General features: G+C 67.9%; 51 protein-coding genes and 1 pseudogene (2 of these 52 running past the window's edge). 38 read left to right on the plus strand and 14 right to left on the minus strand.

Annotated elements, in window-relative coordinates:
• From QWG60_RS07230 to QWG60_RS07250, 5 genes are all read left to right on the plus strand, one after another.
• A protein-coding gene (locus QWG60_RS07230) for a CvpA family protein (protein ID WP_035596057.1) crosses the window boundary here: on the plus strand, positions 1-511 show its 3' portion. It extends 53 nt beyond the left edge of the window; the window shows 511 of its 564 coding nt (coding positions 54-564); its start codon lies beyond the left edge, outside the window; its stop codon occupies positions 509-511.
• A 58-nt stretch (positions 512-569) separates the two neighbouring features.
• The gene (gene purF / locus QWG60_RS07235) at positions 570-2,090 is read left to right on the plus strand and encodes an amidophosphoribosyltransferase (RefSeq protein WP_035596055.1); all 1,521 of its coding nucleotides are present in this window, start codon (positions 570-572) and stop codon (positions 2,088-2,090) included.
• Between the two features lie 12 nt (positions 2,091-2,102).
• Positions 2,103-3,299, plus strand: a complete 1,197-nt coding sequence (locus QWG60_RS07240) for an O-succinylhomoserine sulfhydrylase (RefSeq protein WP_146908212.1) — start codon at positions 2,103-2,105, stop codon at positions 3,297-3,299.
• Between the two features lie 141 nt (positions 3,300-3,440).
• On the plus strand, positions 3,441-4,019 hold the full coding sequence (locus QWG60_RS07245; protein WP_035596049.1) for a cytochrome b: 579 nt from the start codon (positions 3,441-3,443) through the stop codon (positions 4,017-4,019).
• Between the two features lie 27 nt (positions 4,020-4,046).
• Positions 4,047-4,631, plus strand: coding sequence for a YceI family protein (locus QWG60_RS07250; protein WP_107182033.1), 585 nt, complete (start codon positions 4,047-4,049; stop codon positions 4,629-4,631).
• Between the two features lie 90 nt (positions 4,632-4,721).
• On the opposite strand, the gene QWG60_RS07255 is transcribed toward QWG60_RS07250, so the two are convergent.
• The gene (locus QWG60_RS07255; RefSeq protein WP_046080233.1) at positions 4,722-5,513 is read right to left on the minus strand and encodes a 2OG-Fe dioxygenase family protein; all 792 of its coding nucleotides are present in this window, start codon (positions 5,511-5,513) and stop codon (positions 4,722-4,724) included.
• A gap of 198 nt (positions 5,514-5,711) precedes the next feature.
• On the opposite strand from QWG60_RS07255, the gene QWG60_RS07260 reads away from it, so the two are divergent.
• From QWG60_RS07260 to QWG60_RS07270, 3 genes are all read left to right on the plus strand, one after another.
• A complete protein-coding gene (locus tag QWG60_RS07260) occupies positions 5,712-7,541 on the plus strand; it encodes a putative bifunctional diguanylate cyclase/phosphodiesterase (RefSeq protein WP_246124648.1) in 1,830 nt (609 codons plus the stop codon).
• A gap of 120 nt (positions 7,542-7,661) precedes the next feature.
• The gene (locus QWG60_RS07265) at positions 7,662-8,942 is read left to right on the plus strand and encodes an MATE family efflux transporter (RefSeq protein WP_146908278.1); all 1,281 of its coding nucleotides are present in this window, start codon (positions 7,662-7,664) and stop codon (positions 8,940-8,942) included.
• Between the two features lie 221 nt (positions 8,943-9,163).
• Entirely contained in the window at positions 9,164-10,423 is a 1,260-nt protein-coding gene (locus tag QWG60_RS07270) for a D-amino acid dehydrogenase (RefSeq protein WP_146908214.1), read from the plus strand.
• Positions 10,424-10,582: 159 nt separating this feature from the next.
• Here QWG60_RS07270 and QWG60_RS07275 read toward each other — a convergent pair whose 3' ends face one another.
• From QWG60_RS07275 to phhA, 3 genes are all read right to left on the minus strand, one after another.
• Complete coding sequence (locus tag QWG60_RS07275; RefSeq protein ID WP_035596038.1) at positions 10,583-11,773, minus strand: amino acid aminotransferase; 1,191 nt, start codon at positions 11,771-11,773, stop codon at positions 10,583-10,585.
• Entirely contained in the window at positions 11,774-12,112 is a 339-nt protein-coding gene (locus QWG60_RS07280) for a 4a-hydroxytetrahydrobiopterin dehydratase (protein ID WP_035596035.1), read from the minus strand.
• Between the two features lie 92 nt (positions 12,113-12,204).
• Positions 12,205-13,035, minus strand: a complete 831-nt coding sequence (phhA, locus tag QWG60_RS07285; RefSeq protein ID WP_046080237.1) for a phenylalanine 4-monooxygenase — start codon at positions 13,033-13,035, stop codon at positions 12,205-12,207.
• 285 nt (positions 13,036-13,320) lie between these two features.
• Between phhA and QWG60_RS07290 the strand changes: the two genes are divergently transcribed.
• A complete protein-coding gene (locus QWG60_RS07290; protein ID WP_046080238.1) occupies positions 13,321-14,883 on the plus strand; it encodes a sigma-54-dependent transcriptional regulator in 1,563 nt (520 codons plus the stop codon).
• The gene (locus tag QWG60_RS07295; protein WP_146908216.1) at positions 14,880-15,491 is read left to right on the plus strand and encodes a hypothetical protein; all 612 of its coding nucleotides are present in this window, start codon (positions 14,880-14,882) and stop codon (positions 15,489-15,491) included. Before QWG60_RS07290 ends, QWG60_RS07295 begins: the two co-directional genes overlap by 4 nt.
• A gap of 4 nt (positions 15,492-15,495) precedes the next feature.
• On the opposite strand, the gene QWG60_RS07300 is transcribed toward QWG60_RS07295, so the two are convergent.
• From QWG60_RS07300 to cfa, 3 genes are all read right to left on the minus strand, one after another.
• Positions 15,496-17,445 carry a RecQ family ATP-dependent DNA helicase gene (locus QWG60_RS07300; RefSeq protein WP_046080240.1) on the minus strand — a complete coding sequence of 650 codons (1,950 nt, stop codon included), beginning with the start codon at positions 17,443-17,445 and terminating at the stop codon, positions 15,496-15,498.
• Positions 17,446-17,525: 80 nt separating this feature from the next.
• Complete coding sequence (locus tag QWG60_RS07305; RefSeq protein ID WP_290130937.1) at positions 17,526-18,392, minus strand: sensor domain-containing diguanylate cyclase; 867 nt, start codon at positions 18,390-18,392, stop codon at positions 17,526-17,528.
• Positions 18,393-18,930: 538 nt separating this feature from the next.
• Entirely contained in the window at positions 18,931-20,082 is a 1,152-nt protein-coding gene (cfa, locus tag QWG60_RS07310) for a cyclopropane fatty acyl phospholipid synthase (RefSeq protein ID WP_146908221.1), read from the minus strand.
• A gap of 165 nt (positions 20,083-20,247) precedes the next feature.
• On the opposite strand from cfa, the gene QWG60_RS07315 reads away from it, so the two are divergent.
• The 5 genes from QWG60_RS07315 to QWG60_RS07335 all read left to right on the plus strand — a co-directional run bounded on the left by QWG60_RS07315 (position 20,248) and on the right by QWG60_RS07335 (position 25,033).
• Positions 20,248-20,577 carry an MTH1187 family thiamine-binding protein gene (locus QWG60_RS07315; protein ID WP_146908224.1) on the plus strand — a complete coding sequence of 110 codons (330 nt, stop codon included), beginning with the start codon at positions 20,248-20,250 and terminating at the stop codon, positions 20,575-20,577.
• Between the two features lie 216 nt (positions 20,578-20,793).
• A complete protein-coding gene (gene hppD, locus QWG60_RS07320; protein ID WP_146908226.1) occupies positions 20,794-21,906 on the plus strand; it encodes a 4-hydroxyphenylpyruvate dioxygenase in 1,113 nt (370 codons plus the stop codon).
• A gap of 166 nt (positions 21,907-22,072) precedes the next feature.
• Positions 22,073-23,533, plus strand: coding sequence for a sodium-dependent transporter (locus QWG60_RS07325; protein ID WP_035596014.1), 1,461 nt, complete (start codon positions 22,073-22,075; stop codon positions 23,531-23,533).
• Between the two features lie 161 nt (positions 23,534-23,694).
• Positions 23,695-24,570, plus strand: a complete 876-nt coding sequence (cobA, locus tag QWG60_RS07330; RefSeq protein WP_246124649.1) for a uroporphyrinogen-III C-methyltransferase — start codon at positions 23,695-23,697, stop codon at positions 24,568-24,570.
• Between the two features lie 43 nt (positions 24,571-24,613).
• On the plus strand, positions 24,614-25,033 hold the full coding sequence (locus QWG60_RS07335; protein WP_082090962.1) for a septal ring lytic transglycosylase RlpA family protein: 420 nt from the start codon (positions 24,614-24,616) through the stop codon (positions 25,031-25,033).
• A gap of 48 nt (positions 25,034-25,081) precedes the next feature.
• On the opposite strand, the gene QWG60_RS07340 is transcribed toward QWG60_RS07335, so the two are convergent.
• Genes QWG60_RS07340 through QWG60_RS07355 form a run of 4 tightly spaced genes read right to left on the minus strand, consistent with a single transcriptional unit; the run spans position 25,082 to position 28,807 of the window.
• Positions 25,082-26,170, minus strand: a complete 1,089-nt coding sequence (locus QWG60_RS07340; RefSeq protein ID WP_107182026.1) for an ABC transporter substrate-binding protein — start codon at positions 26,168-26,170, stop codon at positions 25,082-25,084.
• Positions 26,170-27,543 (minus strand): sensor histidine kinase, encoded by a 1,374-nt coding sequence (locus QWG60_RS07345; RefSeq protein WP_146908229.1) that lies wholly within the window; start codon positions 27,541-27,543, stop codon positions 26,170-26,172. The genes QWG60_RS07340 and QWG60_RS07345 overlap by 1 nt, the downstream gene beginning before the upstream one ends.
• A complete protein-coding gene (locus QWG60_RS07350) occupies positions 27,540-28,199 on the minus strand; it encodes a response regulator transcription factor (RefSeq protein ID WP_035596006.1) in 660 nt (219 codons plus the stop codon). Before QWG60_RS07350 ends, QWG60_RS07345 begins: the two co-directional genes overlap by 4 nt.
• Positions 28,196-28,807 (minus strand): helix-turn-helix domain-containing protein, encoded by a 612-nt coding sequence (locus tag QWG60_RS07355; RefSeq protein ID WP_046080247.1) that lies wholly within the window; start codon positions 28,805-28,807, stop codon positions 28,196-28,198. The genes QWG60_RS07350 and QWG60_RS07355 overlap by 4 nt, the downstream gene beginning before the upstream one ends.
• 211 nt (positions 28,808-29,018) lie before the next feature.
• On the opposite strand from QWG60_RS07355, the gene QWG60_RS07360 reads away from it, so the two are divergent.
• From QWG60_RS07360 to QWG60_RS07455, 20 genes and pseudogenes are all read left to right on the plus strand, one after another.
• A complete protein-coding gene (locus QWG60_RS07360) occupies positions 29,019-30,005 on the plus strand; it encodes a Bug family tripartite tricarboxylate transporter substrate binding protein (RefSeq protein ID WP_046080248.1) in 987 nt (328 codons plus the stop codon).
• Complete coding sequence (locus tag QWG60_RS07365; protein WP_035595999.1) at positions 30,005-30,457, plus strand: tripartite tricarboxylate transporter TctB family protein; 453 nt, start codon at positions 30,005-30,007, stop codon at positions 30,455-30,457. The genes QWG60_RS07360 and QWG60_RS07365 overlap by 1 nt, the downstream gene beginning before the upstream one ends.
• A complete protein-coding gene (locus QWG60_RS07370) occupies positions 30,457-31,983 on the plus strand; it encodes a tripartite tricarboxylate transporter permease (RefSeq protein ID WP_046080249.1) in 1,527 nt (508 codons plus the stop codon). Before QWG60_RS07365 ends, QWG60_RS07370 begins: the two co-directional genes overlap by 1 nt.
• 381 nt (positions 31,984-32,364) lie before the next feature.
• Positions 32,365-34,935 (plus strand): bifunctional diguanylate cyclase/phosphodiesterase, encoded by a 2,571-nt coding sequence (locus tag QWG60_RS07375; RefSeq protein ID WP_146908232.1) that lies wholly within the window; start codon positions 32,365-32,367, stop codon positions 34,933-34,935.
• Positions 34,932-36,965 carry a sensor domain-containing diguanylate cyclase gene (locus QWG60_RS07380; protein ID WP_246124650.1) on the plus strand — a complete coding sequence of 678 codons (2,034 nt, stop codon included), beginning with the start codon at positions 34,932-34,934 and terminating at the stop codon, positions 36,963-36,965. The genes QWG60_RS07375 and QWG60_RS07380 overlap by 4 nt, the downstream gene beginning before the upstream one ends.
• 232 nt (positions 36,966-37,197) lie before the next feature.
• A complete protein-coding gene (gene urtA / locus QWG60_RS07385; RefSeq protein WP_146908235.1) occupies positions 37,198-38,517 on the plus strand; it encodes an urea ABC transporter substrate-binding protein in 1,320 nt (439 codons plus the stop codon).
• 64 nt (positions 38,518-38,581) lie between these two features.
• Complete coding sequence (gene urtB / locus QWG60_RS07390; protein WP_146908237.1) at positions 38,582-40,183, plus strand: urea ABC transporter permease subunit UrtB; 1,602 nt, start codon at positions 38,582-38,584, stop codon at positions 40,181-40,183.
• Between the two features lie 3 nt (positions 40,184-40,186).
• Positions 40,187-41,329, plus strand: a complete 1,143-nt coding sequence (gene urtC / locus QWG60_RS07395) for an urea ABC transporter permease subunit UrtC (protein ID WP_146908240.1) — start codon at positions 40,187-40,189, stop codon at positions 41,327-41,329.
• Positions 41,326-42,174, plus strand: a complete 849-nt coding sequence (gene urtD / locus QWG60_RS07400) for an urea ABC transporter ATP-binding protein UrtD (RefSeq protein ID WP_046080254.1) — start codon at positions 41,326-41,328, stop codon at positions 42,172-42,174. Before urtC ends, urtD begins: the two co-directional genes overlap by 4 nt.
• Positions 42,168-42,866 carry an urea ABC transporter ATP-binding subunit UrtE gene (gene urtE / locus QWG60_RS07405; RefSeq protein ID WP_146908243.1) on the plus strand — a complete coding sequence of 233 codons (699 nt, stop codon included), beginning with the start codon at positions 42,168-42,170 and terminating at the stop codon, positions 42,864-42,866. Before urtD ends, urtE begins: the two co-directional genes overlap by 7 nt.
• A 263-nt stretch (positions 42,867-43,129) precedes the next feature.
• On the plus strand, positions 43,130-44,035 hold the full coding sequence (locus QWG60_RS07410; protein ID WP_107182016.1) for an urease accessory protein UreD: 906 nt from the start codon (positions 43,130-43,132) through the stop codon (positions 44,033-44,035).
• Positions 44,036-44,195: 160 nt separating this feature from the next.
• Entirely contained in the window at positions 44,196-44,498 is a 303-nt protein-coding gene (gene ureA, locus QWG60_RS07415) for an urease subunit gamma (protein ID WP_035595980.1), read from the plus strand.
• Positions 44,499-44,563: 65 nt separating this feature from the next.
• A pseudogene (locus QWG60_RS07420) lies at positions 44,564-44,866 on the plus strand (urease subunit beta); the annotation flags it as partial.
• Between the two features lie 122 nt (positions 44,867-44,988).
• Positions 44,989-46,722 carry an urease subunit alpha gene (ureC, locus tag QWG60_RS07425; protein ID WP_146908249.1) on the plus strand — a complete coding sequence of 578 codons (1,734 nt, stop codon included), beginning with the start codon at positions 44,989-44,991 and terminating at the stop codon, positions 46,720-46,722.
• Between the two features lie 10 nt (positions 46,723-46,732).
• Positions 46,733-47,248, plus strand: coding sequence for an urease accessory protein UreE (gene ureE / locus QWG60_RS07430; protein WP_107182014.1), 516 nt, complete (start codon positions 46,733-46,735; stop codon positions 47,246-47,248).
• Positions 47,238-47,921 carry an urease accessory protein UreF gene (locus QWG60_RS07435; RefSeq protein ID WP_186810057.1) on the plus strand — a complete coding sequence of 228 codons (684 nt, stop codon included), beginning with the start codon at positions 47,238-47,240 and terminating at the stop codon, positions 47,919-47,921. The genes ureE and QWG60_RS07435 overlap by 11 nt, the downstream gene beginning before the upstream one ends.
• Before the next feature lie 226 nt (positions 47,922-48,147).
• Entirely contained in the window at positions 48,148-48,783 is a 636-nt protein-coding gene (ureG, locus tag QWG60_RS07440) for an urease accessory protein UreG (protein WP_046080260.1), read from the plus strand.
• Between the two features lie 247 nt (positions 48,784-49,030).
• Positions 49,031-49,624: a HupE/UreJ family protein gene (locus QWG60_RS07445; protein WP_046080261.1), complete on the plus strand. Its 594-nt coding sequence runs from the start codon at positions 49,031-49,033 to the stop codon at positions 49,622-49,624.
• A 156-nt stretch (positions 49,625-49,780) separates the two neighbouring features.
• Positions 49,781-51,205 carry a phospholipase D family protein gene (locus QWG60_RS07450; protein ID WP_146908255.1) on the plus strand — a complete coding sequence of 475 codons (1,425 nt, stop codon included), beginning with the start codon at positions 49,781-49,783 and terminating at the stop codon, positions 51,203-51,205.
• Between the two features lie 89 nt (positions 51,206-51,294).
• Positions 51,295-51,522: a lipopolysaccharide assembly protein LapA domain-containing protein gene (locus QWG60_RS07455; RefSeq protein ID WP_107182012.1), complete on the plus strand. Its 228-nt coding sequence runs from the start codon at positions 51,295-51,297 to the stop codon at positions 51,520-51,522.
• 33 nt (positions 51,523-51,555) lie between these two features.
• On the opposite strand, the gene QWG60_RS07460 is transcribed toward QWG60_RS07455, so the two are convergent.
• Positions 51,556-52,488 carry a YihY/virulence factor BrkB family protein gene (locus tag QWG60_RS07460; RefSeq protein ID WP_046080263.1) on the minus strand — a complete coding sequence of 311 codons (933 nt, stop codon included), beginning with the start codon at positions 52,486-52,488 and terminating at the stop codon, positions 51,556-51,558.
• A gap of 304 nt (positions 52,489-52,792) precedes the next feature.
• Between QWG60_RS07460 and apbC the strand changes: the two genes are divergently transcribed.
• Together apbC and dcd are read left to right on the plus strand one after the other, a co-directional pair.
• Positions 52,793-53,596: an iron-sulfur cluster carrier protein ApbC gene (gene apbC / locus QWG60_RS07465; protein WP_237022392.1), complete on the plus strand. Its 804-nt coding sequence runs from the start codon at positions 52,793-52,795 to the stop codon at positions 53,594-53,596.
• A gap of 91 nt (positions 53,597-53,687) precedes the next feature.
• The gene (dcd, locus tag QWG60_RS07470) at positions 53,688-54,254 is read left to right on the plus strand and encodes a dCTP deaminase (protein WP_016854669.1); all 567 of its coding nucleotides are present in this window, start codon (positions 53,688-53,690) and stop codon (positions 54,252-54,254) included.
• A gap of 127 nt (positions 54,255-54,381) precedes the next feature.
• On the opposite strand, the gene purN is transcribed toward dcd, so the two are convergent.
• Positions 54,382-55,128 (minus strand): phosphoribosylglycinamide formyltransferase, encoded by a 747-nt coding sequence (gene purN / locus QWG60_RS07475; RefSeq protein ID WP_046080264.1) that lies wholly within the window; start codon positions 55,126-55,128, stop codon positions 54,382-54,384.
• Positions 55,125-56,198: a phosphoribosylformylglycinamidine cyclo-ligase gene (purM, locus tag QWG60_RS07480; RefSeq protein WP_046080265.1), complete on the minus strand. Its 1,074-nt coding sequence runs from the start codon at positions 56,196-56,198 to the stop codon at positions 55,125-55,127. Before purM ends, purN begins: the two co-directional genes overlap by 4 nt.
• Before the next feature lie 141 nt (positions 56,199-56,339).
• Here purM and QWG60_RS07485 point away from each other — a divergent pair, with 141 nt between their 5' ends.
• A protein-coding gene (locus tag QWG60_RS07485) for an AI-2E family transporter (protein ID WP_046080266.1) crosses the window boundary here: on the plus strand, positions 56,340-56,399 show its start. The gene runs 1,017 nt beyond the window's last position; only the first 60 of its 1,077 coding nucleotides appear in the window; the start codon lies at positions 56,340-56,342; the stop codon falls past the right edge of the window.

Genomic DNA, 56,399 nt, shown 5'->3' on the forward strand with positions numbered 1-56,399 from the left:
CATCGCCGGGCTGGTACGTGGCCTGGTGCGCGAGGCCCTGGGCTTGGCGGCCTGGGTGGTGGCGCTGCTGGCGGCGCGCTGGCTGGCCGAGCCCCTGGCCGTCCGGCTCGAGGGCCTGATCGATAGCCCCGACGGTCGCCTGATCCTCGCCTTCGTGCTGGTGGTGCTGGGCGTCATTCTGGCCTGCGGCGTGGTCATCCGCCTGATCCAGGCGGCGGTGGAGTGGGTCGGCATGGGCCTGTTCAACCGCGTGGCCGGTGCCGCCTTCGGCCTGGCCAAGGGCAGCGCCATCCTGGTGGTGGCGACCCTGCTGATCGGCCTGACCCCCTTGCAACAACTCGAGGCCTGGCAGCAGGCCAGCCTGCGGCCGCCCTTCCTGCAGTTGAAGGACTGGGCGGTCGGTCGCCTGGCCGCCTGGGAAGGGCGGCTGCCGGTCTCCCCCGAATCCCTCGGCGACCCCGTCTCCCTGATGCCGTCGCAGGCACGGGATGACGAGGTCGCCACCCCCTGACATGATCGATCGAGGCGGCTCCAGCGCCGCCCAACCAAGGCAAGCGAGGTAAGGTGTAATGTGCGGTATCGTGGGCCTGATGGCCAAGCAGGCGGTGAACCAGGGGATCTACGATGCCCTGACGGTGCTCCAGCACCGAGGCCAGGATGCCGCCGGCATGATGACCTGGAACGACGGTCGCTTCCTGCTGCGCAAGAGCAACGGTCTGGTGCGCGACGTCTTCCATACCCGCCACATGGCGCGTCTCCAGGGTAACCTGGGCATCGGTCACGTGCGCTATCCCACCGCCGGCTCCTCCAGCGAGGCGGAATCCCAGCCGTTCTACGTCAACTCGCCGTACGGCATCTCGCTGGCCCACAACGGCAACCTGACCAACGCCGACCAGCTCAAGCAGGAGCTGTTCTCCTCCGACCTGCGTCACATCAACACCAGCTCCGACTCCGAGGTGTTGCTCAACGTCTTCGCCCACGAGCTGGGCAAGCAGGGGCCGCACCTGGCGCCGGGCGACATCTTCGACGCCGTGCGCCGCGTGCATCGTCGCTGCCTGGGCGGCTACGCCGCGGTGGCGATCATCAACGGCGTGGGCATGGTGGCCTTTCGCGACCCCAACGGCATCCGCCCGGTGGTGTTCGGCAGCCGTGATGAAGGTGAAGGCCAGGAAGTGATGATCGCCTCCGAGTCGGTGGCGCTGGACGTGGGCGGCTTCGAGCTGCATCGCGACCTGGCCCCGGGCGAGGCGATCTTCGTCAGCATGGATGGCGAGATCCACACCCAGCAGTGCGCCGACGCGCCGCGCCTGGCGCCCTGCATCTTCGAGCACGTCTATCTGGCGCGCCCGGATACCCTGCTCGACGGTGCCTATGTCTACGGCACCCGCATGGCGATGGGTCGCAAGCTCGCCGATCGCATCAAGCACGAGTGGCCGGAGCACGACATCGACGTGGTGATCCCGATCCCCGACACCTCGCGGACCTCGGCCCTGGAGCTGGCCCAGCACCTGGGGGTGACCTATCGCGAAGGCTTCATGAAGAACCGCTACATCGGGCGGACCTTCATCATGCCCGGCCAGACCCAGCGCAAGAAGTCGGTGCGCCAGAAGCTGAATGCCATCGACATCGAGTTCGAGGGCAAGAACGTGCTGCTGGTCGACGACTCCATCGTGCGTGGCACCACCTGCAACCAGATCATCCAGATGGCCAGGGAGGCCGGCGCGAAGAACGTGTACTTCGCCTCCGCGGCGCCGCCCGTGCGCTACCCGAACGTCTACGGTATCGACATGCCGGCGGCCAGCGAGCTGATCGCCCACGGTCGCACCGAGGCCGAGGTGGGCGAGCTGATCGGCGCCGATCGCATGATCTATCAGGACCTCGAGGATCTGAAGACCGCCTGTCGCGAGATCAATCCGGCCCTGGACGAGTTCGACTGTTCGGTGTTCGATGGCCGCTACATCACCGGCGACATCGACGACGCCTATCTGGCCGCCCTGGAAGCCAGCCGCAACGACGATGCCAAGTCGGAGCAGAGCGCCGGTGACCACGCGTTGGTGGGCATGCACAATCAGGAAGACGACACCGACTGACAGGGAGGCGCCATGCACGACGAATCCAACCCGGCGGATGACTGGGGGCTCGATACCCTGGCGATCCGCACCGGGCATCATCGTACCGCCGAGCAGGAACACGGCGAGCCGATCTTTCCGACCTCGAGCTTCGTCTACGGCAGTGCCGCCGAGGCGGCGCGCAAGTTCGGCGGCCAGGAGCCGGGCAACGTCTACTCGCGGTTCACCAACCCGTCGGTGCAGACCTTCGAGCGCCGCCTCGCCGCCCTGGAAGGCGGCGAGCGCTGCGTGGCGACCAGCTCCGGCATGTCGGCGATCCTGTCCACGGCCCTGGCGCTGCTGCAGGCCGGCGACGAGATCGTCGCCTCCCGCTCGCTGTTCGGCTCCACGGTCAGCCTGTTCGACAAGTACCTGGGCAAGTTCGGCATCACCACCCGCTACGTCGAGCTCTCCGACCTGGCGGCCTGGGAAGCGGCGATCACGCCGGCCACCAGGCTGCTGTTCGCCGAGACGCCGTCCAACCCGCTGTCCGAGGTGGGCGATATCCCGGCGCTGGCCGAGCTCGCGCATCGTCACGGTGCCTGGCTGGCGATCGACAACTGCTTCCTGACCCCGGCGCTGCAGACGCCCATCGCGCTGGGGGCGGATCTGGTGATTCACTCTGCCACCAAGTACCTGGACGGCCAGGGCCGTGCCGTTGGCGGCGCCGTGGTCGGCCCCGAGGCGCTGCTGCAGGAGGTCTTCGGGGTGGTGCGCACCTGCGGGCCCTGCATGAGTCCCTTCAACGCCTGGATCTTCACCAAGGGCCTGGAGACCCTGGGGCTGCGCATGAAGGCCCACTGCGCCAATGCGCTGCAGCTGGCCGAGTGGCTCGAGGCGCATCCGGCGGTGGAACGGGTGTATTACAGTGGGCTGGCCAGCCATCCGCAGCATGAGCTGGCCGCGCGTCAGCAGAAGGCATTCGGTGCGGTGCTCGGGGTCGAGATCAAGGGCGGTCGTGAGGGCGCCTGGTCGGTCATCGACGCGACCCGGATGCTGTCGATCACCGGCAACCTGGGCGACGTCAAGACCACCATCACCCATCCCGGTACCACCACCCATGGCCGCCTCTCCGACGACCAGAAAGCCGCTGCCGGCATCCGCGAGGGTCTGATCCGCATTGCGGTGGGGCTCGAGGACATCGCCGACATCCGGGCCGACCTGGCGCGGGGCCTCGATGCCCTGATCTAGCCGGGCGTCATCGGCTTCCTCCGCATGCCGCCGCGGGGCGGCATGCGGAATTTCCGAACGAAGCGTTCATCTTTTTTCAGCGGAATCGCCCGCCTTGCTCGGGTAGTCTGCTTCCTCCGTGACACGCATTCGGGAGCGCTCATGTGGCGTAACACTTCGACCGGCTGGGGATGGACCAGCATCCTGCTGCACTGGCTGAGCGCGTTGGCCTTCGTCGGGCTCTTCGTGCTGGGCTGGTGGATGACCGGGCTCGGCTATTACGATGCCTGGTACAACCTCGCGCCCTGGTGGCATCGTTCCCTCGGCATGCTGGTGTTCGCCGTGACCCTGGGCCGTCTCGTCTGGCGCGCCGTTCAGCCGACGCCATCGTTGCCCGGGTCGCGTCTGGAACGCCTGGCCGCCCATGTCGGCCACATCGCCCTCTACGCGCTGATGCTGCTGGTGCTGGTCAGCGGCTATCTGATCTCCACCGCGGAAGGCGCCGGCATCGATGTGTTCGGGCTCTTCCAGGTGCCGGCGCTGATGACCGGATTGCCCAACCAGGCGAGTCTCGCCGGCACGGTGCACTGGTACGCCGCCCTGGCGCTGATGGTGCTGGCCGGTGGGCATGGCCTGGCCGCGTTCAAGCATCACTGGGTCGATCGCCACGACACCCTGATGCGCATGCTCACGCCTCGTTACACTCGGGCTCGCCGCCGTGGCGGGTCCGCTTCCCACTGACCCATCGAGTCACGCAAGGAGTTAGCGATGTACAAGAAGACCGCCCTGACCGCCGCCCTGGCCGCCGCGTCCCTGGTGCCGCTCGCCCAGGCACAGGCTGCCGACTACGCCATCGACATCGACGGCCAGCACGCCTTCGTGCAGTTCAAGATCAGCCACCTGGGTTTCTCCTACATCCTGGGCAGTTTCGAGGAGTTCGACGGCGGGTTCAGCTATGACCCCGAGAACCCGGAAGCGTCATCCGCCAACCTGGAGGTCGAGGTCGACAGCCTGACCACCAACCACGCCGAGCGCGACAAGCACATCCTGAGCGATGACTTCCTCGACGCGGCCGAATATCCCACCGCGAGCTTCGCTTCCACCGGCTTCGAGCCTACCGGCGAGGGCGAGGGCGTGCTGACCGGCGATCTGACCCTGCACGGCGAGACCCAGGCCATCGAGATGCCGGTGACTCTGCTGGGCGAGGGCGACGATCCCTGGGGCAACTATCGCGCCGGCTTCGAGGGCTCCACCACCCTGACGCTCTCCGACTACGGCATCGACATGTCGCAGTTCCCGGAGTCGATGCACGAGCTCGAGCTGTACGTGACCTTCGAGGGCATTCGCCAGTAACGCATCGCCCCCGGGGCGATACGGTGAAACAGCGACCCCGGCCAGTGGCCGGGGTCGCTGCGTTTCAGGCAGGCAGGGCGGGCGCCGGGATCATGACTGATGGAGCACCGCCTGCGGGAAGTGGCGCCTCAGGATGCGATTCTGGAAGGCATCCACGAAGCGCGTGTTGATGATGATGATGAAGCGCTCGAACGGCTGCGACGGGTCGCGCTGGCTGAGGGTGTCGACGCCGTGGAACAGCCGGTCGTCGCGCAGGTGCAGGATCTCGCCCGGCCTCAGGGTTGCCGTCACCAGCTCTCGGGTGCCGGCCTTGTCGGCATAGAGATGGTTGTCGGCACCTAGCACGTTGTCCCGGCTCAGCACCAGGATGCTCAGCGCCTGGCAGCCGTCGGCGTGGATGCCCTGGCCCTGCAGCGGGTCGAGGTGGCCCTCGCCGCGCACCCCGGTGATCTGCATCAGGATGGGTTCGTCGGGCCGGATGCCCCACAGCCGGGCCCAGGCACGGACGAAGGCGCGGACGTCGGCACGGCCCAGGAACTCGGGCGTCAGCGGCTCGTAGTAGCGCAGCCGGTCGGCCATGCTGTCCGCGTCGTTGAAGGCGCCGCCCTGGGCCATCGGGCAGTGGCCCAGGTCCTTGACCTGCTCCTCGGCGTCGAGGGCCAGCCATGACATCCGCTTCCAGCGCTGGTTGACGTAGGGGTCCCGCGGCAGGTCGGCGGTGAAACCCTGCCAGGCTTCCAGGTCGATCGCCGAATGCAGCTCGGTCAGGGCCCAGTCCTGTCGGGCCAGGTCTTCCTGTACGCCGTGGGGCCAGTAGTCTGCCATCGGGTCCGCTGGCATGGTGGTGTGATCGAAACCATATTTAAGGGTGTCGAGTTTCATGAGACTTTCTCCTGATTGACGTCTGAATGGGATGGGCTTCCGTTGACGAGAAAAATCGTCAACAGTAAGCAAATGAGTCGGAATGTTTCAGAATGTCAAAGCAGGAGTGGTGGTCAGTCGTGGAGGCCGCTCATCGGGCCGCGTGGAGGTGCACTTGAGTGACCGGAGACATCGGAGGCTGGTGGGGCGGCGCATCACATGAGGCCGTTTCATCGCGGGCAGCGGGGTAAGGCCGCGTGGCAGCGGATCCTGCGCTGGCTGGGGCGGGCGTGTGATCGCGTGGTCGAGCGCCGCTCGGACGCCGCGCAGATCGACGTGGCCCTCGTCCAGCGCCGCTATCAGGAGAGCGAGCAGCGCTTCCGCAGCCTGCTCGAGAGCCTGCCTCGCGTGGCGGTGCAGGGCTATGACCGGCAGCGTCGGGTCATCTACTGGAACGAGGCCAGCGTCCGGCTCTACGGCTATCCGGCCGAGGAGGCCATGGGGCGCCTGCTCGAGGACCTGATCATTCCCGGTCCCATGCGTCAGCCGGTCATCGAGGCTCACCGGGCCTGGGTCGAGCAGGGCCAGGAAATTCCCGCAGAAGAGCTCGAGCTGCGCCACCGCAGCGGCGAACCGGTACCGGTGTTCTCCCACCACGTGATGCTCGGCGAGCACACCGACAACCCGCTGATGTTCTGCGTCGACGTCGATCTGTCCGACCAGAAGCGGGCCCATCGTGATCTGGCCTTCGCCACCCGCTTCGATCAGCTGACGCACCTGCCCAATCGTCAGGCCTTCGAGGCAGACCTGGATGAGCTGCTCGACCGCTGCCGGCGCCAAGGGCGGCCGCTGACCGTGCTCTACCTGGATATCGATCGCTTCGTCGAGATCAACGATGCCCTCGGCTATGCCCAGGGCGACCAGATCCTGATCGAGCTGACACGCCGGCTTCGCCATCGCCAGCGGGCCGGAGACCTGATGTCGCGGGTTTCCAGCGACGAGTTCGTGATGGCCTTTCCCGGCGTGGGAGAGGCGGAAGCGTGCCGCACGGTGGTCGAGCACATCCGTTCGGCGTTCGACCGGCCCTTCGAGGTGGACGGCATCGCGCGCCCGGTCACTGCCAGCCTCGGGCTCAGCGCCTTCCCGGATCACGGCCGGGTGGCCTGGGAGCTGATCCGCAACGCCGACGTGGCCAAGAACCGCGCCAAGCTGGATGGTCAGGGCGCCCTGCAGGGCTTCCAGCAGCATTTCCACGACGAGCTGGTGCGCCAGCATCGGCTCGCCGAACGGCTGGAGCACGCCATCGCCAATTGTGAGCTCAGCCTGCACTATCAGCCCCAGGTGTCGGCGGTGAGCGGCCGGATCGAGAATCTCGAAGCGCTGCTGCGCTGGGAGCCGGCCGACGGTGAGGCGGTCTCGCCCGCCGAGTTCATTCCCCTGGCCGAGCGCTCGGGGCTGATCGAACGGCTCGGCGACTGGGTGATGGAGGAGGCCTGTGGCCAGCAGGCGGCCTGGCGTGCGGCGGGGGTCGAGGCGCTGCGCATCGACATCAATCTGTCGGGGCGTCAGGTGCGGGCGCCGGAGACGCTCGAGCGCCTGGAGGCCTGCGTGGCGCGCCACGGGCTCGAGCCTCAGGACATCGGCATCGAGCTGACCGAGAACGTGCTGATCGAGGCCAACGAAGCCGTGCTGACGCGGCTGCGGCGCCTCTATCACCGCGGGGTGCGCATCGCCATCGACGACTTCGGCACCGGCTATTCGTCGCTCAGCTACCTCAAGCTGTTTCCGGTTACCGCGCTCAAGATCGATCGCTCCTTCGTTCGCGATGGACCCCAGCAGTCGGAGGATCGTGCCATCATGGAGGCCGCGGTCTTCATCGGCCATCGGCTGGGGCTGGAGGTGGTGGCCGAGGGCGTCGAGACCGGCGAGCAGCTGGCGCTGGTGCGCGAGATGCGCTGCGATCTGGTCCAGGGCTACTATTTCCATCGGCCGCTGCCGGTGGCCGAGGTGCAGCGGCTGCTCTTCGGCCAGCTCGAGCACGCCCCCTGAGACGGGTCGCAACTTCGCGTAGAATGGGCCGCCCTCGACGATTCCCGCGGAGTCCCTGTGTTGCGAAACGACGCTACCTCTTCCTCGCTGGGTGTGACGCTGTGGCGTCAGACCTGGCCCATGGCCATCGGCGTGCTGTCTCTGCTGGGTTTCCAGCTGATCGACAGCGCCTTCGTGGCCAGGCTCGGCACCGCGCCGCTGGCCGCCCAGTCCTTCACCCTGCCGCTCTCCTTCCTGATCATCGGCGTCCAGGTGGGCATGGGCATCGCCATCGCCGCGCTGATCTCCCGGGCCCTGGGGGCCGGCGAGACCGCGCGGTCCCGTCGCCTTGGCAGCCTGGTGCTGGTGGTGGGGGCACTGGTCATCGCGCTGCTGGGGCTGGGGCTGTGGCTGGGCCAGGCGCCGATCTTCCGGCGGCTGGGTGCCGAAACCGAGTCTCTGGCGCTGATCCGTGCCTACTGGGGCCCCCAGCTGCTGTCCGCCTGGGCGGGGGCGGTGCTGTATTTCGGCTACAGCCTGTTCCGCGCCCACGGCAACACGCGTCTGCCCGGTTCGCTGATGGTGATCACCAGCCTGGCCAACCTGCTCCTGGATCCGTTGTTGATCTTCGGGGTCGGCAACTGGCAGGGCCTGGGGCTGCCGGGCGCGGCCTGGGCCACGGTGCTGGCCATGCTGGTGGGGCTCGGCGTGATGGCGATGCGCCTGGCCGGCACCGGCTGGTTGGCCACAGGGGGGCTGTGGGAGGAGGCGAGTCAGTCGCTGCGGCCCTTCCTGGGCATCGCCGGGCCGGCCATGATCAGCCAGCTGATGCCGCCGCTGGCCGCGATGCTGGCGATCTCGGTGGTGGCCCGGCTCGGCGAGTCCCAGGTCGCGGCCTGGGGCCTGGCCAGTCGCCTGGAGACCCTGTCGCTCATGGCGGTGCTGGCGATGACCATGTCGCTGCCGCCCTGGTTGGGGCGCTGCTACGGCGCCGGCGACTGGCCGCAGGTGCACCGCCTGATGCGCCTGGCGCTGAAGGTGGCGGTGCTCTGGCAGCTGGGGCTGGGGCTGGCGCTGGCGCTGGCCGCGCCCTGGGTGGCCGCGGCTCTGGCCGGCTCCGCCGAGGTGAGCGAGGACCTGACGGTGCTGCTGCACTGGCTGCCGCCGAGCTATGCCGCGCTCGGGGTCTGCATGCTGGTGGTCTCCGCCGGCAATGCGCTGGGCTGGCCGCTGCGGGCGATGATGATGTCCGCCGCGCGGCTGTTCGCGTTCTACCTGCCGTGCCTGGGGCTCGGCGCCTGGCTGGGCGGCCTGCCGGGCCTGGCGCTGGGGGCGGCACTGGGCAATCTGCTGGCCGGTCTGGCGGCCTGGGGACTGCTGCGTCGTACCCTCGCCAGCCCGCGGCGCCAGGCGGCCGGATGACGGGTAGTGGTTTTTTCTTTTTATGGTGGTTTTTGTTTAATTAACACCCAATATATGGTGTTTATTTGAATGTTCTATTAGGTTGGTGGGTAAATAAAAGGAAAATCATCTGATTGGCCTCTCCTATACTCGTCTTAACGCACCGCCCGGGCCTGGCCCGGGCGGTCTCGTTCCCGCAGATGGCAGGGCGATCCAACAAGACGATCAGGGGAGAGGACGGCATGAAGGTATTGATTCTCGGCAGTGGTGTGGTCGGCGTCACCAGCGCCTACTATCTGGCCCGTCAGGGCCATGAGGTCACCGTGGTGGATCGCCAGCCGGCACCGGCCATGGAAACCAGCTACGGCAATGCCGGTCAGGTGTCGTTTGGCTTCTCCTCGCCCTGGGCCGCGCCCGGCATCCCGCAGAAGGCGGTGAAGTGGATGTTCCAGGAGCATGCGCCGCTGAAGATCCAGCCGCGCATGGACCCGACCATGGCCCGCTTCATGATGAAGATGTTCGGCAACTGCAATCCCGAGCGCTATGCGGTGAACAAGGAGCGCATGGTGCGCATCGCCGAGCATAGCCGCGCCTGCATCGACGCCCTGCGCGCCGAGACCGGCATCCGCTACGAGGATCGTCAGAAGGGGCTGCTGCAGCTGTTTCGCCACGACAGCCAGGTGGAGGCCGTGGCCAAGGACATGCAGGTGCTCGAGCGCTGCGGCGTGCGCCATCGGTTGCTGGGCGCCGGCGAGATCGCCGCGGTCGAGCCCGCGCTGGCCCGGGTGCCGGGCAAGTTCGTCGGCGGCCTGCACCTGCCGGACGACCAGACCGGCGACTGTCATCTGTTCACCAATCGCCTGGCCGACTACTGCCGTGACCGCCTGGGCGTCAGCTTCCGCTTCGGTGTCGACATCCAGCGCATCCGCCGCGGCAATGCCGGCATCGAGGGCGTGATCACCAGCGCCGGCGAGCTCACCGCCTACGCCTACGTGGTCTGCCTCGGCAGCTATTCGCCGTTCCTGGTCAAGGACCTGGGCATCCGCCTGCCGATCTACCCGGTCAAGGGCTACAGCCTGACCGTGCCGGTGGTCGACGACGGCGGGGCGCCCCAGTCCACGGTGATGGACGAGACCTACAAGGTGGCGATCTCGCGCTTCGACGACCGCATCCGCGTGGGCGGCACCGCCGAGCTGGCGGGCCACGACCTGAGCCTGCCGGAGAAGCGCCGGGCGACCATCGACATGGTGGTGCGCGATGTCTTCCCCGAGGGCGGCGACGTCGACCGCGCCGAGTTCTGGAGCGGCCTGCGGCCGATGACGCCGGATTCCACGCCGATCATCGGCGCCACCCGCTACGACAACCTGTGGCTCAACACCGGCCACGGTACCCTGGGCTGGACCATGAGCTGCGGCAGCGCCCAGCTGCTGGCCGATCTGATGGGGGCGGAATCGCCGCGCATCGACCCGCAGGGGCTCGACGTTTCGCGCTACGCCGCCTGACGCGGTGTTGTACGCTGCTTGATCGAGAACGGCCCGCGCCTTGGCGCGGGCCGTCGTCGTATCGGGCGGCCGTGGCGCGGGCGGATCATGGCATCGAGGCACAAAAAAGCGCCCGGGCCATCAGGCCCGGGCGCTTTTCTGCCGAACGGCGTCAGCCGATCAGTCGTTGACCGCAGCGATCGCCTTGGCCAGGTAGGGCAGGTTCTCGTGGGAGAAGCCGGCCACGTTGGCACGGCCGGAGCGCACCATGTAGATGCTGAACTCGTCGCGCAGGCGATCCACCTGTTCCGGCGTCAGTCCGGTGTAGGAGAACATGCCGCGCTGCTCGGCCACGTGGGCGTATTTCTCGTCCAGGCCGTACGGCTTCAGAGCCTCGACGAAGTCGCGCCGCAAGGTGTTGATGCGGTCGCGCATCTCGGTGAGTTCTTCGCGCCAGACGGCGGTCAGCTCGTCGGAGTGCAGGACCTCGGAGACGATGGCACCGCCGTGGGCCGGCGGGTTGGAGTAGTTCTCGCGGGCGACGATGGCCACCTGGGAACGCACGTTCTCCATCTGCTCGGCGTTCTTGGCGACCATGATCAGGCAGCCGGTCCGCTCGCAGTAGATGCCGAAGTTCTTGGAGCAGGAGCTGGTGATGATCACCTCATCGAGGTTCTCGGCCAGCAGGCGCGGACCGAAGGCATCCTCGTCCAGGCCCTCGCCGAAGCCCTGATAGGCGAAGTCGACCAGCGGCAGCAGCTTGCGCTCCTTGAGCACCTCCAGCACCTGCTTCCACTGATCCCGGGACAGGTCGAAGCCGGTCGGGTTGTGGCAGCAGGCGTGGAGCAGCACCACGTCGCCCTCGGGGATCTGCTTCAGGGCCCCGAGCATGCCGTCGAAGTCGAGGCGGTTGTCGGCGTCGACGTAGGGGTACTTGTGCAGGGTGAGACCGGCCGCCGGGAAGATGCCGAGGTGGTTCGGCCAGGTCGGGTCGCTGACCCAGATGTCCTTGCCGGGCAGCTGGGTAGCGATGAAGTCCGCCGCCAGGCGCAGCGCGCCGGTGCCGCCGGGAGACTGGGTCGCGCTGGCGCGACCGGCCTCGAGCACCGGTGAGCCCTGGCCGAGCACCATCGGCAGCACCACTTCACCGTAGGCCGGGGCGCCGTGGGAACCGATGTAGGTCTTGGTGGTCTCGTTGTTGAGCAGCAGGGCCTCGGCTTCCTTGACCGCGCGCATCACCGGGGTGTTGCCCTGGGCGTCGCGATAGACGCCGACACCGAGATCGACCTTCTGGGGGTTGGTATCCTTCTTGAAGGCCTCGATGAGCCCGAGGATGGCATCCCCGGGAACCCGCTCAATCTGTTCGAACATTTACTTCGCTACCTCGTCGGTTCTGGCGGCTAGGATGAAATCGTTCCTGTGCAGGCCCTTCATCTCGTGGGACCACCAGGTCACGGTGACCTTGCCCCACTCGGTCAGCAGGGCGGGGTGGTGACCCGCTTCCTCGGCGATCTCGCCGACCCGGTTGGTGAACGCCAGGGCCTGTCGGAAGTTGCGGAACGTGAAGACTCGCTCCAGCTGCATGATGCCATCGCGCTCGACGATCTGCCACTCGGGGATGTCGCGGCGATACTGCTCGATTTCGCTCTCGGTGACGTGGGGGGCGTCCCAGCTGCAGGCCTCGCACTGCTGTTCGGAAAGTTCGCTCATGATGACTCCTCGTTGGCTCGTTGCGGGGTATAGAGTTGTTGTCGTGGTGGCGATCGGCCGCTCATGAAAGGGCCGATGCCAAGGCGTCGGCGTCAGGCGCTGGCGGTCTCCGCCGGCACTGGCTTGGGCTTGGGCGGAAAGCGCGGTTCGAACAGCCCGAGTTCCATGGCCTCGTGGACCATGCCCATGATGTCGCGGCCGGACAGCTCGTGCAGCGTCTCCAGGCTATCCAGTACGTAGTACAGCGGCTGGAGGATGTCGATCCGGTAGGGCGTGCGCAGAGCGTCCAGCGGATCGAAGGGCGCGTGAACGGGCGCGTCGGACAGGGCGTGCAGGGTCTCCTTGGGCGAGGAGATGATGCCGCCGCCATACAGTCGCCGCCCCTCGGGAGTGTCGACCAGGCCGAATTCCACGGTCATCCAGTACAGTCGGGCCAGGTAGACGCGCTCCTTGGGCGTGGCCTCGAGGCCCAGGCGGCCGTAGGTGGCGGTGAACTCGGCGAAGGCCGGGTTGGTGAGCATCGGGCAGTGACCGAAGATCTCGTGGAAGATGTCCGGCTCCTGCAGGTAGTCCAGCTCCTCCGGCGTGCGGATAAAGGTGGCGACCGGGAAGCGGCGATTGGCCAGCAGTTCGAAGAAGGTATCGAAGGGAATCAGCGCCGGCACCTGGGCGGTTTCCCAGCCGGTGGCCTCGCGCAGCACGGCGTCGACCTCGGCGAGCTGGGGGATACGCTCGACGGGCAGCGCCAGGCGCTCCATGCCGTCGAGGTATTCCTGGCACACCCGGCCCGGCAGCAGCTCGACCTGGCGCTCCATCAGCGTGCGCCAGGTGGCATTTTCCTGTTCGCTCCAGGCGATATGGCCGTTGTCGTCCGGCATCCTGGCCTGATAGGCGGTCTTCTTGGGGGCGCTTTGAGCCTTCATGGTTGCTCCCGTCGGTATTGGAATTGTCGTGGCCTCAAGGGGATGACCGCAGTCTAGGCGGGGGACGGGGTGAGAGGGGCGTTCTGCGGACGATCCAGGGCGTTCGCAAGGCGTTTGGTTGTAAAGAATCCATGACAGTCGGGCGTCTTGGCCGGCATGATGCGGCCAAAGGCGCATGGAATCGGCATCGCGGCGGCCTTATTGTCACGCTATCTTTACAGATGAGTCACGCCGGGCTGACAACCTTCTGCGGCCCGGTTCGTTTTTTCGACCTGCGAGCCTTTCATGCGTCTGAGATTCCACTGCCAGAACCGCATCGGCATCCTGCGCGATATCGTGGCCCACTTCGCCGACTACGGACTCAACGTGGCCCACGGCGAGGTCGGCGGCGAACACGGCAACGCCATCTACCTGCACGTGCCCCACCTGCTGAACGCCCAGCTGGCCACGCTCAAGCCCGAGCTCGAACAGGTGCCCGGGGTGTTCGGCGTGCGACGGGTCAGCCTGATGCCCAGCGAGCGGCGCCACCTGGAGCTCGACGCCCTGCTGTCGTCGCTCTCGGAACCGGTGATGTCGATCGACATGGAGGGGCATCTGGTGGCGGCCAACCGCGCCGCCGGGCAGCTGCTGGGCGTGCGGGTCGACGAGGTGCCGGGGCTGTCGCTGGACCGCTATCTGCCTGATCTCGACCTGCCGGAGCTGATTCGCCGCAATAACGCCCGGGTCAACGGGCTGCGGGTCAAGCTGCGCGACACCGTCTACCTGGCCGACATCTCGCCGCTGCACCGCGAGCAGCAGTCGGACGTGGCCTCGCTGGCCGGCGCCGTGGTCACCCTGCATCGCGCCGATCGCATCGGCGAGCGCATCTATCAGGTGCAGCGCCAGGAGCTGCGCGGCTTCGAGTCGCTGTTCCAGGCAAGCCCCCGGCTGGAGGCGCTGATCGGCGAGGCGCGACGCATGGCGCCGCTGGATGCGCCGCTGCTGATCCAGGGTGAGACCGGCACCGGCAAGGAGCTGCTGGCCCGGGCCTGCCACCTGGCGAGCCCGCGGGGGCAGGCGCCGTTCATGGCGCTCAACTGTGCCGGGCTGCCGGAATCCATGGCCGAGACCGAGCTGTTCGGCTATGCGCCGGGTGCCTTCGAGGGCGCGCGCCCCGAGGGCAAGTTGGGGCTGCTGGAGCTGACGGCCGGCGGCACCATCTTCCTCGACGAGGTGGGCGAGACCAGCCCGCGGATGCAGGTCAAGCTGCTGCGCTTCCTGCAGGACGGCGGCTTCCGTCGCGTGGGCAGCGACGAGGAAACCTACCTGGACGTGCGAGTGATCTGTGCCACCCAGCAGGATCTGCCGAGCCTGTGCGCCGAGGGGCGCTTCCGCCAGGACCTCTATCACCGCCTCAACGTGCTGACCCTGGAGGTGCCGCCGCTGCGGGACTGCCTCGACGGCATCGAGGCGCTGGCGACGCACTTCATCGACCGCGCCGCCACCCAGATCGGCTGCCCGATGCCGCAGCTGTCACCGGCCGCGGTGGCGCGGCTGTCGGCCTATCACTGGCCGGGCAACGTGCGCCAGCTGGAGAACGTGCTGTTCCAGGCGGTCTCGCTGTGCGAGGGCGGCGTCATCGAGCCGGCGCATCTGCGCCTGCCCGAGGTGGGCCGGGCGCCGGGGCTCGCCGGTGTCGATCTCGACGGATCGCTGGCCGACATCCTCGGCGAGGTGGAGCGCCAGGTGCTGTCGAGCCTCTATCCGCAGCATCCTTCCAGCCGCCAGCTGGCCAAGCGCCTTGGCGTCTCGCATACCACCATCGCCAACAAGCTCAAGCGCCACGGGATCGGTTCGGAGGACGGATGAGAACCGACGGGCGAGGGCGGCTACCGCGCTGGCTGAAGGTGGCCTTCACGCTGTGGATGCTGTTCTGGGCGCCTTCGGTGGCGCTGCGCATCGGGATCCAGAACTACCTGTGGCTGTGCAACCTGGCCAATTTCCTGCTGCTGGTCGGGCTGTGGGTCGAGAGCCGCCGGCTTGTTTCCATGGCCTGGATGGCCACGGCGCTGGTGGGGAGCCTGTGGGCGCTGGATGCCGGTGTCGCCTGGGCCAGCGGCTGGCATCCCATCGGCGGCACCGAGTACATGTTCGATGCCGGCATTCCTCTGTCGGTACGGCTGCTGTCGCTCTACCACCTGGTGCTGCCGCTGGTGGCCGGTTTCGGTGTCGTGAGGCTGGGCTTCGATCGCACGGCCCTGGCCTGGCAGACCGCCCTGACCTGGGCGGCGATCCTCGCCGCCTGGTGGCTCACGGATCCCCATCGCAACGTCAACTGGGTCGAGGGCCCCTTCGGCGGCGCCCAGACCTGGCTGCCGGACGGGCTCTATGTGATCGCGCTGATGCTGGTCTGGCCGCTGGCGCTCTATCTGCCGGTGCATCTGGCGACGCTGTCGCTGATGCGGCGGCGAGCGTGAACGATCAGCGGGACAGCCAGTCGCGCACCTCGCCGAAGGGATAGGCCTCCAGGGTGGCGAAGCCGTCGAGCTGGCGCGCCTTGTGGCGGGTCAGCCGCGGCGAGCTCAGCCCGCACAGGAAGCGGGCCAGCAGCGTCGGGGTGGCGGCCTCGCCTTCGCCGGCGGCCGAGAGCCGTTCGCGCAGCGGGGCGGTCAGGGCGGCGGCGTCCATCGCGGCGAGCGGCGCCGGTGGCGGCGGGGACGGCAGCGACGCGATCTGGCCGCGGCACCCCGAGCAGTGCCCGCAGCGCTCGGGGGCGGCGGCGTCGCCGAACCAGTCCGCCAGCCGCCGGGTCAGGCAGCCTTCGCCCTCGAACAGCGCCAGCATGGCGTGCAGTCGCTCGATCTCGGCCCGCTCCTTGTCGACGAAGGCCTGGTGCAGCCGCGCGATCAGGGCCTCGTCGACGGGGCGCCGCACCTCGAAGACCTCGGTCATCTGCTTGCTTTCCAGCGTGATCAGGTCCTTGTCGGCGAAGTAGTCCAGGGCGGTGATCACCCGCTGGCGTGAGGTGTCCAGGCCGCGTTCGGCGCCGAGCCGTGCCAGGGCCTCGAGATCCATCCGGTACCAAGTGCGCGCCTTCGCCGAGGCCTCGAGGATCGCCTCGACGAAGGCCCGTCGCTCGCCCTGGAAGCGAGCCACCAGGGCTTCTGCCGGCTCCTCCAGACGGAAGCGGTATTCGGCGAAGTAGCTGAAGCGCGGCCGGATCACGCCCTCGAGCTCCAGATGCACCAGCAGCGTCTTGAGCGGCAGCGGGCGGATGTCGCTGTCCCGCGAGAGGGTATTGAGGGTGAAGGCCCAGTCCTCTCCGGCGGCGGGCAGGGTCGACGTCACCCGAGCGATAGCGTCGCGCTCCGGGGTGTCGCCGTAGGTGAAGTTCTCCAGCACGCTGAGATGATCGCGGCCGGCCAGCATCAGGCACTCGGCCGGGGCGCCGTCACGCCCGGCGCGGCCGATCTCCTGGCTGTAGTTCTCCACCGACTTGGGCAGGTCGAAGTGCACCACCGCGCGGATGTCGCTCTTGTCGATGCCCATGCCGAAGGCGATGGTGGCGACGATCACCGGCGTGCGGCCGGCCATGAAGTCGTCCTGGCGGCGGGCGCGCGTCTCGGCGTCGAGGCCGGCGTGATAGGCCGCGGCGGGCAGGCCGGCGGCACCGAGATAGGCGGCCAGACGCTCGGCGGTCTGCTGCAGGGTGACGTAGACCACGGTGGCGCCGGCGCTAGGCCCTTCGACGCGCGGGCGCAGCCATTCGACCAGCCGCCGCGGGCGCTCGTCGGCCGCCACCGGCGCCACCTGCAGGTCCAGGTTGGGGCGATAGAAGCCGGTGGCGGTGACGTCCTCGGCCTCGATGGCGAAGTGGCGGCGCATGTCCTCGATCACCTTCGGGGTGGCGGTGGCCGTCAGCAGCAGCGCCTGGGGGATGCCGAGCTCGTGGCGGGTCGCCGGCAGGGTCAGGTAGTCGGGACGGAAGTTGTGGCCCCATTCGGAAATGCAGTGAGCCTCGTCGACCACCAGCAGCGAGATGGGCACGCGGCGGATGAAGGCGCGGAAGCGCTCGTTCTTGAGACGTTCCACCGAGACCATCAGGATGCGGATCTCGCCGCGGGCCACGCCGTCCATCACCGCACGGGCCTCGTCCTTGGTCTGGGAGGAATCGAGGCTGGCGGCGGCGATGCCGTGGCGCTGCAGGAAGGCCAGCTGGTCCTGCATCAGCGCCAGCAGCGGCGAGACCACCAGCGTCAGGTTTGGCAGGTGCAGGGCGGAGAGCTGATAGCACAGCGACTTGCCCGAGCCGGTGGGGAAGATCGCGGCGGCCGAGCGGCCGGCGACCACCGCCTCGATCACCGGGCGCTGGCCGGGGCGGAAGTCGGGATAGCCGAAGACCCGGGCGAGGGTCTGGTCGATGGTGGTCATGGCGGCTCCGGGCGGTGTCGATGGGAGGGGCAGGATACACGTCATGGCCGTCGATCTCGCCCGAGCGCGGGGCGTCGTCGTCAGTCGCCGGCCACGACCCGGTTGCGACCGAGGTGCTTGGCCCGGTAGAGGCTGGCGTCGGCACGCTGGATCAGGTGGTCGAGGGTGTCACCGACCCGGTGTTCGGTGATGCCGATGCTGACGGTGATGCGCCCCGACCCGAGGCCGTCGAAGTCGTGCTCGGCGATCTCGCGGCGCAGCCGCTCGGCCAGCCGGGCGGCGTTGCGCTGTGAGGTCAAGGGCAGCAGCAGGGCGAACTCCTCGCCGCCCAGCCGGGCGAGGAGGTCTTCCTCGCGCAGCAGGGCGTTGCAACAGTCGGCCAGTTCGCGCAGGGTGGCGTCTCCCTGCAGATGCCCCCAGGTGTCGTTGATCGTCTTGAAATGGTCGAGGTCGATCATCATCAGCGACAGCGGCGTGGCGTGGCGATTGCTCAACGAAATCTCTTCTTCGAGGCGGCTGAGTAGCTTGCGTCGATTAGCGAGCCCCGTGAGAGCATCGCTGTCTGAAAGCTGTCGCAGGCGCTCTTCCTCGGCGACCTGCTCGCTGATGTCGAGCATCATGCCGTGCCAGAGCACGCCGGTCTCGATGCGCTGTGGCTGGGCGCGTGCAGCGATCCAGCGGCAGCGATCGGCGCTGAGCCGGAAGCGGAACTTGAGCGTGATCGGCGAGCCCCAGCGCGCCGAACGCTCGATGGCTGCCATCAGGCCGGGATAGTCCGCGTCGTGAAGGCGTTCCAGCGCCGGTTCGGCATTCTCGGCCAGGCGTTGCGGATCCAGGTCCAGCAGCTGGATGCCGCTGCCCATCAGCAAGGGGAAGTGGAGATGGCCATCCGCGCTGCGGTGCAGCTGGAAGATCAGCCCGGGCAGCTGATCGGCCAGATCCAGCATCCTCGTCGGTTCGAGCCGTTCCCTGCACGGCATGACATCGATGGGAGGCATGTGGTTTCCCTGATTGTGTTCCTGCTGCGTACAGGAGTGTCGTTGTCGTTGAATGCGTCGTGACCGTCGGGGGAGGAGAGCATCACGCGGTCATTCTTTTTAATTAAGGGAGATATAATACATCCGTCGCCGTTGACCGACATGACGCATTGGGCGTAGGCCAGACGCTGCGCCAGCTGTAAGACATTGACGACAGCGCCGGTGCCTGTGGTGACTAGTAAAACTGACTATTGTTCTCATCCGTACGGCGAGGCGCAAGGGCTGGGCAGCGGGAAACGGGGCGCCGTCGAGGCACCCGAAGGATGATGTGGGATTCAGTGGAAACGGGGCTCTAGCCTCGACATCAGCGAGGTGCGTCGTGGCGTCCCTGGCGGCCTTTCGACAACACTACCTGCCACAGCGGCAGATGGCGGGCGCAGATGGCGCGGCACAGCAAGAGCCGGAACATAAGTCGCAGATGCCTGTTTCTACATCAGCGTGCTCTTTATCAGCGTGGCGCGTCGTAGCGTCCTTCACGGCCCTTCGACAACACTACCTGCCACAGCTGCAGATTGCGGGCGCGGAAGGCGCCGGCGCAGATGGACAGGTAATAGCGGAACATCCGCTGGGTGCGCTCGTTGTAGCGATCGGCGATCTCGTCCCAGTGGGCGTCGAAGTTCTCGAGCCAGGCCATCAGGGTGCGGTCGTAGTCGGCGCCGAAGTTCTGCCAGTCCTCCATCAGCAGGTGCTCCTCGCTGGCCTGAGCAATGTGCTTGGCCGAGGGCAATACGCCGTTGGGGAAGATGTAGCGGTTGATCCAGGGATCGGCGCTGATGTGGGAGGTGTTGGAGCCGATGGTGTGCAGCAGGAACAGGCCGTCGGCGGGGAGCAGGCGTTCCACCGTCCCGAAGTAGGTGGCGTAGTTGCGATGGCCGACATGCTCGAACATGCCGATGGAGACGACGCGATCGAAGCGGCCCTCGAGCTCGCGGTAGTCCTCGAGCAGGATCTCGACCGGCAGCCCCTCGCAGCGCCGACGGGCCAGCTCCGCCTGCTCCCGGGAGATGGTGATGCCGGTGACCTCGACGCCGTGATGCCGCGCGGCGTGCTCGGCGAAGCTGCCCCAGCCGCAGCCGATGTCCAGCACCCGCATGCCGGGCTCCAGCTCGAGCTTGCGGCAGGCGAGCTCGAGCTTGCCGCGCTGGGCCTCCAGCAGGCTGCCGGCGTCCTTCCAGTAGCCGCAGGAGTAGCACATGGTGTCATCGAGCATGCGTTCGAAGAGGTCGTTGCCGAAGTCGTAGTGGGCCTCGCCGACGATATGGGCGCGGGCGCGGCTCTGCAGGTTGAAGAAACCGGACTGGAGGCGATACATCAGTCGTTCTGATTTGGACTGGGCGTGTTCGCCCAGGCCGTGGCGCAGCAGCCGGTGGGCCAGTTCGTCGATGTGCTCGCACTCCCACCAGCCGTCCATGTAGGCCTCGCCGAGCCCCAGGGTGCCCTGGTGCAGAACGCGGGAGAAGAAGTCGGGATGATAGACACGGATGTCCGCGGGGGCCGAGCCGTTGAGGGTAATGCCGGAGCCGTCGAGCAGCTTCTCGAAGACGCGTCGGGCTCTGGTGTCGGGCAGGGCGATGGGGCCGAGACGTGGGTCGCTGGTCATGGTTCCTCCTGATCCTTCAGAGTCGGGGCAGCCGGTGTGTGAAAGCGGGAGGTGGCGTGATGCCGATTGTTCTATTACAAGGCGTTAGCATAGATCAGCCATGAGCGTTTCTGACAACTCACGCTGTGGCTTTTGTATCAGGCTAATATTTATGAGGTAAGCATAATGCAGGTGATCGTGGATCTGTGCGTGGTACCGATGGGGGTCGGCGTGTCCGTCTCCCCCCAGGTAGCGGCCTGTCAGCGAGTGATCGAGGTCTCGGGGCTCGAGCATCGGATGCATGCCTATGGCACCAATATCGAAGGGCCCTGGGACGAGGTCATGGCAGTGGTCAAGCGCTGTCACGAGACGGTGCATGAGATGGGCGCGCCGCGTATCACCTCGACGCTCAAGCTCGGCACGCGGACCGACCGGGAGCAGCATATGGATGACAAGGTCGAGAGCGTGAAGCGGCTGTTGGGCGATGATGACGTCGAGAGTGTCACGAAATGTTGACGCCCTGTCAGTGAAGCTTTCCGCCGCGGCAAGACAGATCGGGGATTTGGGCGAGGTGTAACGAAATATTTACGGATGGCGCCGTGGCGGGCCGTCCAGGCGCGGCGTCGGGGCGTCGCGGCGCATTCCGGCAGGGGGCGGGTCGCACTAGTCTGGGGGGCACCTCGAAGGGCCGAGGCCCGGAGACCACAATCACAAGCACCCCGGAGGTTCTGCATGAACGCCCCTGTCCAAGGTACCCCTGCCCAGGCGTCCGAGATCGACACCACCAATCCGCTCGGCACCGACGGCTTCGCCTTCGTCGAGTACAGTGCGCCCACCGCCGAGGGCATCGAGGCGCTGCGTCGCCTGTTCCTGCAGCTGGGCTTCACCGAGACCCGCAAGCACCGCTCCAAGAACGTCTTCCTGTTCCAGCAGGAAAGGATCAACTTCGTGCTCAACGCCGAACCCGGCAGCCATGCCGCCGAGTTCGCCCGCGCTCATGGCCCCTCCGCCTGTGCCATGGCCTGGAAGGTGGCCGATGCCCGCCAGGCCTACGACCGCGCGGTGGAATGCGGCGCCACGCCGGTGGACGTGCCGGTGGGCGAGGGCGAGGTCGGTATTCCGGCGGTCGAGGGCATCGGTGGCTCGCTGCTGTACTTCGTCGACGACAAGCTCGACGGCGAGGGGCGCAGCATCTATGACATCGACTTCGCGCCGATCGAGGGCCGCAGCGCCGGCGACAACAGCGTGGGCCTGCAGGTGCTCGACCATCTGACCCACAACGTCGATCGCGGCCAGATGGACGTCTGGGCCGGCTTTTACACCCGGCTGGCCAATTTCCGCGAGCTGCGCTATTTCGACATCGCCGGCAAGAAGACCGGCCTCTACTCCCGTGCCATGACCGCTCCCTGCGGCAAGATGCACATCCCGATCAACGAGTCCGCCGACGATAACTCCCAGATCGCCGAGTTCCTGCGCGAATACAACGGCGAGGGCATCCAGCACCTGGCCATGGCCACCGATGACATCTATGCCACGGTGCGCGCGCTGAAGGCCAATGGCATCCAGTTCCTGACCACCCCGGACACCTACTACGAGAAGGTCGGTCAGCGCGTGCCCAACCACGAGGAGAACCTCGACGAGCTGCGCGAGCTGAACCTGCTGGTGGATGGTGGTCCCGATCAGGGCGTGCTGCTGCAGATCTTCACCGAGACCGTGATCGGCCCGATCTTCTTCGAGATCATTCAGCGCAAGGGCAACGATGGCTTCGGCGAGGGTAATTTCAAGGCGCTGTTCGAATCCATCGAGGAAGACCAGATCCGTCGCGGCGTGCTCAAGGACGACTGATAGCGCCAAGGGCCGGCCGGAGAGCCGGTCAGGGCGGGGAGACGGAAACCAGAACAATCCGCTGTCTCCCTGCCCAACCACGACAAAATCCGTCACAATGGGTGCCCTGTATCGGCCCCATGCCGCGTGGCGGCGACAACAACAGTTCCGTGATCCCTGGTGTGACATGACTAACGACTCACAACCCCGTACTCAGTGGCTGGGCCGCTGGGGCTTCGTCCTGGCGGCGACCGGCTCCGCGGTCGGCCTGGGCAATGTCTGGAAATTCCCCTACATGACCGGCGAATACGGCGGCGGGGCCTTCGTGCTGGTCTACCTGGCCTGCATCCTGGCCATCGGCGTGCCGGTGATGATGACCGAGATCGCCCTGGGTCGCCGCGGCCGCGGCAGCCCCATCGACGCCATTCGCCGCGTCACCGCCGAATCCAGGGGCGCCTCGGCCTGGTCGCTGCTCGGCTGGATGGCCATGCTCTGCGGCTTCATGATCCTGTGCTTCTACGTGGTCGTGGCCGGCTGGTCGTTCTCCTACCTGTGGAAGATGCTGACTGGCGGCCTGGCCGGCTCCAGCGTCGACGACATGGCGGCGATCTTCGGCGCCAACAATGCCAACCCGCTCAATCTCGGCTTCTGGAGCACCCTGGTCACGGTCGCCACCATGGTGATCGTCGGCAAGGGCGTGCAGGCCGGCATCGAGAAGAGCGTCAGCTGGATGATGCCCGGTATGGTCGTGATGCTGCTGATCATGATCGTCTATGGCGCCTTCTCCGGCGGCTTCGGCGACGCGCTGCGCTTCCTGTTCGCCTTCAATGCCGGCAGCCTGTCCAGCGAGGGCATGCTGGCCGCCATGGGCCACGCCTTCTTCACCCTGTCGCTGGCTTCCGGCGCGATCCTGACCTACGGCAGCTATCTGCCGAACAAGGCTTCCATCGGCCGTACCACCCTCAGCGTGGCCGTTGCCGATACCCTGGTGGCGCTGATGGCCGGCCTGGCGATCTTCCCGGTGATCTTCGCCAACGGCATGGAGCCGGGCAGCGGCCCGGGGCTGATCTTCATGAGCCTGCCGCTGGCCTTCCAGGCCATGCCGATGGGCACCCTGTTCGGCGTGCTGTTCTTCGTCATGCTGTCCATGGCGGCCCTGACCTCGTCGATCTCCATGGTCGAGGCCACGGTCTCCTGGCTCACCGACAACAAGGGCATCACGCGTCGTGCGGCGGCGTGGGGTGTGGGCATCGTGCTGTGGATCATCAGCACCCTGGCGATGCTGTCCTTTAACGTCGGGGCCGAGTGGACCCTGGCCGGCAAGCACTTCTTCGGCTGGCTGGACTACCTCACGTCGCGCTGGATGATGCCGCTGGGCGGCCTGGGCGTGGCCCTGCTGGCCGGCTTCGTGCTCAGCAGCGAGGCCATGCGCGAAGAGCTCGGCCTGTCGCCGGCGGTGCATGCCCTGTGGCTGTTCATGGTGCGTTACGTCAGCCCGCTGGGCATCGTGACGGTATTCCTCGATGCCCTGGGCATTGCCACCCTGGAGTTCGGCGTGCAGTGGCCCTGGTTGCTGCTGGCGCTGGCAGTGATCACGCTGATCGGCGAGCTCGCCAGCCCGCGCCTGAAGCGTACGCTCTGCGCCTGACGGCGAGCACGCCCGGCGACCACGCGGCCCCCGCTCTTGCGGGGGCCGCGTCGTTTGATCGAGGAAAAAAGCCCCGTCCCGGACGCTGCGGGAGTGGCATTTTGTCGCCAAATTAATTACTTTATTGCATATAAAATCTTATTTGATCGAGATATTGGAATATGTGCGCCGCGACTTCTCCGACCGTCACGCCGGATCTACGGCTTCCTCCCGCGGCGTCCGAGCTGGCACCGGGCCGCGTCAGCCTGGTTGGTGCCGGTCCCGGCGACCCGGAGCTGTTGACCGTCAAGGCGCTGCGCCGCCTGCAGGCCGCGGATATCATCCTGCACGACAGGCTGGTCAGCGACGAGATCCTGGCCCTGGCCAACCCCGAGGCGCAGCGCCTTTACGTCGGCAAGGCGCGCTCCGACCATAGCGTGCCCCAGGAGGGCATCAACCAGGCGCTGGTCGACTGGGCGAAGTCGGGCAAGCGCGTCGTGCGCGTCAAGGGGGGGGACCCCTTCATTTTCGGCCGCGGCGGCGAGGAGCTCGAGACCCTGGTGGCCGCCGGGGTCGAGGTGGAGGTGGTGCCGGGCATCACCGCGGCCTCCGGCTGCGCCGCCTATGCCGGCATTCCGCTGACCCATCGCGATCATGCCCAGTCGGTGCGCTTCATCACCGGGCACCTGCGCAACGGCAGCTGCGACCTGGACTGGCCGGCGCTGGCCAGTCCCGGCCAGACCCTGGTGTTCTACATGGGGCTCGGCAGTCTCGAGATCATCAGCGAGCGGCTGCGCGCCCACGGCCTGGCGGCCGACACGCCGCTGGCGCTGATCGAACAGGGCACCACGGCGCGTCAGCGGGTCCACGTGGCGAGCCTGGGGGATTTGCCGTCGGTCGACGAGTTGGCTAATATCCGACCTCCAACGCTTATCATCGTCGGTACGGTGGTGACATTGCATGACGCGCTGGCCTGGTTCGACAGCGAACGAGCCGCCAGCCTGGGTTGGCTGCAGGGAAAGCACCCGACACCGTCCGATGCGTCTGACGGCGCCTGATCGCGGGAGGTCGATCGGCGACCCTGTCGTTACGAGGTGACAGATGGGAATTTCCGGCAAGGCGGGCCTGGCCCGCCCCAGAGGCTTTCGCCGTCTGGTGCAAGTCGGCCTGGTGGCCTGGATGCTCGGCGCCGCCGGCGCGAGCCTGGCCCACGAGGACCAGCAGGGGGCGTCGATTCAGAAAGGGGTGGCGTCCTACTACAGCGACTACTTTCAGGGCCGTACCACGGCCAGCGGCGACGCCTTCGACCAGCGTGAACTCACCGCGGCCCACCGTACCCTGCCGTTCGGTACCAAGGTGCTGGTGACCCGGCCCGATAACGGACGACAGGTCGAGGTGATGATCAACGACCGAGGCCCCTTCGTTTCCGGCCGGGTGATCGACCTCTCCAAGAGCGCCGCTCGCGCGCTCGGCATGCTCCATCGCGGAACGGCCCGGGTTCAGCTCAGTCTGGCCGACTGAGCCCTTCCTCCTGCGCCTTCTCCTCTGCGCCCGACGCCGTGCCACCCGCTAGGGCGGTGTGGCGTTCGCGCGCGTGAACTCCCGTTTCCAGCGTTCCAGCAGCGCCTGGCGCTTGAGGTCGTCCAGCGTCGCCAGCAGCTCCGGCCCCAGCGATACCGGGCGCAGTGCCTCGCCGTGTGTCGCCTGCAGGGCCGTGACCGTGCCCGGTCCGTTCAGGGCCGGGTGCATGGCGCCGAGAGGCGTCGCCTCGGCGATCACTCTCTGGCCCGACTCGCCGAGCAGGAAATTCATGAAACGGCGCGCATTGTCCGGATGCGGCGACTGGTGAGAGATCAGTGCCAGGCGCTGGGTGACCAGCGCATAGTCGTCGGGCACCACCACCTCCAGCGCCGGATGGGCATCGGCCACCGCCTGGGCGTAGCTGCCCAGCAGGTTGTAGCCGAGCCAGTAGCGGCCCTCGTCGAGGCCCTCGAGCATCTCGCCGGTGGTGGTCGCCAGCGCCGTCTGCGTGGCACCGAAGGCGGCCACCAGATCCCAGTAGCGCGGCGTGAGCCGCGATTCCTGAATGGCATAGGCGTAGCCGGCGCCGCTGTGCTCCGGGTCGTAGGTGACCACGCGTCCGCGCATGGCGTCGGGATGACGCTCGAGCAGGGCGAGCAGCTCGGCGTGGCTGTCCGGGCGGCCGAAGCGCTCGATGAGCTCGCGGCGCACCACCATCACGATCGGTTCGAAGGTGAAGGCGAACAGCTCGTGCCGCCAGCGCGCCCAAGCAGGCCAGGCCTCGGCCTCCGGCGAGGCCAGCGAGCGGGCATGGCCGTCGTTGGCCAGCCGGTACTGCCAGGGCATGGCCGAGGACATCAATACGTCGACCTCGTCGGGATGCTCGAGGAAACGCCGGTGCAGGCCTAGGGTATCGAGGTTGCGATAGGTCAGCGCGATGTCTGGATGGCGGGCATGGAAGGCCTCGAACAGCGTGCGGGCGTAGACCAGGTCCAGGGCACCGTGGACCACCAGCTCGCCCGAGGTGCCATCGTTCGTCGGCGTGGCGGGGTAGTGCAGGCGCTCGTCGGCGACGGCGAGCGGGGCCAGGCACAGCAGCGACCACAGTCCTATCAGCACGAGCCAGCGATGGCGCATCAGGTGGTCTCCTCCGGAAAGTGCAGGCCGACCCGCAGCCCCTGGCCGTCCAGGCCGTCATCGAGCCGCAGTCGGGCGCCGTGGGTGCGCGCGATGCCGTCGACGATGGCAAGCCCCAGCCCGGAGCCGCCGGGCTCGTCGCTGCCGCGATGGAAGGGTCGCAGCATCAGCAGGCGCTGGTCGGCGGGGATGCCGGGGCCGTCGTCCTCGACCTCGAGGACGGGCGGCGCGGCGGTGACCCGCACGGTGATGTGCGTCGCCCCGTAGCGGCGCGCGTTGTCGATCAGATTGGCCAGCGCTTCCTCGAGCTGCCAGTCGAGCCCGGCGACCGTCGCCGAGGTCTCCGAGGCTTCCAGGCCCAGGTCGATGCCGTCGCGATGACAGGCGCTCCAGTGGCGTCGCACGGCGTGTCGGGCCAGGTCGTCGAGGGCCACCGGTGCCAGCTCGGGATGGTACTCGGGGTTGTCGAGGCGGGTCAGCGACAGCAGCTGGACGGCCAGGTGTGAGGTGCGGGCGCTGGTCGCCTGCATGGCCTCGAGCGCCTCTCGCCAGCGCTGCGGGTCGTCCTGGCGCAGGGCCAGCTCGGCGCGGGCCGAGAGGCCGGCGAGGGGCGTGCGCAGCTGGTGCGAGGCGTCGCCGATGAAGCGCTCCTGGTTGGCTTTCACCCGGCGCATCCGCGCCAGCAGTTCGTTGAGCGTCTCGCGAAGTTCGGCCAGTTCGCGCGGCAGCGGTAGTGCCAGGGGCGTCAGGGTGCGCGGGTCGCGGGCGCGTATGGCGTGGCGCAGGCGGCTCAGCGGGGTCAGGGCGCCGCGGATGGCCAGCACCACGACCGCCGCAGCGAGCCCCGCCATGCCCAGGATGTAGGCCAGGTTGGTGCGCAGCAGCTCAGCCGCGAGGCGTTCGCGGCCCTCTCGGGTGTGAGCGACGCGTACCTCGAAACGCTCGCGGGTCTGCCAGTCCTCCAGGCGGGCGCGTCGCACGCCCTGGCGCAGTTCGAGGTCGTGCCAGACCAGGTCGCGGAAGTGCAGCGTGCCGGCCTTCTCATCGTCGCGGCGGGGCGGGCCGGGGAGGTCGGCGTTACCGGTGACGAAGCGTCCCTCGGCGTCGTAGAGGGCGTAGAAGACGCGCTCCTCGGCATCGGTGGCGAGCATCTCGAGTGCCGCGGGAGGCAGGTCGAGCCACAGCCGCTCGTCCTGCCACTGGACCTGCTCGGCGATGGCCAGGGTGGCGGCCTCGAGCAGTCGATCGAAGGCGCGATCGGCGGTCTGACGCGCCTCGATCCAGGCCTGCAGCACCATCAGCGCGCCCAGTGCCATCAGCGGCAGCAGCAGCCAGGTCAGCAGCCGGCGATACAGGCTGTCGCGCCGCGTCACACCGCCTCCAGCAGGTACCCCAGGCCGCGCACGGTGCGCAAGGCGACGGCGCTGCCGGCCAGGCGCTTGCGCAGGCGGTGCACGTAGACCTCGATGGCGTTGTCGCCCATGGTCTCGCCCTGGAAGGCTTCCTCGGCGAGCCGGGCCTTGTCGACGGGCTCGCCGGCGTGGCGCATCAGGCAGGCCAGCAGGCGCTGCTCGCGCGGCGGCAGCGACAGCGTCTCGCCGTCGAGGGCGAAGCGCTGGGCCGGGGCGTCGAAGGCCAGCGGCCCGACCTGGAGTGTCTGGCCGCGTTCGCGGCGGCGGAGCAGGGCACGCACCCGGGCCTCGAGTTCGTCCAGGGCGAAGGGCTTGGCCAGGTAGTCGTCGGCGCCGAGATCGAGGCCGCGTACCCGGTCTTCCACCGCGCCCCGGGCGGTGAGGATCAGCACCGGGGTGTCGGCGTCGTGTCGGCGCAGGGTCTCGAGCACCTCGAGCCCGCCGCAGCCGGGCAGGTTGAGGTCCAGCAGCACCAGCGACAGGCCGTGGTCGGCGCCGTCCAGGCGCTGCCGGGCGGCCTCGCCGTCGGCCAGGTGTTCGATGCCATGACCCTCCAGCGACAGGGCGTCCACCAGCGTCTCCGCCAGCAGCCGGTCGTCTTCCACCAGCAGCATCATGTGTTTTTCTCCCTGTCGCCGGCCAGGCGCCTGGCCAGCGCGTCGCGGGCCCGTGTCAGGGCCTCGTGGGCGGTCTCCGGGGCCAGGCGGCCGGCGGGCCCGGACAGCGACAGCCACAGCGGCGGCTCCCCGGGCGCGTCGGCCAGCGCCAGGCAGGTCATGGTGCCGCCGGGCAGGGCGGGGCGCGGATCCGTATCCCGTTCGGTCGGCCAGCGGCTGCCGGGGCGCAGATCGTGGCGCAGCGGCGTGGCGGGCAGGGCGGCCAGCCGGCACTCCACCTCGCCGGGATGCAGCGCCAGCAGGGCCGCGGTTTCACCGGTCTCGGCGGCCAGGCGATCGAGCCAGGGCTGGACGCGCACGGCCAGCTGCTGCGAAGGCGCGTGGCGGCGGGCCAGGCGCATGGGGCTGCCGCCGAGTCGCCAGCGGCCGTCCTCGCCGCGCTGCACGTAGTCGAAGCGGGCCAGCGATCCGAGCAGGCGCAGCAGGGTGCTCTTGTAGAAGCCGGTGGCCTCGGCCAGTTCGGCCAGGGCGAACGCCTCCTGGGAAGAATCGAAGACCTCGAGCACGGTCAGCGCGCGCTCCACGGCCTCGACGCGGTCCTGGGCCATCTCGGCTCCTTTCGGTATCTCGGTGACGGACATTCGGCGCCCTGCAACTTTGGTCGCAATTCGACGCCACGGCATTGACCCCCATGGCGTGGGCGGCCTAATTTTCCGCTCAAGGGAACGTTGTTCTGCCTTACAGAATTGTAAGGCAGGTGTCAGCGCCCGGCAAGCCCGACCCGATCCGCCAACGAAAATCATAGAGGGGACAACAACAATGTCCGTGAGAACGCCGCTCAAGTTCGTCGCCGTCGCCGCCTTCACCGTCAGCGCCGGTTCCGCCATGGCCTTCGAACCCCAGGGCAAGGTCGAGTGCATCGCCCCCGCCGATCCGGGGGGCGGCTGGGACTTCACCTGCCGCAGCGTCGGCAACGTCATGGAGCAGCTGGACCTGGTGCCGGCCAACGTGCAGACCATCAATATGGCCGGCGCCGGCGGCGGTGTGGCCTACGCCCATACCGTCAGCAAGCGTGCCGGCGACGAGCAGCTGCTGGTGGCCGCCTCCACCGCCACCACTACCCGCCTGGCCCAGGGGCAGTTCCCGGGCATGACCGCCGACATGGTCAACTGGGTGGGCGCGCTGGGCGCCGACTATGGCGTGATCGCCGTGGCCGATGATTCCGAGTACGACGATCTGCCAGAGCTGATGGAGGCGCTCAAGGAAAACCCGCGCAGCGTCAAGTTCGCCGGCGGCAGCGCCAAGGGCGGCTGGGACCACCTCAAGGTGCTGATCGCCGCCCAGGAAGCCGGCGTCGAGAACCTGCCGCGCATTCCCTACCTGTCGTACAACAACGGTGGTGAAGCCATGACCCAGGTGGTCGGTGGCCACGTCGACGCCTTCACCGGCGACATCACCGAGGCTCAGGGCTTCATGGAGTCCGGTGACCTGCGAGTGCTGGCCGTGCTCGCCGAGGAGCGCCTGCCGGGCGAGTACAGCGACATCCCCACTGCCCGCGAGCAGGGCATCGACGCCATCGGCCCGAACTGGCGCGGCTTCTACATGCCGGCCGACGTCTCCGACGAGGCCAAGCAGTACTGGATGGATGCCATGGACACTATCTACGAGAGCCAGGAGTGGAAGGATGTCATGACCAGCAATGGCCTGATGCCGTTCCACATGAGCGCCGGTGAGTTCGAGCAGTTCGTGACCGACCAGATCGCCGACATCAATCAACTCTCCAAAGATATCGGGCTGATCCAGTAATGACCTTCAACGACCGCATCTTCGGGGTCCTGTTGATCGCCCTGGCCGTCGCGTACGGCTGGGGCGCCAGCCAGTTTCCCGAGCCGTTCGGCGGGGCCGAGGGCGTCGGCCCCGAGACCTTCCCGCTGCTGCTGTCCGCGGTGCTGGCGCTGTCCAGCCTCTATCTGATCGTGCGCCCCGACCCGGATAACGCCTGGCCGTGGAGCCGCACCGGCATCGAGCTGGTGATCGCGGTGGTGGTGCTGATCGCCTACACCGCGCTGCTGCAGCCGCTTGGCTTCATCCTCAGTACCCTGCTGGCCGTGGGCACGCTGTGCTGGCGCATGGGCGCCTCTCCGGTCCGGGCCTACGTCACCGGCGGCGTGGCCGGGGTGGTGGTGTTCCTGGTGTTCAACTTTGCCCTCGATCTGGCGCTGCCGCTGGGGCCGCTGTCCCTCCTGGAGGTGAGCTGATGGAAACGCTGGGTTATCTGATCGACGGCTTCGGCGTCGCCCTGGCGCCGCATAACCTGATGTTCGCCCTGCTGGGGGCCTTCCTCGGCACCCTGATCGGGGCGCTGCCGGGCCTCGGGCCGGCCAACGGCGTGGCGATCCTGATTCCGCTGGCCTTCTCCCTGGGCCTGGCGCCGGAAACCGCGCTGATCATGCTCACCTCGGTCTATGCCGGGGCCATGTACGGCGGGCGCATCTCCTCGATTCTGCTCAACATTCCCGGCGACGAGCCGGCGATGATGACCTGCCTTGACGGCTATCCGATGGCCAGGAAGGGCAAGGCTGCCGAGGCGCTGGCGATCTCCGCCGTGGCCTCCTTCATGGGCAGCCTGATCGCCACCGTGGGTCTGATCCTGCTGGCGCCGCTGCTGGCCAGGTTTGCCCTGACCTTCGGCCCGGCCGAGTATTTCGCGCTGTTCCTGCTGGCCTTCGCCACCCTGGGCGGCATTACCGGCAAGAACCCGATGAAGACCGTGGTAGCGGCCTGCCTGGGCCTGATGATCTCCACCATGGGCATCGACAGCACCGGCGTGCAGCGCTACACCTTCGGCGTGCTGGAGCTCTACGAGGGCGTCGACTTCATCATCGCCATCGTCGGCCTGTTTGCCATCTCCGAGCTGCTGTTCTTCATCGAGGACAAGGCCGGCGGCGGCAAGGAAAAGATGACCGTCAACAAGCTGTCGCTGAAGTGGGCCGACATCCGCGGCATCATGCCGTCGAGCATTCGCGGCGGGATCCTCGGCTTCATCGCCGGTGTGCTTCCCGGTGCGGGGGCTTCCCTGGGCAGCTTCATCGGCTACACCCTCGAGAAGAAGGTGGTCGGCAGCAAGGGCTACTTCGGTGAGGGCGACCCGCGCGGCGTGGCCGGCCCCGAGGCCGGCAACAACGGCGCCTCCAGCGGTGCCCTGGTGCCGATGCTGACCCTCGGCGTGCCGGGCAGCGGCACCACCGCGGTGCTGCTGGCGCTGCTGATCTCGCTGAACATCACCCCGGGACCGCTGATGTTCACCCAGAACGCCGATATCGTCTGGGGTGTGATCGCGGCGCTGTTGATCGGCAACTTCCTGCTGCTGGTGCTGAACATTCCGCTGGTGGGCATCTTCGTCCGGCTGCTGTCGGTGCCGCCGAAGTACCTGCTGCCGGTCGTCACCATGGTGGCGTTCGTGGGCATCTACTCGATCAGCAACAGCGCCTTCGACCTCTACTTCATGGTGGCCTTCGGCGTGGCCGGCTATGTCTTCCGCAAGCTGGAGATCCCGCTGGTGCCGATCATCCTCGGCCTGCTGCTGGGGCCGGAGATGGAGAAGAACCTGCGTCACGCCATGGACATCGCCGACGGCGACTGGACCATCCTGTGGGACAGCGGCCTGGCCATCGGCCTGTGGGTGTTCGCCGGCCTCGGCCTGATCCTGCCCTACATCGTCGGCCCGCTGCTGCGCCGTCGCATGAAAGCGGCCACCGGCACCGGAGGCCCGGAGGGCGACTGATGGCGTTAGCCTGAACGCGTCCGCCACCTGACGGGGGCGTCGGCAGCCGGCCGGCGCCCCCGTTGCGTATCGGGCGGGAAGGCACGGCGGTGCGAATGGCCAGGGCCGATGCCGGCTGCGACCCGTGTCCACACCCGTCGCGACACGCCGATCAAGACCGTCGATCCCTTGCCGATAGAAGGGTCACGGGGTCGGACGCGCCATGTCGGCAGCAGGCAGATGCTATATGCTCTGTCGAGCAGGATGCCTTTGCGGCTGACGTGCCCGGAGAGGGCATCGTCAGTCCCGTCGATGTCGACGATGTCCGGCAGGGGCCAGGCGTGATCCTTCTTGCTTACAGTGCCGCCAGGCCGAGCCAGCAACGTACCAGGGACCGTGCCGATGAAACGAGAGCTTCCGTGGCTGGAGGCGCAGCAGGACATCCACGAGCGGATCGCTCGGCAGCAGCCGCTGCACGACACTCTGTCGGCCATCGCCCGTTGGGTGGAGCTGGTGCTGCCCGGCGCCACTGCGGCCTTCATGCGTCACGAGCCGTCGTCGGACACCCTCGGCCTCGAGGTCGGCGAGGGGCTGTCCGACGCGTACGCGCGTCGCTGCTGGTCGGTGCCGTTGAATGCCGAGGCGGCGTCTTTCGCTGCTGCGGCCCGTGAGGGGCGCTTCATCGTCTCGGATGACATCGCCCTCGACCCGCGCTGGGTGCGTCTGCGCGCGGCGGCCCTGGACGAGGGCGTGCGGGCCTGCTGGTCGATGCCGGTGGTCAGCCCCGACGATACGCTGCTGGGGGTGCTCGACGCCTATTTCCCCACGCCCAGGGAGCCCACCCAGGTCGCCGAGCGGCGCCTGCGCCAGGCGGCCGCGCTGATCTCGCTGGCCCTGATACGTGACCGCGATGGTCGGGAACACAAGGCGCTGTCCCGCTGGCATCACGCGCTGTTCGACAACCATCCGCACGGGGCTTACGCCTTCGATCTGGAGGGACGTTTCCAGCGCGTCAATCCCGCCGTCGAGCGCATCACCGGCCACTCGCCGGAGGCGATGCTGGGGATGCATTTCTGTCGTTTCGTCGAGCCTGCCTGGCGGGCCTCGGCCCAGGCCAACTTCGACCGGGCCCGGGCCGGCGAGACGCTGACCTACGAGATTCGCATCGTCCACGCGTCGGGGCGTTCCTGCCGACTGGAGGTAAGCAAGTTCCCGGTGATCATCGATGGCGAGATCGTCAGCGTCTATGGCGTCTGCCGTGACGTCACCCAAGAGCGGCGACAGACCGACGAGCTGCGCCTGCTCAAGCGCGGCATCGATGCCAGCCCGGCCGGTATGCTGATGATCGAGGCACGCTTCGATACGCCCATCGTGTTCAGCAATCCGGCCTTCGAGGCCATGACCGGCTATGCGCAGAATGAGGTGATGGGCCGCAGCTGGGAGCTGCTTCAGGGGCCCGAGACCGAAACGGAGGCCGTCGAGGCCATGCACATGGCGATACGCCAGCGTCGCGGTATCGAGGTCACGCTGCGTCACTACCGCAAGGACGGCTCGACGTTCTGGAACCACCTGATCATCAGCCCGGTCTTTGATGCCGGCGGCGACTGCACGCATTTCATCGGCAGCCTGCGGGATGTCACCCTGGAAAAGGAGCAGGAGGCGCTGATCGCCTATCAGGCCACCCATGACCTGACGACCGGCCTGCCCAACCACGGCGACTTCGTCGATCGCCTGGGTGAGGCCCTGAGTCAACCCGCTTTTCTGGCGGTGATGATCCTCAACATGGACGGCTTCAAGAGCATCAACGAGGGGCTGGGGCGCCCCTTGGGCAACCAGGTGCTGATGCGCGTGGCCCAGCGCCTCAGGCGGCTGGTGGGCGAAGGGCAGGTCGTGGCCCGCCTGATGGGCGACGAGTTCGGGGTGATGTTGACCGGGCTCGACGGTGGAGACTCGGTCGCCGAGCTGGCCGAGCGCACCCTCGAGACGTTGGCGCTGCCCATCGAAGCCGACGGGCAGCGTCTTCATGTCAGTGCCAGCATCGGTATCGCCGACAACGAGGGCGGCGCCTCGCAGCCCCATGAGCTGCTGCAGCACGCGGATTCGGCGCTGGAGCGGGCCAAGCGCCAGGGTCGCAATACCTGGCAGTGGTATCGCGGCCGCGAGGTGGCGGGCTCCCGGGACAGCGTGCTGCTGCGCCATGACCTGCACGCCGCCCTGCAGGACGAGCAGTTCGAACTGCACTATCAGCCGCTGGTAGAGGCCCCCAGCGGGCGCATCTGCGGGGTCGAGGCCCTGGTGCGTTGGCGTCATCCCGAGCGCGGCATGGTCTCGCCAGGCGACTTCATCCCGTTGGCCGAGCAGACCGGCCAGATCATCCCGCTGGGCCGCTGGGTGCTGCGCCGTGCCTGCCGCGAACTGGCGGGGTTCAATGCCGGTCGCGAACGCCCGCTGTCGCTGGCCGTGAACATCTCGTCGCTACAGTTCCACCGCGACGGCTTCTTCGATGAGGTCTGCCGAGTGCTGGACGAGACCGGGTTGCCTCCCGGGCAGCTGGAGCTGGAGGTCACCGAGAGCGTCTTCCTCGACGGTGCCTCTCAGGTGGTCGATGTGATGAATCGTCTCAAGGCCATCGGCGTGCGGGTGGCCATCGACGACTTCGGTACCGGTTTCTCCAGCCTCAGCTACCTCTGTGACCTGCCGACGCACAAGGTGAAGCTCGATCGCAGCTTCATCGCCAGGACGCTCACCGAACGCCGCAGTGCGGCCATCGTGCAGGGCGTGATCACCATGGCGCACCACATGGACATGGTGGTGGTCGCCGAGGGCATCGAGACTGCAGCACAGTGGCAGGACATGCTGCGCCGCCGCTGCGATCTGCTCCAGGGCTTTTACTTCGCCCGCCCGATGCCGCTCACCGCGTTAGGAAATCTGCCCGATCATCTGGCCGTCGACTCGCCGATTCCTTTGACATGATGCTACCGACCTCGCTCGGGGCGCGCCTGGTCATCGCCACGGTCGTGCCCCTTCTGCTCGTCACGGCGGCGCTGGCGCCGATCTTCGTCGCCCAGCTCCAGACGCGTCTCGACGGCGCTCGGGATGCCGCGGCCACGCGGCTCGACGCCGAGTACGAGACCCTGCTTCACGACATGAACGAGAGTTTCAACCAGGTGCTGGCCGTAGCCGAGCTGCCGTTGCTGCGACGCCACCTGCGCGATGTCCATGACGGCGTGGCGATCTATCGTCAGATCTCCACCCAGACGAACCTGGCACAGCTGTCGGCGCTGCTCGATACCCTGACGACCCATTTCGGTCGCTACAGTCGCCTCGTCCTGATCGGTGTCGAGGGCGAGGAGCTGATGTCGGCCGGCACTCGCCCGTTGCCCCATCCGACCGGCGTCGACCACGCCCATGCCGACTACTTTCGCGAGGCCATGCGACAGCCGGCGCGGAATCTCTACGTATCGCCACCGCGGGTCGGGCCCAGCCGTGCTGGCGCCGAGGCGGGCACCACGGCGGTGATCGACATCGCCACGCCGGTGTTCGGCGCCGACGGCCACCGTCTCGGCGTGCTGCTGTTCACCCTGGACTGGCACTATCTCACGGCACGGCTGCCTCATGTCGTCGGCGAAGAAGCGGGAGTGCGGGCGGTCATGGCCGATGCCCGCGGCCGCTGGCTGCTGCCCGACGTGGAAGACGGCATCCAGTTCGGAGGACTGCTGGAGGAGCGCTATCCCGCCTTCTGGCAGGACCTCGAGACGCGCAGCCAGGGCGAGATGCCGCTCGACGAGGATCTGCTGCGCTTCCGCACCCATGATATCCGCACCCACCACTATCGCAGCCAGGCGGGCATGATCATGACCTCGCCGGACACCCAGCCCTGGAGACTCGGCATCCTGGTGCCCCGGCCGACGCTTTCGGCGCTGCTGCTGGGCAATCCGTGGCAGCTGCTGGTGATCGTGCTGACCTATCTGCTGGCGGTGGCCGTGGGCGTGCTCTGGGTACTCAGCTTGCAGCGTCAGCATCAACTGCGTCGCCAGGCCATGGCCTTTTCCCGCGAAGCGCAGCGCCTGGCCGGGGAGGCCCGTCAGTACGCCGACGAGGTGCAGGATCTCTACGAGCACGCGCCCTGCGGCTATCACTCCCTGGACGCCGATGGCCGCATCGTCAGGATCAACCGCACCGAGCTCGGCTGGTTGGGGCTGCGGGCCGACGAGGTCATCGGTCGTCGTCTGTATCGCGATTTCGTCAGCCCGGAGACCCGGAGCGCCTTCCAGGCGGCCTTTCGCCGCGTGCTGGGCGAAGAGGGCGAAGGCAGCGCCGAGTGCGAGCTGTTGCGTGCCGACGGCACGACGCTGCCGGTAGCGATCCAGGCGACTGCCCAGGTCACCGCGGAGGGCTTCCAGTACACCCGGGCCACGGTCTTCGATCTTCGCGAGCGCAAGGACCTGGAGGCTCGCCTGGAGCAGCAGGCCATGACCGATCCCCTGACCGGCCTGGGCAATCGCCGCTATCTGATGGAGCAGGCCGCCCTGGAGATGGCAAGGGCGCGCCGCCGCGGCATGCCGCTGAGCCTGGTGGCCATCGACCTGGATCATTTCAAGCGCATCAACGACGTTCACGGTCACGACGTGGGCGATCGGGTGCTCCAGGCCTTCGCCGAGACAGTGCGCGAGCAGCTGCGAGAGGGCGACGTGCTGTGCCGCATGGGCGGCGAGGAGTTCGTCGCGCTGCTCTGCGATACCGATGCCGATCAGGCCATGGCCGTGGCCGAGCGGCTGAGGCAGGCGGTGGCGGCGACGCCGGTGGGGACCTCGACGAGGATCGACGACGCCTCGTCCGGGGCATCGTGGCTGTCCTATTCTGCCTCGCTGGGCGTGGCGCGGATCGATCCGGCCGAGGACTCGCTGACGCCGGCCATCAAGCGCGCCGACCAGGCGCTCTATGCGGCCAAGCAGGCGGGGCGCGATCGCGTGCATGCCCGGTTCGAGCCGGCCGGGGACTGATGCGGCACCAAAGTGGCGCGTAAGCGGCGCACCCCTTGCACCAGAAGGGCACTTTCGGCGGAGTTGGGCGCTCAAGGGGATTCTTTAAGTTACTGAAAAATAATGTTTATCCCGGTTGATCCAGAATGTGGCGTAGCTCTTGCAGAGTGGGGGTAGGGCATGGTGCACCGTGGTGTGTCAGCGCCCTCCATAACAACGCCAATGCAACGTCTGGATCGACAAGGAGATCACCATGAGTTCCCATTCGCCCACCGTGCCCAAGCGCCTGTTCGTCGCCAGCCTGCTGAGCCTGGCCGTCTCGGCACCGGCCCTGGCGCAGGAAGATCCCATCAAGGTCGGCATCCTGCACTCGCTCTCCGGCACCATGGCCATCAGCGAGTCGACCCTCAAGGACACCATGCTGATGCTGATCGAGCAGCAGAACGAGCAGGGCGGCCTGCTCGGCCGCGAGCTCGAGCCGGTGGTGGTCGACCCGGCCTCCGACTGGCCGCTGTTCGCCGAGAAGGCGCGCCAGCTGCTGGCCCAGGACGAGGTCGACGTGATCTTCGGCAACTGGACATCGGTGTCGCGGAAGTCGGTGCTGCCGGTGGTCGAGGAGCTCGACGGCCTGCTGTTCTACCCGGTCCAGTACGAGGGTGAAGAGTCCTCCGAGAACGTCTTCTACACCGGGGCCGCGCCCAACCAGCAGGCGATCCCGGCGGTCGATTACCTGATGAACGACGTCGGCGTGGAGCGCTGGGTGCTGGCCGGCACCGACTATGTCTATCCGCGCACCACCAACAAGATTCTCGAGGCCTATCTCAAGGATCATGGCGTCGCCGACGACGACATCATGGTCAACTACACCCCCTTCGGGCATTCCGACTGGCAGAACATCGTCTCCGACATCAAGGACTTCGGCAGCCAGGGCAAGAAGACCGCGGTGGTCTCGACCATCAACGGCGACGCCAACGTGCCGTTCTACCGTGAGCTCGGCAACCAGGGCATCGATGCCGCGGACATCCCGGTGGTGGCCTTCTCGGTGGGCGAGCAGGAGCTCTCCGGCATCGACACCGCGCCGCTGGTCGGCCACCTGGCGGCCTGGAACTACTTCATGAGCGTCGATACCGACACCAACTACGACTTCATCGACAGCTGGATCGACTACACCGGCGACGAGATGGCGGTCACCAACGACCCCATGGAGGCCCACTACATCGGCTTCAACATGTGGAGCGAGGCCGTGCGCAAGGCCGGCACCACCGAGGTCGACGCGGTCAAGGACGCCATCATCGGCGTGTCCGTGCCCAACCTGACCGGTGGCTATGCCACCATGATGCCCAATCACCACATCACCAAGCCGGTGCTGATCGGCGAGATCCAGGACAACGGCCAGTTCTCCATCGTCTGGGAGACGCCCTCCACCGTGGCCGGCGATGCCTGGTCCGACTACCTGCCGGGCTCGCGGGACCTGATCAGCGACTGGCGCGCGCCGATGCGCTGCGGCAACTACAACGTCGTCGAGGGACGCTGCGGCGGCGGTGCCGACACCGAGGTGGCTTCGGCCGAATAAGCAGCCGCTCCCCGGGCCGCGTCGCGGCCCGGGCCTTCCTTTCTCCCACTGACAGGACATGGTCATGAGGACGATTCGCTCCCTCGTGCAGGGGCTGCTGTGCCTGATCGTCGTCTCGCTCGCCGCGCCGACCGGCCTGGCCGCGGCCGACGACGGCCGGGCACTGCTCGAGGCCCTCGACACCGATTCCTACGCCGCCAAGGGCGAGGCCGTGACGGCCATCGCCGACAGCGGCCATCCGCAGAGCCGCGCCTGGCTCGAGGCGCTGCTCGACGGCAAGCTGCAGCGCCAGCAAGACGCCGGCCGCTTCGTGGTGGTGCTCGCCAATCGCGGCCGCCACTGGCCGGTGCGCGATGCGATCACCGACGAGGAACTCGGCGAGATGTCGCGTCGCGATCTGGATCGCATCGGCATCAACAATGCGCTGCGCGGCCAGCTGCAGAACACCCTGGCGCTGCTCGACCTGCGGGCTCCGGCGGTCTCGGCGCGCCGCGAGGCGGCCCGGAACCTGCTGGGCCGGGTCGAGCCCGCGATGGTCGAGCCGCTGAACGCCCTGATGGAGGGCGAATCCGACGACGAGGTGCGCCGGCTGCTGACCCAGGCCATCGCCATCCAGCGCCTGGAGCAGGGCGACGTCGAGGCGGTGGAGGCGCTGTCCGGCAGTCTCAATGCCTCCGTGCGCTCGGCGCTCAGCGCCGCCGCTCGCAGCGATGACACGGCGCTGTCCGAGGCCGCCACCGAGGCCCTGGCCGGCATCGAGCAGAAGCAGAAGCTGAACGACGGCATCCAGACGCTGTATTTCGGCCTGTCGCTCGGCTCGGTGCTGGTGCTGGCGGCGATCGGCCTGGCCATCACCTTCGGCGTGATGGGCGTGATCAACATGGCCCACGGCGAGCTGATCATGCTCGGCGCCTACACCACCTGGGGCATGCAGCAGCTGCTGCCGGGCCAGCCGGGACTGGCGCTGCTGCTGTCGATTCCCGCGGGCTTCCTGGTCGCGGCGCTGGCCGGCATCGTCATCGAGCGCAGTGTCATCCAGTTCCTCAAGGGCCGGCCGCTGGAGACCCTGCTGGCCACCTTCGGCGTCAGTCTGATCCTCCAGCAGCTGGTGCGCACCCTGATCTCGCCGCTCAACCGCACGGTGGTCTCGCCGGAGTGGATGAGCGGCTCGCTGATGATCAACGAGGGCCTGTCGCTGACCCTCAACCGCCTGTTCGTGCTGGGCTTCGCGCTGCTGGTGTTCGCCGGGCTGATGCTGGTGATGCGCCGCACCCGGCTTGGCCTTGAGGTGCGCGCCGTGACCCAGAACCGTGCCATGGCGCGCTCGATGGGCATCCGCGCGACCCGGGTCGACATCCTGACCTTCGCCCTGGGCTCCGGCGTGGCGGGCCTGGCCGGCGTGGCGCTGTCCCAGCTCACCAACGTCGGGCCCAACCTCGGCCAGAACTACATCATCGATTCGTTCATGGTGGTGGTGTTCGGCGGCGTGGGGAACCTGTGGGGCACCCTGGTGGCCGGGCTGTCGCTTGGTGTCATCAACCAGGTGCTCGAGCCCTGGGCCGGCGCCGTGCTGGCCAAGATCCTGGTGCTCGTGTTCATCATCCTGTTCATTCAGAAACGCCCCCGCGGACTCTTTCCGCAGAAGGGCCGTGCGGCGGAGGGCTGATCCATGCTGGCTTCGAGATCCTGGCTGTCGCGGCCGCTGCGCGAGCGGTCGACGCAACTCTTTCTCGGCGTGCTGCTGGCCGCACTGGCGGTCGTCACGCTGCTCAACCTGATCTTGCCGGCGGGGCATCCGATGCACGTCTCGACCTATACCGTGACCCTGCTCGGCAAGTACCTGAGCTTCGCGCTGCTGGCGGTGGCGCTGGACCTGGTGTGGGGCTATCTCGGCATCCTGAGTCTCGGCCACGGCGCCTTCTTCGCCCTGGGCGGGTACGCCATGGGCATGTACCTGATGCGCCAGATCGGCGACCGGGGCGTCTATGGCGACCCGGTGTTGCCGGATTTCATGGTGTTTCTCGACTGGGACAGCCTGCCCTGGTACTGGCAAGGCTTCGACATGGCGGGGTTCGCCTTTTTGATGGTGCTGCTGGCGCCGGGGCTGCTGGCACTGGTGTTCGGCTTCCTGGCGTTCCGCTCCCGGGTCACCGGGGTCTATCTGTCGATCATCACCCAGGCCCTGACCTTCGCCCTGATGCTGGCCTTTTTCCGCAACGAGATGGGCTTCGGCGGCAACAACGGTCTGACCGACTTCAAGGAGCTGCTCGGCTTCGACCTGCGCAGCGACGCCACGCGACTGGGGCTGTTCCTGGCCTCTGGGCTGGCGCTGGCGCTGGGTTATGTGCTGTGCCGGGCCATCGTCGCCAGCAAGCTGGGCCGCGTCAGCGTGGCCTGCCGCGACGCCGAGGCGCGCACGCGCTTTCTCGGCTATCGCGTCGAGCGCGTGCAGCTGTTCGTGTTCGTGGTCTCGGCGATGCTCGCCGGCGTGGCCGGCGCCCTCTACGTGCCCCAGGTCGGCATCATCAACCCCGGCGAGTTCTCGCCCATCTTCTCCATCGAGGTGGTGCTGTGGGTGGCGCTCGGCGGCCGCGGTACCCTCTACGGCGCGGTGATCGGGGCGCTTCTGGTCAACTACGCCAAGACGGTGTTCACCGGGGTGATGCCGGAGGCCTGGCTGTTCGCTCTCGGCGGGCTCTTCGTGGTGGTCACGGTGCTGCTGCCGAAGGGCATGGCCGGCCTGCTGGCGTCGCTGCGCCGCCGCCGTGACGACGTCGCCTCCGAGACACCCACGCAAGGAGCGAGCTCATGAACCTGCTCAAGGAGATGGCCAGCCGTGATCGCGTCTTCGATTTCATGGCGCCGGTGCGCTCGCCGGTGGACGTGCGCCACGGCCCCATCCTGTATCTGGAGGACGTCAGCGTCAGCTTCGACGGCTTCCGCGCCATCAATGACCTGAACCTGACCATCGACGACGGCGAGCTGCGCTGCATCATCGGCCCCAACGGCGCCGGCAAGACCACCATGATGGACATCATCACCGGCAAGACCCGGCCCGATCACGGCTCGGTGTGGTTCGGCAGCCGCCACGATCTGCTGACCATGAACGAGCCGCAGATCGCGAGCCTCGGCATCGGCCGCAAGTTCCAGAAGCCGACCGTCTTCGAGGCCCTGACGGTGTTCGAGAATCTCGAGCTCGCCATGGCCGCCGACAAGCGCATCTGGCCCACCCTGACCGCCCGGCTTTCCGGCGAGGCGCGGGACCGCATCGACGAGGTGCTGGTCACCATCGGCCTGAGCGCGCACCGCGACCGGCCGGCCGGGATCCTCTCCCATGGTCAGAAGCAGTGGCTGGAGATCGGCATGCTGCTGATGCAGCGGCCGCGGCTGCTGCTGGTCGACGAGCCGGTGGCGGGGATGACCGAACAGGAAATGGAGCGCACCGCCGAGCTGCTCACCGGCCTGGCCGGCAAGCAGTCGGTGGTGGTGGTCGAGCACGACATGGGCTTCGTGCGCTCGATCGCACGCACCGTGACGGTGCTGCATCAGGGCAGCGTGCTGGCCGAGGGCAGCATGGACCAGGTGTCGAGCGATCCCAAGGTGGTCGAGGTCTATCTCGGCACCGAGTCGGACAACACGGAGGATGCCCGATGCTGAGCATTCGCGCACTCGATCAGTACTACGGCGAGAGCCATACCCTGTGGGGCGTCGACCTCGAGATTCCGGCCGGGCAGTGCACTTGCGTGATGGGCCGCAACGGGGTGGGCAAGACCACCCTGATGAAGGCGGTGATGGGCGAGGTCGCGGTGGCCTCGGGCAGCCTGCGCTACGGCGACGACGTGGAGTTGACCAAGAAACGCGTGGAGGATCGCCCGCGGCTCGGCATCGGCTACGTGCCCCAGGGGCGCCAGATCTTCCCGCTGCTGACCGTGGAGGAGAACCTGCGCACCGGCCTGGCGGCCCGCGGCGACGGGGCGAAGCGCATTCCCGAGCGCATCTACGAGCTGTTCCCCGTGCTCGCCGAGATGCGCCACCGGCGCGGCGGCGATCTCTCCGGCGGCCAGCAGCAGCAGCTGGCCATCGGCCGTGCCCTGGTGCTGGAGCCGAGGCTGCTGATCCTCGACGAGCCGGGGGAGGGCATCCAGCCCAATATCGTTGCCCAGATCGGCGAGGTGATCCGCCGGCTGATCCGCGAGGACGGCCTGACCGTGCTGCTGGTCGAGCAGAAGCTGCCCTTCGCCCGCAGGTATGCCGACCGCTTCGCGATCATGGATCGCGGGCGGCCGGTGGCCGAGGGGGCGATCGATGAGCTCGACGACGAACTGATCAGGACCCACCTGACGGTCTGACGCCTGTCGTCCGATGACTTGCGCCCGCCCGGCCCGGCCGAGGCGGGCGTCTTGCTTTATATCAGTGCAAGCGAAACTCTCTTGCTCGATAGCGGTGCGCGATCAGGGCCTGAAACGACTCGCCATGGTGCATAGAGTGGCTGTATGCCGTTTTGTATCCAAAATAAGGCATTGATTATAAATGATTTATTGGTTAATTCACCAGTTTGGTACGTCACTTGCTGCAGGTCTGCCATCAGCCACCTGACCGACAGGACCCGTCGATGACCGCCATTCCGCGTGCCCTACCGTCGCCCGCCGAGTCGGGCCACCGCTTCGACGGCGAGCGACGCTGGGCGGCGTCGCTGTCGCTGGCCTTCGATGCCCGCGACGATGGCCATACCCGCATGCTCAAGGCCCGCCATCAGGGCCCGTTGCGCGTGCAGCGCCCCTTCTATCCGGAGGCCCCCGACGAAGCGGGTCGGCCAGGCGCCTGCCACGTCTATCTGCTGCATCCGCCCGGCGGACTGGTCAGCGGCGACGAGCTCGCCATCGAGGCCCGGCTCGCGCCCGGGGCCCAGGCGCTGCTCACCACGCCGGCGGCCAACAAGCTCTACCGTGCCGACAGCCAGGGCGTGCGCTGGCATCAGCACACCCGGCTCGCCGTGGCCGAGGACGCGCTGCTGGAGTGGCTGCCCCAGGAGACCATTGCCTTCGACGGCTCGAAGGGCAGCCAGGTCACCGACATCGAGCTGGCCGGCGGGGCGCGCTGCCTGGGCTGGGAGGTGCTGGCCCTGGGCCGGCCGGCAAGCCGGCTGCCCTATGTCTCCGGCGTCATCGAGCAGCGTTTTCGCCTGACCCGCGAGGGGCGCCCGCTATGGTGCGAACGCCAGGTGCTGGATCCGACCCATCGTCGCTTCCGCGGCGCCTGGGGGCAGGGGGGCGCCAGGGTACAGGCGACGCTGTGGGCGGTGGGGCTCGATGACGAGGCGGACGTGATCGCCGAGCTGCGCGAGGCGCTGCCGGCGAGTCGGGAATGGGCGGTGACGGTGCGCCAGGGCGTGCTGCTGCTGCGCTACCTGGGCAATGAACGCAACGTCGCCTGGGCGCTTTGCCAGCGGGCCTGGGAAGTGCTGCGCCCGCGGCTGGCGGGGCGGCCGGCCAGCGTGCCGCGCATCTGGCTGACCTGACGAGGAGCGGGAAGCTCGAAGCGGGAAGCTTGAAGTCTCCGGCCTTCAGATATCGGGGTTCTTCCGGCTTCACGCTTCCAGGCGCGGAGCGCCGCTCTTCCAGCTGGCAGGCGAGAGTCCGAACACTGAAGGTAAACGACATGCTTTGGGAGCTATCTCGATGGAACTGACCCCGAGAGACAAGGACAAGCTGCTGCTGTTCACCGCCGGCCTGCTGGCCGAGCGGCGCCGCGACCGTGGCCTGAAGCTGAACTATCCAGAGGCCGTGGCGCTGATCAGCTGCGAGATCATGGAAGGCGCCCGCGATGGCAAGAGCGTCGCCGAGCTGATGGGCGCGGGCCGCGAGATCCTCGGACGCGACGACGTCATGGAGGGCGTGGCCGAGATGGTCGACGAGGTGCAGGTGGAGGCCACGTTCCCCGACGGGACCAAGCTGGTCACCATCCATCACCCCATCGTCTAAAACTGGCTGTACTCGATCAGTTTTTCGTCAATGGGATAACCGCCAATAACGAAGAGGGAGCATCGATGATTCCCGGTGAATATCGGCTTCAGGACGGCGAGATCGCGCTCTGCGAGGGGCGTGAACGGATCACCCTCGAGGTGGCCAATATCGGCGACCGCCCGGTGCAGATCGGTTCCCACTATCACTTCGCCGAGGCCAACCCGGCGCTGGTCTTCGATCGGGACCTGGCGCGCGGGCGTCGCCTCGACGTGGCCGCGGGCACGGCGATCCGCTTCGAGCCCGGCCAGTCCCGGGAGGTGACGCTGATCCCGTTCGTCGGCCATCGGCGCATCTATGGCTTCCGTGGCGACGTCATGGGTGAGCTTTCTATCGCTCCCGAAGCCGAGCGTAATGCCTCTCCCGCGCCTGACGACGCGCGTACCCGATCTACCGCGCCCGAGGCTGCGCGTCCTTCGTCATCCGGCGATGCCGATCAAGGAGAGTCGTCATGACCGATAACACGCCCAACACCACCCCCAGCAAGATCAGTCGCCAGGCCTATGCGGACATGTACGGCCCCACGGTGGGCGACCGCGTGCGTCTGGGCGACACCGAGCTGTGGATCGAGGTCGAGCGTGACGCGACCCATTACGGCGACGAGGTGAAGTTCGGCGGCGGCAAGGTGATCCGCGACGGCATGGGCCAGAGCCAGCGCGTGGACGACGCGGTCATGGACACCGTCATCACCAACGCCCTGATCCTCGACTGGTGGGGCATCGTCAAGGCCGACGTGGGCCTCCAGGGCGGGCGCATCGCGGCCATCGGCAAGGCCGGCAACCCCGACACCCAGCCCGACGTGGAGATCGTCGTCGGCCCCGGCACCGAGGTGATCGCGGGCGAGGGCAAGATCCTCACCGCCGGCCACATCGACGCCCATATCCACTTCATCTGCCCGCAGCAGGTGGAGGAGGCGCTGGCCAGCGGCGTGACCACTATGCTTGGCGGCGGCACCGGCCCCGCCACCGGCTCGAATGCCACCACCTGTACCCCCGGCGCCTGGCACCTGGGCAAGATGCTGCAGGCGATCGACACCCTGCCGATGAACATCGGCCTGCTCGGCAAGGGCAACGCCAGCCTGCCCGAGGCGCTGGAGACACAGCTCGAGGCCGGCGCCATGGGGCTTAAGCTGCACGAGGACTGGGGCACCACGCCGGCCTCCATCGACAATTGCCTGTCGGTGGCCGAGCGTTTTGATGTGCAGATCGCCATCCATACCGACACCCTCAACGAGTCGGGCTTCGTCGAGGACACCCTGGGGGCGTTCAAGGAACGCGCCATCCACACCTATCACACCGAGGGCGCCGGCGGCGGCCACGCGCCGGACATCCTGACCGCCTGCGCCAAGCCCTACGTGCTGCCGTCGTCGACCAACCCGACCCGGCCTTATACCGTTAACACCATCGACGAGCATCTCGACATGCTGATGGTCTGCCACCACCTCGACCCCAACATCCCCGAGGACGTGGCCTTCGCCGACTCGCGCATCCGTCGCGAGACCATCGCCGCCGAGGACATCCTCCACGACCTGGGGGTGATCTCGATGATCGCCTCGGACTCCCAGGCCATGGGGCGGGTCGGCGAGGTGATCTGCCGCACCTGGCAGACGGCCCACAAGATGAAGCTGCAGCGCGGCCTGCTGCCCGAGGACGAGGCGCTCGGCGCCGACAACTTCCGCGCCAAGCGCTATATCGCCAAGACCACCATCAACCCGGCCATCACCCACGGCATCGGCCATGAGGTGGGCTCGGTGGAGGTCGGCAAGCTGGCCGACCTGGTGCTCTGGGACCCGGCCTTCTTCGGCGTCAAGCCGGCGCTGATCCTCAAGGGCGGCATGATCGCGGCCGCGCCCATGGGCGATCCCAACGCCTCGATCCCGACCCCGCAGCCGGTGCACTACCGGCCGATGTTCGGCGCCTTCGGCCGCGCCGCCAGCGCCACCCGGGTGACCTTCGTCAGCCAGGCGGCGCTGGATGCGGGGATCAAGGAGCGGCTGGGGCTCGACAGCGAGCTGGTGGCGTGCCGTAACGTGCGCGAGGTGCGCAAGGGCGACATGAAGCTCAACGATGCCTGCCCGGAGCTCAGCGTCGACCCGCAGACCTACGAGGTGCGCTGCGACGGTGAACTCCTGACCTGCGAGCCGCTGGCCGAGCTGCCCCTGGCCCAGCGCTATCACCTGTTCTAAGGAAGTGACGATGCTGACATTGACCGAACGCCTGGGGCCGATCGAGGAGAGCGCCGCCGTCGATACCCTGACCCTCGACTACGCGACCCGCACGCGCGGGCGCTTCAAGGCCAGCTCCGACGGTGGCCGCGAGGTCGGGATATTCCTCGACCGCGGGCCGGTGCTGCGCCACGGCGACGGGCTGACCGGCGAGGATGGACAGACGATCCGCGTCCAGGCCGCCGTGGAGCCGGTGGTTACCGCGCGCCTCGAGTCGGGCCTGCCGCTGGCGCGGCTGAGCTATCACCTGGGTAACCGCCACGTGCAGCTCGCCATCGGCGCCGATGTCGATGCGGGGTCTACCGGTCTGGGCTGGGTCCGCTTCCCGCCGGATCACGTGCTGGAGGAGCTGGCCGAGCGCCTGGGCGCGCGGCTCGAGCACCACGAAGCGCCCTTCGATCCCGAGCCAGGCGCCTATGCACGCGCCGGGGAGGGGGGGCATCACCATCACCACGGCCACCATCACGGTCATGACCATGCCCACTGAGTCGAGCGACGACCTGGCGCTGCTGGGGCTGATGCAGCTGGTCAGCCCGGCGTTGCCGATCGGCGCCTTCGCCTGGTCCCAGGGCCTGGAAAGCGCCTTCGAGCTCGACTGGGTGTGCGGCGAGGACGATCTCGGCGAGTGGCTGGAAGGCGTGCTCGACGACGGCTTGGCACGCTGCGAGCTGCCGGCCCTGGCGCGTTTCATGGCGGCCTGGGCCGAGGACGACGTCGAGGCGCTCGAGCACTGGAACGGCTGGCTCGCCGCCACCCGCGAGACCGCCGAGCTCGCCGCCGAGGAGGCACGCCTCGGCAGCGCCTTGACGCGGCTGGTGACGAGCCTCGGGCTGACGCCGGACGAGCCCTACCGGCTAGAGGGCATGGGCTATGTCGGCGTCTTCGCCTGGCTGGCGCTGGCCCGGGGCGTGACGCCGCGCCAGGCGCTGCTCGGCTTCGCCTGGGCCTGGCTCGAGAACCAGCTCGCCGTGGCCTGCAAGGCGCTGCCGCTCGGCCACACCGCCGCCCAGCGGCTGATCGAGCGCCTGCGCCCGGCGCTGGTGGCGGCGACGGACGCGGCCCTCGAATGCGACGACGACGCACTCGGGCCGATGCTGCCCGGCCTGGCGCTGGCCAGCGCCCAGCACGAGACCCAGTACTCGCGGCTTTTTCGCAGCTAGCTGGCGACCGCTGGTGAACCACCTTGCGTGGCCGCTGGCGCGAGGGCCGAGACAACGCGGTCGGCCTTCAGGGAAGAAGGCCGAGGAAAGCAAGGCATAGGGATGTGCCGTCTTTCCGACCGCGAGAGGCCGGCCAGAGTGCCAGGGTTTCGGCCGCGCGGCGTGGTGAATCCAGCGCGTCGCCGGCACTGAAAACCGATTCAGTAATAGTAAGAGGAGAGACAATATGACCCATTGCCTGCGTATCGGCGTCGGCGGCCCGGTGGGCTCCGGCAAGACGGCGTTGCTCAAGCAGCTGTGCCGGGCCCTGCGTGATCACTACGATATCGCCGTGGTCACCAACGATATCTACACCCGCGAGGACGCCGACTTCCTGACGCGCCACGAGGCGCTGCCGGCGGATCGTATCCTCGGCGTCGAGACCGGCGGCTGCCCGCACACCGCCATCCGCGAGGACGCCTCGATGAACCTCGCCGCCATCGACGACCTCCAGGCACGCCACCCTGAGCTCGAGCTGGTGCTGGTCGAATCTGGCGGCGACAACCTGTCGGCGACCTTCAGCCCCGAGCTCTCGGATCTGACGCTCTACGTGATCGACGTCTCCGCCGGCGACAAGATCCCGCGCAAGGGCGGTCCGGGCATCACCAAGTCGGATCTCTTGATCATCAACAAGATCGACATCGCCGAGCAGGTCCACGCCTCGCTCGCGGTGATGGAGCGCGACGCGAAGATGATGCGCGGCGAGCGGCCCTTCGTGTTCACCAACCTGCACGACGGGGTGGGGCTCGAGGAGATCATCGCCTTCATCCTCGACCGCGGCATGCTGCCGGAGCGCCGGCCCCAGCACGCCGACGCAGACTGATCGTCACCAATGCCATGTTCGTCGGGGACAAGACAAAGCGAGGGTCCTACGCCAAGGGTGAGGAGCATAGCTCCGAACGGGCCGGCCATGGATGGCCGGCACAGGCCCTGCAAGCGGCGCAGGATGCGAAAGCGCCGCAGGGCGTCGGTAGCACCCAGGGAAGGGTTTACAGCGCCCTCGCTGGTCTTGGCGCCGGACGAGCGTCATTTCTGCAAGCCACTCTGATTATCACGGCAAGGAGATCGCCATGAACCTCTCATCCCTCGTTCGCTCGCGCGCCCTGGGCGCCGCTTCCCTGATGCTGGTGGCCGGCAGCGCCTGGGCCCATCCCGGTCACGAGGTCGCCGGCGGCGGCTTCGCGGCGGGCCTGAGCCACCCGCTGTTTGGCCTCGATCACCTGCTGGCGATGCTGGCCGTCGGCCTGTTCAGCGTGCGTCAGTCGGCCTCGATGGGCCGCTTCGTGCCGCTGCTCGCGGTGGGCGGCATGCTGCTCGGCGCCGGCCTGGCCTGGGGCGGCGTGGCGCTGCCGGGCGTGGAGTTCGGCATCGCCATGAGCGTGCTGCTGGCCGGCGTGCTGGTCGCGGCCCTGGCCCGCGTGCCCGCGGCGCTGGGCAGCGTTGCCGTGGTCACCTTCATGGTCTTCCACGGCCATGCCCACGCCGCCGAGATGCCGCACGGGGCCAGCACCCTGCTGTACCTGGCCGGCTTCAGCCTGGCGACCCTGGCCCTGACCGTTGTCGGTCGCCGCGTCGCCGGCTGGTTGATGACCCGCGAGCAGCGGGTGCTGCGCGGCCTGGGCGCGGCCATCGCCGCCATGGGCGCGTTGTTCGCCATCGGCTGATCGCACGCCGCAGGATGTCTCCGCGCCCGGCCTCGTGCCGGGCGCGCTGCGTCGAGGCCAGCCCCGCGCTATGCTGGCGCCGATAAGCGAGGGCGATGGTGTCCTCGATGGCTGCCAGGGAGGCGCGACATGAGAAGCGGGACGGGGAGACGACGGATGTGGCCATGGTGGCTCGGGGTGCTGCTGCTGGCGTGGCTGGCCATGGGCGTCTGGCAGCGCTACAAGCCGCTGCCGGAGGGCGTGGGCCAGGCCCATCCGCTGCGCGTGGCCGAATCGCCGCGGCTGCTGACCGACGAGACCTGGTACGACGCCGCGGGCGAGCGCCATCGCCGCCAGGCGATCTTCGACGAGGCGCTGGCGATGATCGGCCAGGCGCAGCGCCTGGTGGTGGTCGACATGTTCCTGTTCAACGACTTCGCCGGGGCGGCCGACGGGGTCGACTTCCGCCCGCTGTCCGCGGAGCTCACCGAGGCGCTGGTCCGTCAGCGGCGCCGCCATCCCGAGCTGCGCGCCATCCTGATCACCGATCCGCTGAACACCCTCTACGGCGGCCTCGAGCTCGACCACCTCGAGCGCCTGCGCCAGGCCGGCGTGGAGGTGGCGATCACCGATCTGAATCGGCTGCGCGCCTCCAATCCGCTGTGGTCGGGACTGTGGCAGCTGGGGCCGCGCTGGCTCGGCAATCAGGTGTCCGCCGGCTGGCTGCCCAATGCGCTGGGGCCGGGAGACGTCACCCTGCGCAGCTATCTGGCGCTGGCCAACGTCAAGGCCAACCATCGCAAGACGCTGGTGGTGGACCAGGGCGAAGGCTGGGCAGGGCTCGTGACCTCGGCCAACCCCCACGATGCCAGCAGCCTGCACGGCAACGTGGCGCTGCGCGTCGAGGGCGCGGCGGCCCTCGATCTGCTGGCCTCGGAGCGCGCGGTGGCGGGCTGGTCCGGCGTCACCGTGCCCGGCCCCGCGCCGCCGCCCGCCGAGGACGACCTGCCTGGCGCTCGCCTGCAGCTGCTGACCGAGGGCGCGATCCGCGATGCGCTGGTCACCGCCGTGGAGCGGGCCGGGGAGGGCGATCACCTCGACGTGGCGGTGTTCTATCTGGCCCATCGCGAGCTGATCGAGGCACTGATCGCGGCGCGTCGGCGCGGCGTCGAGGTGCGGGTGCTGCTCGATCCCAACCGCGAGGCCTTCGGCCTCGACAAGGGCGGCATTCCGAATCGGCCGGTGGCCGACGAGCTGGCGGCGGCCGGCATTCCGGTGCGCTGGTGCGTGACTCGTGGGGAGCAGTGCCACACCAAGCTGCTGATGCGCCGGACCGCCGATGGGAGTGAGGTCGAGCTGATCCTGGGCTCGGCCAACTTCACCCGTCGCAACCTCGACGACCTGAACCTGGAGACCAGCGTGCGGCTGCTGGGCCCGCCCAGCCTGCCGGCGCTGGCCGACGCCGAGGCGTTCTTCACCCGCCGCTGGCACTCCACGCCGGAACGCACCACCAGCCGGCCCTATGACGAGTCTGATGCCGCCGGGGCGGTGGATGTCTGGCGCTACCGGCTGATGGAGGCCTCGGGGCTCTCGACGTTCTGAACGTTGGCCATTCGGCTTTGACAGCCTCGCCGCCGCCGACCAGCTTTAAGCTGCCTGCGGGCGATCCGAGATGACAAGGGAGAAAGGGCATGGAACGGTTCTGGCTAGGCGTGAAACTGGTGCTGCTGGCGCTGGTGGTGGTATTGATCGTGCAGAATCTGAATCTGGTCCAGGTGCGCCTGCTGACCTGGAGCTTCTCGATGCCGCTGGCGCTGCTGATCGCGGCCCTCTACCTGCTGGGCATGGTCAGCGGCCGCAGCCTGATGGGGCTGGTAAGGCGGCTGCGCGGCCAGCAAGGGCACGCCAAGCACCACTGAGACACCGGCGCCGGAGGTTCGGGCGGTCATCGGCTACTCGACGTGGGTGACCGCCTGATGCCGTGAGTCCAGATGCCACGGCAGGCCCAGGCGGGCGTTACGCTCCAGCTCGGCGATCACCTGGGCGCCGAGCAGCAGGATGATGGCGCCCACTTCCAGGGTCAGCAGCACCACGATCAGCGTCGCCAGCGAGCCGTAGACGGCGTTGACGAACGACAGGTGGGCGAAGTAATAGACCAGCAGCAGGCGGGCGCCCTCCCACAGCAGGGCGGCGACGAAGCCGCCCACCAGGGCGCGCCTGAGCGCCACCTTGACCACCGGCATCACTTTGTAGATGGCGCTGAACAGCAGGAACACGCCGGCGAAGCTGGTCAGGTTCAGCGCCGTGTTCGAGAGCCCCGCCAGGGGCAGCTCCCTGCCCAGCAGCGCCATCCACAGCGTATTGACCGCATCCGCCAAGCTGACCAGCAGCGTCAGGCCCATCAGCCCCGCGCCCAGCACCACCATGAAGGCGTAGGGCATCAGCACCGAGACCCAGGCCGAGCGCCCGACGTGGGCGTCCGGGGCGTGGAAGATGATCGCCAGGGCGTCCTCCAGCATGCGAAAGGCGAAGGAGCTGAACACCAGCAGCACCGGCAGGCCCAGCACGCCGATCGCCTCGCGCGAGTCGAGCAGCGAGCGCACGGCGTCCAGCAGCACCTCGGCGTGGGCGGGCGTCAGGTGGCGCGCCTGGATGGCCAGCAGGGTGAGCAGCTGCTGCTCGTCGACCACCCGCGCGAGCAGGACCACCATCACCGCGAACAGCGGCACCACCGACAGCAGGATGTTGTAGCCCACGCCGCCGGCCAGCAGGATGCCGCGATTGCGCAGGAAGGCGCCGAGCACGCGCCATACGAAGCTCAGTACCCGCCGGCTGTGGCGAAAATGGCGAGACGACGAGGGGGCGCTGGCGGGAGGCGGTGTCATGGCGGGGCCGGGTCGAGGAAGTCTGACGGCATGATAGGCCGCTCGACGGCGTTGGCGTCAATCCCGCCGCGGCCGGCGGACCGGTGCCGAAGACAGGTCGTTGAGGGGGTTTTTGCCAGGGATGGCAAACGTTAGCGCCCATGGATGGGTTCACAGCACCCCTCGTAGACCTGTCAACGGCGGGTGATCCTGTCTGTCGTTTCCGGGCAGCGTGATGGCATTCACCGGCCGCCGGGACGGCGGGTATACTGATGGCCTGAGCCGCCCGGGCGGCCATCCCAACCGAGGTAAGGAGCAAGTCGTGATCGAAGGGGTCAAGCACATCGTCGCCGTGGCGTCCGGCAAGGGTGGCGTGGGCAAGTCCACCGTCACCGCCAACCTGGCGCTGGCCATGGCCGCCGAGGGCTATCGCGTGGGCGTTCTGGACGCCGATATCCACGGCCCCAGCCAGGCCAAGATGCTCGGCGTGGCCGAGGGCGCACGCCCCGAAGCGGCGGGCGAGAAGACCATGAAGCCGATGCGGGCCCACGGCCTGCAGGTGATGTCCATGGCGTTTCTGATCGATACCCGCGAGCCCACCGTCTGGCGCGGCCCGATGGTCGCCGGCGCCTTCCAGCAGCTGCTGACCCAGACCGTGTGGGACGACCTGGACGTGCTGTTCGTCGACATGCCGCCGGGCACCGGCGACATCCAGCTGACGCTGGCCCAGAAGGTGCCGGTGGACGGCGCGGTGATCGTCACCACGCCCCAGGACATCGCGCTGCTGGATGCGCGCAAGGGCATCGAGATGTTCCGCAAGGTCAACGTGCCGGTGTTCGGCGTGGTGGAGAACATGAGCCTGCACGTCTGCTCGAACTGCGGTCACAGCGAGCCGATCTTCGGCGAGGGCGGCGGCGAGCGCATTGCCGGGGAATACGACACCCGCGTGCTGGGCCAGCTGCCGCTGACGCTTGCGATCCGCGAGCAGGCCGACGGCGGCGAACCCACCGTGGTCGCCGAGCCGGACGGCGAGATCACTGCCAGCTTCCGTGCCATGGCCCGTCAGGTAGCCGAGCAGCTCGAGGGCGCCTCGCCCGACGCCGGCCCGGCGATCTCGTTCAGCGACTGAGGCCGCCGGCGGCGAGAACCGTGACGCCCGCTCCCGGGGCCGCTATCATGGCGGCCCCTATTCGTTTCGATTCCACCCAGCAGGACGACCCATGAGCATCAAATCCGACCACTGGATCCGCCGCATGGCCGAGCGGGAAGGCATGATCGAGCCTTTCGAGGCCGACCAGGTGCGCTATGTGAACGACCGGCGGGTGATCTCCTACGGGACGTCCAGCTACGGCTACGACGTGCGCTGCGCCGACGAGTTCAAGGTGTTCACCAACATCCACTCGGCGGTGGTGGACCCCAAGGGCTTCGACGATAACAGTTTCGTCGACGTTAAGGGTGACGTCTGCGTGATTCCGCCCAACTCCTTCGCCCTGGCGCGCACCGTGGAGTACTTCCGCATTCCGCGCAGCGTGCTGACCATCTGCCTCGGCAAGTCGACCTATGCCCGCTGCGGCATCATCGTCAACGTCACGCCGCTGGAGCCGGAGTGGGAAGGGCACGTGACCCTGGAGTTCTCCAACACCACCAACCTGCCGGCCAAGATCTACGCCAACGAGGGCGTGGCCCAGATGCTGTTCCTGGAATCCGACGAGGTCTGCGCGACCTCCTACAAGGACCGCGGCGGCAAGTACATGGGGCAGCGAGGTGTGACCCTGCCGCGAACCTGAGAAAGCGTCGATTGGCGGCTGCGCAAATTGTCGGCTTTTCGGGATTGCGATACCGCCTCGAAAACAAGACAGCCCCGCCGGCGAACCGGCGGGGCTGTCTTGTGTCTGGCCCGGGAGAAGCGCGAGCTTACTCCTCGTCTTCGATATCCTCGTCCAGTTCCTCGGCCGCGTCGGCGTGGGACATGCGTAGGCCCTGTTCCGGCAGCGGCATGCCGTCGAAGCGGGCGCCACCGTCGCCGAACTGCAGGCGACCTTCCAGGCACCACTTCACGGCGATCGGGTAGATCAGGTGTTCGCGGGCGTGGACCTTCTCCTTGAGGCTTTCCTCGGTCTCGCCGTCGGCCACCTCGACCGCCGCCTGGAGCAGCACCGGGCCGCCGTCGAGCTCCTCGGTGACGTAGTGCACGCTGCAGCCGTGCTCGGCGACGCCGTCGGCCAGCGCCCGGGCGTGGGTGTGCAGGCCCTGGTAGGCCGGCAGCAGCGAGGGATGGATGTTGATCAGCCGCCCCAGGAAGCGCTGCACGAAGCGCGGCGTCAGGATGCGCATGAAGCCGGCCAGCACCACCAGGTCGGGCTCGTGGCGCTCGATGACCTTGATCAGGGCGCCGTCGTAGGCCTCGCGGTTCTCGTACTCGCGGTGGGGCAGGGCGACGGCGTCGATGCCGGCCTCGCGGGCGCGCTGCAGGCCATAGGCATCGGCCTGGTTGGAGATCACCGCGACGATCTCGCCGCCCAGGCGGTCGTGGACCTGCTCGTCGATCAGCGCCTGGAGGTTGCTGCCGTTGCCGGAGATCAGCACCACCACCCGACGCGCCTCGGCGGGCTCGGGGGTGAAGTCCTGCAGGGTGTCGCTGCTGTAGTCGCTCTCGCTCATCCCTTCAGGTTCTCCAGCTGGACGACCTCCTCGTCGTCTCCGCGGGCGACGATCTCGCCGATGCGGTAGACCGTTTCACCGAGGCCCTGCAGGTGGGCGCGGGCCTGGTCGGCCTTGTCGGCCGGCACCGCGATGACCATGCCGATGCCGCAGTTGAGCACGCGGTACATCTCGTTCTCCTCGACGTTGCCCTGCTGCTGCAGCCAGTCGAACACCGCCGGGCGCTCCCAGCTGGCCACGTCGACGCGGGCGGCGGCGCCCTCGGGCAGCACCCGCGGCAGGTTCTCGGTCAGGCCGCCGCCGGTGATGTGCGACAGGGCGTGCACCGGCACGTCGGTTTCCTTGATCAGCGACAGCAGCGGCTTGACGTAGATGCGCGTCGGCGCGAGCAGCGCCTCGCCCAGCGGCTTGCCGTCGATGGCGGTGTCCAGGGAGGCCCCGGAGACCTCGAGGATCTTGCGGATCAGCGAGTAGCCGTTGGAGTGGGGGCCGGAGGAAGCCATGCCCAGCAGCACGTCGCCCTCGGCGACCTGACTGCCGTCGAGGATCTCGTCCTTCTCCACCACGCCGACGCAGAAGCCGGCCAGGTCGTAGTCGTTGCCCTCGTACATGCCGGGCATCTCGGCGGTCTCGCCGCCCACCAGGGCGCAGCCGGCCTGCTCGCAGCCGGTGCCGATGCCGGTCACCACGTCGGCGGCGATGTCCACATCGAGCTTGCCCGTGGCATAGTAGTCGAGAAACATCAGCGGTTCGGCGCCGGCCACCACCAGGTCGTTGACGCACATCGCCACCAGGTCGATGCCGATGCTGTCGTGTCGACCCAGGTCCATGGCCAGGCGCAGCTTGGTGCCCACGCCATCGGTGCCGGTGACCAATACCGGCTCGCGATAGCCGCTGGGCAGTTGGCACAGGGCGCCGAAGCCGCCCAGGCCGCCCATCACCTCGGGACGGCTGGTACGCTTGGCGACGCCCTTGATGCGGTCGACCAGCGCATTGCCGGCATCGATATCGACGCCGGCGTCCTTGTAGCTGAGGGAGGCGCCGCTCGGGCGGTTGGTGGAATCGGTCATGGCCTGTCCTGTATGAACATTGCGGTCAATGAGGCCCGCGACGCTGTCGGCGCCGCCGGGCTGGGCAAGATGGGGCGTGAATTGTAGCATCACGACGCACAGCTCGCACCGCCGTGCCGGGCATCACACAGGGAGAGCGAGATGCGCAGACAGGGGTGGGTCCTGGCCGTTACGGCGGCGCTGGGGCTGTGGTTCTTCATC

Source organism: Halomonas halophila (assembly GCF_030406665.1).
GTDB classification, from domain to species: domain Bacteria; phylum Pseudomonadota; class Gammaproteobacteria; order Pseudomonadales; family Halomonadaceae; genus Halomonas; species Halomonas halophila.

Coding starts and splice junctions, on each gene's coding strand:
- urtA (WP_146908235.1), top strand. CDS start 37,198: ATGAGTTCCCATTCGCCCACCGTGCCCAAGCGCCTGTTCGTCGCCAGC.
- QWG60_RS07455 (WP_107182012.1), top strand. CDS start 51,295: ATGGAACGGTTCTGGCTAGGCGTGAAACTGGTGCTGCTGGCGCTGGTG.
- QWG60_RS07265 (WP_146908278.1), top strand. CDS start 7,662: ATGGCCATCGGCGTGCTGTCTCTGCTGGGTTTCCAGCTGATCGACAGC.
- ureG (WP_046080260.1), top strand. CDS start 48,148: ATGACCCATTGCCTGCGTATCGGCGTCGGCGGCCCGGTGGGCTCCGGC.
- QWG60_RS07295 (WP_146908216.1), top strand. CDS start 14,880: ATGAGAACCGACGGGCGAGGGCGGCTACCGCGCTGGCTGAAGGTGGCC.
- QWG60_RS07445 (WP_046080261.1), top strand. CDS start 49,031: ATGAACCTCTCATCCCTCGTTCGCTCGCGCGCCCTGGGCGCCGCTTCC.
- QWG60_RS07250 (WP_107182033.1), top strand. CDS start 4,047: ATGTACAAGAAGACCGCCCTGACCGCCGCCCTGGCCGCCGCGTCCCTG.
- QWG60_RS07370 (WP_046080249.1), top strand. CDS start 30,457: ATGGAAACGCTGGGTTATCTGATCGACGGCTTCGGCGTCGCCCTGGCG.
- ureE (WP_107182014.1), top strand. CDS start 46,733: ATGCTGACATTGACCGAACGCCTGGGGCCGATCGAGGAGAGCGCCGCC.
- QWG60_RS07350 (WP_035596006.1), bottom strand. CDS start 28,199: ATGATGCTGCTGGTGGAAGACGACCGGCTGCTGGCGGAGACGCTGGTG.
- QWG60_RS07245 (WP_035596049.1), top strand. CDS start 3,441: ATGTGGCGTAACACTTCGACCGGCTGGGGATGGACCAGCATCCTGCTG.
- QWG60_RS07305 (WP_290130937.1), bottom strand. CDS start 18,392: ATGCTGGATCTGGCCGATCAGCTGCCCGGGCTGATCTTCCAGCTGCAC.
- QWG60_RS07270 (WP_146908214.1), top strand. CDS start 9,164: ATGAAGGTATTGATTCTCGGCAGTGGTGTGGTCGGCGTCACCAGCGCC.
- cfa (WP_146908221.1), bottom strand. CDS start 20,082: ATGACCAGCGACCCACGTCTCGGCCCCATCGCCCTGCCCGACACCAGA.
- purM (WP_046080265.1), bottom strand. CDS start 56,198: ATGACCGATTCCACCAACCGCCCGAGCGGCGCCTCCCTCAGCTACAAG.
- urtB (WP_146908237.1), top strand. CDS start 38,582: ATGAGGACGATTCGCTCCCTCGTGCAGGGGCTGCTGTGCCTGATCGTC.
- urtE (WP_146908243.1), top strand. CDS start 42,168: ATGCTGAGCATTCGCGCACTCGATCAGTACTACGGCGAGAGCCATACC.
- purF (WP_035596055.1), top strand. CDS start 570: ATGTGCGGTATCGTGGGCCTGATGGCCAAGCAGGCGGTGAACCAGGGG.
- purN (WP_046080264.1), bottom strand. CDS start 55,128: ATGAGCGAGAGCGACTACAGCAGCGACACCCTGCAGGACTTCACCCCC.
- ureA (WP_035595980.1), top strand. CDS start 44,196: ATGGAACTGACCCCGAGAGACAAGGACAAGCTGCTGCTGTTCACCGCC.
- dcd (WP_016854669.1), top strand. CDS start 53,688: ATGAGCATCAAATCCGACCACTGGATCCGCCGCATGGCCGAGCGGGAA.
- QWG60_RS07435 (WP_186810057.1), top strand. CDS start 47,238: ATGCCCACTGAGTCGAGCGACGACCTGGCGCTGCTGGGGCTGATGCAG.
- QWG60_RS07355 (WP_046080247.1), bottom strand. CDS start 28,807: ATGGCCCAGGACCGCGTCGAGGCCGTGGAGCGCGCGCTGACCGTGCTC.
- QWG60_RS07260 (WP_246124648.1), top strand. CDS start 5,712: ATGAGGCCGTTTCATCGCGGGCAGCGGGGTAAGGCCGCGTGGCAGCGG.
- QWG60_RS07280 (WP_035596035.1), bottom strand. CDS start 12,112: ATGAGCGAACTTTCCGAACAGCAGTGCGAGGCCTGCAGCTGGGACGCC.
- QWG60_RS07255 (WP_046080233.1), bottom strand. CDS start 5,513: ATGAAACTCGACACCCTTAAATATGGTTTCGATCACACCACCATGCCA.
- QWG60_RS07365 (WP_035595999.1), top strand. CDS start 30,005: ATGACCTTCAACGACCGCATCTTCGGGGTCCTGTTGATCGCCCTGGCC.
- ureC (WP_146908249.1), top strand. CDS start 44,989: ATGACCGATAACACGCCCAACACCACCCCCAGCAAGATCAGTCGCCAG.
- QWG60_RS07325 (WP_035596014.1), top strand. CDS start 22,073: ATGACTAACGACTCACAACCCCGTACTCAGTGGCTGGGCCGCTGGGGC.
- QWG60_RS07290 (WP_046080238.1), top strand. CDS start 13,321: ATGCGTCTGAGATTCCACTGCCAGAACCGCATCGGCATCCTGCGCGAT.
- urtC (WP_146908240.1), top strand. CDS start 40,187: ATGCTGGCTTCGAGATCCTGGCTGTCGCGGCCGCTGCGCGAGCGGTCG.
- QWG60_RS07335 (WP_082090962.1), top strand. CDS start 24,614: ATGGGAATTTCCGGCAAGGCGGGCCTGGCCCGCCCCAGAGGCTTTCGC.
- phhA (WP_046080237.1), bottom strand. CDS start 13,035: ATGAAGGCTCAAAGCGCCCCCAAGAAGACCGCCTATCAGGCCAGGATG.
- QWG60_RS07300 (WP_046080240.1), bottom strand. CDS start 17,445: ATGACCACCATCGACCAGACCCTCGCCCGGGTCTTCGGCTATCCCGAC.
- QWG60_RS07240 (WP_146908212.1), top strand. CDS start 2,103: ATGCACGACGAATCCAACCCGGCGGATGACTGGGGGCTCGATACCCTG.
- hppD (WP_146908226.1), top strand. CDS start 20,794: ATGAACGCCCCTGTCCAAGGTACCCCTGCCCAGGCGTCCGAGATCGAC.
- QWG60_RS07460 (WP_046080263.1), bottom strand. CDS start 52,488: ATGACACCGCCTCCCGCCAGCGCCCCCTCGTCGTCTCGCCATTTTCGC.
- QWG60_RS07380 (WP_246124650.1), top strand. CDS start 34,932: ATGATGCTACCGACCTCGCTCGGGGCGCGCCTGGTCATCGCCACGGTC.
- QWG60_RS07275 (WP_035596038.1), bottom strand. CDS start 11,773: ATGTTCGAACAGATTGAGCGGGTTCCCGGGGATGCCATCCTCGGGCTC.
- urtD (WP_046080254.1), top strand. CDS start 41,326: ATGAACCTGCTCAAGGAGATGGCCAGCCGTGATCGCGTCTTCGATTTC.
- QWG60_RS07360 (WP_046080248.1), top strand. CDS start 29,019: ATGTCCGTGAGAACGCCGCTCAAGTTCGTCGCCGTCGCCGCCTTCACC.
- QWG60_RS07450 (WP_146908255.1), top strand. CDS start 49,781: ATGTGGCCATGGTGGCTCGGGGTGCTGCTGCTGGCGTGGCTGGCCATG.
- QWG60_RS07410 (WP_107182016.1), top strand. CDS start 43,130: ATGACCGCCATTCCGCGTGCCCTACCGTCGCCCGCCGAGTCGGGCCAC.
- QWG60_RS07375 (WP_146908232.1), top strand. CDS start 32,365: ATGAAACGAGAGCTTCCGTGGCTGGAGGCGCAGCAGGACATCCACGAG.
- QWG60_RS07315 (WP_146908224.1), top strand. CDS start 20,248: ATGCAGGTGATCGTGGATCTGTGCGTGGTACCGATGGGGGTCGGCGTG.
- QWG60_RS07340 (WP_107182026.1), bottom strand. CDS start 26,170: ATGCGCCATCGCTGGCTCGTGCTGATAGGACTGTGGTCGCTGCTGTGC.
- cobA (WP_246124649.1), top strand. CDS start 23,695: ATGTGCGCCGCGACTTCTCCGACCGTCACGCCGGATCTACGGCTTCCT.